This window comes from Nostocoides sp. F2B08, assembly GCF_009184895.1.
GTDB lineage: Bacteria > Actinomycetota > Actinomycetes > Actinomycetales > Dermatophilaceae > F2B08.
The window spans coordinates 57,672-115,342 of sequence record NZ_WESE01000001.1; the positions used below are offsets into that span (position 1 = coordinate 57,672).

Sequence of the window (57,671 nt, forward strand, 5' to 3'; positions counted from 1 at the left end):
TCGCCGTACTCCGTCCAGCGGCCGGAGGCCTCGAACGGCTCCTTCGGGAGCAGCGCGGGGAACAGCAGCTCCTGTGAGCCGATCGCGTCCATCTCCTCCCGGACGATGTCCTCGACACGGCGGAACACCTTCAGCCCGAGAGGGAGCCACGTGTAGATGCCGGGGCTGACCCTGCGGATGTACCCCGCGCGGACCAGTAGGCGGTGGCTGGGGACCTCTGCGTCGGCGGGATCCTCCCGGAGGGTACGGAGGAACAGCGTCGACATGCGCATGGCCACGAGGGGAGTCTCCTGGAAGTGGAGGGCGGGTGAACCCGGCAAGGATACCGACACCTCACCTGGAGGGCGTCCCCTGATCAGCTGGCCAGACCGGTCTGGGCGAGGACGAACACCGCCATACCCAACACGAAGACGCCGAAGCCGCGACGCAACCGGTCAGGGTCGATCGTGCCCGCGAGGCGTCCGCCGATGACACTGCCGAGCAGGGCGAGAGCCGTGACCGCCAGCGCGAGCCTCCAGTCGATCTGCACGGCGGAGAGGTACCCGGCCAGGGCGGCGAAGGACTTCATGGCGATGACGAGGAGACTGGTTCCGACGGCGACCGCCATGGGCAGCCCACCGAGAAGGACGAGGGCCGGGACGACGAGAAACCCTCCGCCCGCCCCGACGATGCCCGTCACGAGGCCGACGACGACACCCTCGAGCAGCACCAGGGCGACGTGATGCTCCCCCTCCTCACGAGCCGCCATGTCGCGGCGGCCACGGATCATGGCGATGGAGGTCGCCAGCATCATCAGCGCGAAGCCGACGAGCAGGACGGTATCGGGAACCAGGGGACCCAGGCGGCCCCCGATATAGGCGCCGACCATGGCCGTCGCACCGAAGACGAGTCCGGTTCGCCATCGGACACGGCCGGCTCGGGCGTGTGTCACGAGGGCACCGATCGAGGTGATACCGACCACGACGAGCGACGTCGCTATCGCTTCCTTCGTCTCCAGACCGGCGACGTAGATAAGCAGCGGCACGGTGAGGATCGACCCTCCCCCACCGAAGAGCCCGAGTGTGACGCCGACGAGGACCGCGAGAGCGAGGGTCAGCAGGAACACGCCCACAGCATACCCCATGGGGTATTTAGGCGTCCTCGGGGACCACGCCCGTCCGGTCCTCGTAGCGGGCCCTCGTGCCGTAGGCCTCGAACCCGAGCCGCTCGTACAGAGCGCGAGAGGGATTGTCCACGGCGACGTTGAGCCAGACCTTCTCGGTGCCGGAGGCCTTCAGGGCGGTGAGCGTCCGGACCACGAGGTGGGCACCGATCCGGTGGCCACGCCACGTGGGCACAACGCCCACCTGCTCGATCCAGTCCCCCGACACCGTGATGAAGCCGATCGGCGCTCCCCCGCGGCTGTAGGCCACCCGGGAGTCGTCGGGGCGGAACTCGGGATCGCTGGAGAGCCAGGCGAGCCAGTCCTCCTCGGTGGGGTCGGGAAAGCCCGGCCGGTCACCGAAGGACTCGCGGTAGGCGATGTAGAAGTCATGGGCGCGTTCGTCCGTGAACGGCTCGGTCGTCACCCCCTCGGGCAGGGGGATCCGCGAGATGTGCGAGAGGTCGTGGTGCATCACCGTCTCGGCGAAGGTGCGCGTCAGCCCGCTCGCCGCGAACAGTGTCTCGGCCTCCGGCGACATCGTCTCGGCGATCACCTTGATCGGGACGCCGAGGGCCTGCTCGCGCGCCCAGGCGACCAGTGCCTCGCCGTGACCCTGACGGCGGACCGACGGGTGCACCAGACCGCTGGCGATCCGATGACCGACCTCGTCGTAGCTCAAGGACGCGACGGCCACCAGCTCGCCGAGGTCGTCACGGCCGGCGATCGTGTCGTCGCCGTAGAAGTACCGGTCGATGAAGGCGTCGTCGACCAGATGCGGGAGTCCCCCGTCGTGGTCGAGGCACGCCTGGGCGAGGGCGCGCACAGCGGGACGGTCCTCGGGGGTGAGCGCGGACCACTGAAGCACCGACATGGCCCAAGCCTACGGTGGCGGGAAGGGCGTTTCGGACCTACAGGAGCACGGTCATGAACTCGCCGGCCTCGACGAATCCGACACGCCGGTATGCCGCGCGTGCGGCCGTGTTGAAGTCGTTGACGTAGAGGGTGACGAGTTGACCGACATCACACATGATCTGTTCCACAGCGGCCGCGATCAGCGGCACCGCGTAGCCGCGACCGCGGAGGTCGGGGGCGAGCCAGACTCCCTGAACCTGGACGCACCCGAGCGCCGCGCTGCCGATGTCGGTCTTGAAGATCACCCGCTCGGATCCGTCCGGGGCCGTGTCGGTCGCGATGTAGGTGTGGCCGCGACGGATCATCGCGGCGATCGAACCGAGGTAGGCCCGGGACGACCCGGTGTACGGCGGGTACCCGATCTCGTGCGTGAACATGTGCTCCGCCGCAGGCAGGACCAGGTCGGCCTCCTCGACCCGCGCCCGACGGACCCGGGGATCGAGCGGCACGCCGAGAGTGGACGGCGGTGTCGACGTGACGCACAACGGCTGGCTGCCCCGGATCTCGCGCGCATCGCCCCACAGGGGTTCGACGAGCGACCACATCGGCTCGACCTGGTCCCGCGGCCCGAGGATGCTCGCGCAACGGCGACGACCGCGCCGGAGCCGGTCGACGAACTCCCCGCGACTGAGGGACGTCGTCTCGACCGGCACCACGTTGGCGTTGGCCCACAGGAGGGAGTCGAGCTCGCGCCCCGATCGGTGGGCGAGGAGGGACTGCGGCTGGGTCTCGAGGACCCCCTCGAGGATGCGTGAGGCGACGAAGACGTTGCTGGCGATGTCGCGCGCGCACACCTCCAGCGCCGCCTCACGATCGGCGGGCTGGAGCGGTCTGATCGCTGACCGGGTGCGCAGCACGATGTCAGGCTAGCCCCATCCGCGCCCGCACGGAGGGTCAGCCGACGGTCACGCTCGGAGCCCCGGCGCTCTCCTCGTCGACCGGCTCGCCCATCTCCTCCGCGATCCGCATGGCCTCCTCGATCAGAGTCTCGACGATCCGGCTCTCCGGGACGGTCTTGATGACCTCGCCCTTGACGAAGATCTGACCCTTGCCGTTGCCCGACGCCACACCGAGGTCGGCCTCGCGCGCCTCGCCCGGCCCGTTGACGACGCAGCCCATCACGGCGACCCGCAGCGGCACCGTCATGCCCTCGAGCCCTGCGGTGACCTCGTCGGCGAGCTTGTAGACGTCGACCTGCGCCCGTCCACAGGAGGGGCACGAGACGATCTCGAGCTTGCGCGGCCGCAGGTTGAGGCTCTGGAGGATCTGCAGGCCGACCTTGACCTCCTCGACAGGTGGGGCCGAGAGAGACACGCGGATCGTGTCGCCGATCCCCTTGGACAGCAGAGCCCCGAAGGCGACCGCCGACTTGATGGTGCCCTGGAACGCCGGACCGGCCTCGGTGACGCCGAGGTGGAGGGGCCAGTCGCCCCGCTCGGCGAGCATCTCGTAGGCCTTGACCATGACGACCGGGTCGTTGTGCTTGACCGAGATCTTGAAGTCGTGGAAGTCGTGCTCCTCGAAGAGACTCGCCTCCCAGACGGCCGACTCGACGAGGGCCTCGGCCGTCGGCTTGCCGTACTTCTCGAGGAGACGCTTGTCGAGCGAGCCGGCGTTCACGCCGATCCGGATCGAGACTCCCGCCTCCTTGGCGCGGCGGGCGATCTCGCCGACCTGGTCGTCGAACTGGCGGATGTTGCCCGGGTTGACCCGCACGGCGGCGCAGCCGGCGTCGATCGCGGCGTAGACGTAGGCGGGCTGGAAGTGGATGTCGGCGATGACGGGGATCTGCGACTTACGCGCGATCGCCGGGAGGGCCTCGGCGTCGTCGCGGCTCGGGCAGGCCACCCGGACGATGTCGCACCCGGACGCGGTGAGCTCGGCGATCTGCTGCAGGGTCGCGTTGATGTCCGTCGTCGGGGTCGTCGTCATCGACTGGACCGAGACCGGCGCATCGCCTCCGACCTCGACCTTGCCGACCTTGATCTTGCGGGACGTGCGTCGTGGAGCCAGAGTGGGCGGCGGAAGTGCGGGCATACCGAGACCAACAGTCATGCGCACCAGTATCCCAGGCGTGACGCCCTGCTCCGACCTGAGCGAATCGGCGTCGTGGGTGGGGTCACCCCAGCTTGACCGGGTTGACCAGGTCCGCGTAGATGAGCAGCACCGCCATCCCGATGAGGACGACCGAGACGGCGTACGCGAGCGGGAGCGCCTTGGCCACATCGACCGGGCCGGGGTCCGGGAGGCCCCTGGCACGCGCATACCCCTTCTTGACGGCCTCCCACAGCGCGCCCGCGACGTGGCCACCGTCCAAGGGCAGGAGCGGGATGAGGTTGAACACGAACAGCGCGATGTTCAGCCCCGCGAGGAGCAGGATCAGAGTGGCGAACCGCTGCTGCGGAGTCTCGAAGAGCGTGATCTCGCCGGAGGCGACCTCACCCGCGATGCGACCGACACCCACGACCGACACCGGGCTCTCGAGATCACGCTCGGCGCCGCTGAAGGCGGCCTGGTAGACCCCGACCATCCGCTGCGGGAGCTGGGCGACGACCTCGGCGGTGCCGCTGACCATCTCCCAGGCGATGCCCGGGACGACCGTCGGGCTCTGCCGCTCGATCTCGGTCACGGGACCACTCGCGATGCCGAGGAAGCCGGTGTCGACGAGCACGGGTTCGCCCGAGGCGTCGAGCACGGGCTCACCTTGCTCGTCCAGCTCCGGCAGCTCGTTCGTGATCGGCGTGGCGGTCAGGGTGAGCGTCTCGCCGTCCCGCTCGACGACGATGTCCGTCGGCATCCCCGACCGGGGCCGGATGAGGGTGGAGACGTCCCGATTGGTCTCGACCGGCTCACCGGCGATGGACCGCACGATGTCGCCGGGTCGCAGACCGGCCTCCGCCGCAGGCGTCAGCGGGTCCCCGGGCTCGCACACCCGGTCGGCCGTGGCTTCGGCGGCGCTGACGACGCACTCGCTGACCGTCCCGACGAAGGCGCCGGGCTTGGAGACCGCCGTGCCGTACGTCATGACGAGGCCGGAGAGCAGGATGAGCGCAAGGATGAGGTTCATCACGGGTCCGCCGAGCATGACGACGACCTTCTGCCAGGTCTTCAGCGCGTAGAACACCCGCCGCTCGTCACCCGGACGCAGCTCCTCGAGGGAGGCGGCCCGAGCCTCGTCGACGAGCTGGGACATCCGCCCGGTGCTCGACACCCGCACCTTGGTGGGGTCCTCTCCGCGCCGCGGCGGGAACATGCCGATCATCCGGATGTAGCCGCCGAGGGGGACGGCCTTGACGCCGTACTCGGTCTCCCCGCGGGTCCGCGACCACAGGGTCGGTCCGAAGCCGACCATGTACTGGGTCACGCGCACGCCGAAACGCTTGGCCGGCACCAGGTGGCCGATCTCGTGCCAGGCGATCGAGAACCCCACACCGGCCCCGACGAAGAGGACGCCGAGGACGTACCACAGCACGGTCATCTCTGCTCCTCTCCGTGAACGGGCCGACCGACCGGTTCCGAGCCCGCGACCAGGGCGGCCGCGGCGGCGCGGGCCCAGCCGTCGGCCCGCAGCACCTCCTCAACGCTCGGCGATTCGGATGTGCTCCCGAGCTCGGACCGTCCCCGACCAGCGTACGCCTCGACCACCCGCGCCACCGTGTCCACGATCTCGAGGAAGCCGATCGAGCCGGCGTGGAACGCGTCGACGCAGACCTCGTTCGCGGCGTTGTAGACCGCCGGGAACGTCCCGCCCTCGGCACCGACCTCGCGCGCCAGTCGGACCGCGGGGAACGCCTCGTCGTCGAGAGGGAAGAAGTCCCACGACTGGGCGACACTCCAGTCGCACGGCTCGTCAACGTCCTCGAGACGCTCCGGCCACGACAGTCCCAGAGCGATGGGGACCAGCATCCGAGGCGGCCCCATCTGAGCGATCGTGGACCCGTCGTGGAACTCGACCATCGAGTGGATCCACTGCTGCGGGTGGACGACGACGTCGATCCGGTCGAAGGGGATGTCGAAGAGCAGGTGGGCCTCGATGACCTCGAGCCCCTTGTTCACGAGGGTCGCGGAGTTGGTCGTGACCAGCCGGCCCATTGCGTAGTTCGGGTGGGCGAGCGCTTGGGTCGGGGTCACGTCGAGCAGCTGGTCGCGCCTGCGTCCGCGGAAGGGACCGCCACTGGCCGTCACGACGAGCCGGCGCACCTCCCGCGCACGACCGCCCCGCAGCGACTGCGCGATGGCGGAGTGCTCGGAGTCGACCGGCACGATCTGGTCCGGACGTGCGGCCGCCTTGACCAACGGGCCCCCGACGATGAGCGACTCCTTGTTGGCGAGGGCCAGCACCGACCCGGCGGCAAGCGCAGCCAGGGTCGGCCGCAGGCCGATGGCCCCCGTGATGCCGTTGAGGACGACGTCGGCGCCCACCCCCGCGGCGATCGTGGCGGCCTCCTCCCCGACGACGATCTCCGGTCGGTATGCGGTGCTCCCGCGCTCGCTCTGCGCGGCTCGGGCGTCGATCGCCTCGAGCAGATCCTCGGCGCGCCCCGCGGCAAGCGCGACCAGGGTCGCCCGGGTCGCCAGTGCCTGTTCGGCAGCGAGCTCGACGTTGCGACCCGCTGCCAGGGCCACGACGTCGTAGCGACCCGGGTGCTCGGCGATGACCTGGAGAGCCTGGGTGCCGATCGAGCCCGTCGAGCCGAGGATCGAGACGGTGCGGGATGACTGGTCGCTCACGAAGGCTGCTCTCTCGGTCGGCTGCAGGCGGTGACTCCGCCCCCGGACATTGTCCACCGCTCGTCAGCTCGTGATGACCCGCTCCTCGATGAGGCGCTCCTCGACGAGCTTGCCGTACGGGATGTACCGACCGTTGGCGAAGTCCTTGGGGAACTCGAGATCGACGTGGTCGAGGCCGTGCCGGTTCTTCTCCAGGGAGAAGACGCTGAAGCCCCGGAAGTGCTGGAGCCGCGAGAGGTCGTAGACGAGGTGCTCGCGGGAGACGATGTCGTCCTTGCCGGAGAGGACGAGCACCACGTCGGCCTCGTAGGCGAGCGAGGACGCCCCGCGCAGATGGTGCGCCCGCATCCGGTGTCCGGCGCCGAGGCTCTCCTTCTCGGCGGCCGAGACTGCGAGGACGGGGCACCGTAGCTCGAGGGCGAGGTCCTTGAGCGCCTCGGCCACCACGGCGAGGCGCTCCTCCTCGCCACCCTGGTGACCCGGGACCGGAACCTTCTGCAGGTAGTCGATGGCCACGAACGGAGGCTCGCCGGCCGAGGTGACCAGCGCCTCGACGATCCCGGCGATCGCCTCCAGGTCGGTTCCGGGGTTCGACTCGTGGACGGAGAGCCGGTCCGCATACGTCTGCATGGCTTCGAGCGCCTCCAGGCCGTAGGGGACCCCCGCCAGCGCCTCGGTGAGGGTGGTCGCGCCCGCCTGGGCCTCCAGGGCACGCCGCACGCCGTGGACGCCCGGCGCGAGCGCGGGGTCGTCGGCCAGTTCTGCGGCCTCGAGCGCGATGAGCCGCTCGAGCAGCGTGTTCGACTCGTGCTCGTAGGAGAACAGCACCGCGTGCCGCCCCTCGCGTGCGACGGTGCGCAACGCCTGGATGGTGAAGGTCGTCTTGCCCTGTGCCTGCGCGCCCGCCACGAGGACGAGCTCGCCGGAGCGCACGCCGCCGGCCAGTGCCCGGTCCAGGGCGTCGAAGCCGGTCGCCCAGACCGCGGCCGACGGACCCTGGCCGCGTCGCAGCGACTCGTCGGCCGCGTCGAGGACCTCTGCCAGCGAGTGCCGACGCAGGCCCTGCTGGTGGACGTGGCGGTCGCTCATGCCGCGGCCCCACTCACAGGGCGATCCCCACGTACTTCACCTCGAGGTACTCGTCGATGCCTTCGAAGCCCCCCTCCCGGCCGAAGCCGGAGTGCTTGACGCCGCCGAAGGGGGCGGCCGGGTTGGAGACGATCCCGGTGTTGATACCGATCATCCCGAACTCCAGCGCCTCGGCGACCCGCAGGACCCGGGCGTTGTCGCGGGTGAAGACGTATCCGACGAGGCCGTACTCGGTCGCGTTCGCCCGCGAGATGGCGTCCGCCTCATCGGTGAACGTGCAGACCGGCGCCACCGGACCGAAGATCTCCTCGCTGAGGCAGCGCGCGCCCGGCGGCACGTCGGCGAGGACGGTGGGCTGGTAGAAGAAGCCCTCCCCGTCGACCGGTGCCCCGCCGACCAGAGCGGTAGCCCCACGCGAGACGGCGTCCTGGACCAGCTCGTGCACCCCGTCGCGGGCCTTGGCGGTGATGAGCGGTCCGACGTCGACGCCCTGCTCAGTGCCCTGCCCCACCGTGAGGTCGCCCATCCGCTCGGCCAGACCCCGGGTGAAGGCCTCGGCGACGGACTCGTGGACGAAGAACCGGTTCGCCGCCGTGCACGCCTCCCCGATGTTGCGCATCTTCGCGAGCATGGCCCCTTCGACAGCGGCTTCGACATCGGCGTCCTCGAAGACGATGAACGGCGCATTGCCGCCCAGCTCCATCGAGACCCGGAGCAGCTGCTCGGCGGACTGTTCGACGAGCACCCGGCCCACGGCGGTCGACCCCGTGAAGGTCAGCTTGCGCAGGCGGGGGTCCCGGACCAGCGGCTCGCACACGGCTCCCGAGTGGGTCGTCGTGATGACGTTGACCACGCCTGCTGGGACGCCCACCTCCTCGAGGATGCCGGCCAGGGCGAGCATGCTCAGGGGCGTCTCGTGGGCCGGCTTGACGACCATGGTGCACCCTGCCGCGATGGCCGGGCCGATCTTGCGGGTTCCCATGGCGAGCGGGAAGTTCCACGGGGTGATCATCAGGGTCGGGCCGACCGGCTGTTTCATGGTCACCAGGCGGGTCGCGCCGTTGGGGGCCAACGCATACCGCCCGTGGACCCGGACCGCCTCCTCGCTGAACCAGCGGAAGAACTCGGCCGCGTAGGTCACCTCGCCGCGCGCCTCGGCGACGGTCTTGCCCATCTCGAGAGTCATGAGCGTCGCCAGCTCCTCCGCCCGCTCGTGCATGAGCTCGTATGCGGCGCGCAGCATCTCGCCCCGGTCACGGGGAGCGGTGCGTGCCCAGTCCGCCTGCGCGGCGACCGCTGCGTCGAGCGCCGCCCGTCCGTCCTCGACGGTGCCGTCGGCGACGCTGACCAGGACGGACCCGGTGGCCGGGTCGTGGACATCGAAGCGAGCGCCCCCGGACGACGCGCGCCATTGACCGCCGATGTAGAGGTCGGTGGGGACGGACTCGAGAAGGGACGTCGGTGTCACGGCCATGGATGCCAGCCTAGTGCTCGGATCGGTTCGGTCAGCGGCCGTCGAGGAGTGGACGGGCGGGGTCCCACCGGGTGCCGTCGCGCTCGTCCAGGCGCCTTCGAGCGATGGCGGACAGGGCCTCGAGGACCACGCGGTTGGCCAGGGCGGCGGTGATGTCGGCGTGGTCGTAGGGCGGGCTGACCTCGACCACGTCGATGCCGACCACCGGCAGCTCGAGGCAGATGCGGCGCACGGAGTCGAGGAGCTGGCGCGCCGTGAGACCGCCCGGCTCCGGCGTGCCGGTCCCCGGGGCGTGGCCGGGGTCGCACACGTCGATGTCGACCGACAGGAAGACGCCCTCGCACTCGTCCGTGGCGATGTCGAACGCCTCGGTCAGGCAGTCCTCCAAGCCCCGGTGCACGATCTCGGTCATCTCGAACGACCGCATCCGCTGCTGCGCCATCCAGTCCAGCGTCTCGGGACCGGGCCAGTAGCCCCGCAGCCCGACCTGGAGGAAGCGGTCGCCGCGCAGGGCCCCGGACTCGATGAGGCGACGCATCGGCTGACCGTGGCCCCAGAGCGAGCCGAACTCGATGTCTCCGGTGTCGGCGTGGGCGTCGAAGTGAATCATGGACACCCGCCCGTGGCCGAGGACGTTGGCCACCCCTTTGGCATCGGGATAGGCGATCGAGTGGTCACCGCCGAGCACGAGGGGGATGGCTCCGCTGCGGGTGATCGTTTCCACGGCCTGCTCGATCCGGCCGAGCGTGGTCTCGATGTCACCGGGCGGCAGCTCGACGTCGCCGGCGTCGACGACGCGGAGGTCGCGCAGGCCGTCCGTGCGCAGTGCGAGTGATGGGCGCGACCCGTCGTGTCCGAGGTAGTCGGTCCCGCGGATGGCCATCGGGCCGAACCGCGTGCCCGGTCGGTGGGAGGTGCCGCCGTCGAACGGTGCGCCGAGGATGACCACATCGGCGCCGGCGAACGAGTCGGCGTCGGTGAGGTCGCAGGCCGGAACCCCGAGGAAGGTGAAGTCCGGGCCGAACTGTTGGCCGTACCGGCCGGAGGACGGCGACCCGGACCCGCTCACCGCTCCTCCATACCCCACGGCGACCCGTAGCCCTGCGGCTTGGGAGCCGCGAGGAGCTCGAGGAAGGGAACGGCGTCGAAGGCCTCGGGTCCGAGGATCCCCTTCCCGGCCCAGGTGCCGCTCGCGAGCAGCTCGAGCGCCACGACCGGATTGACGGCCGTCTGCCACACGACGCACTGCGCCCCGTAGTCCCGCATCGTGTCGGCGTTGTCGCTCACGTGGTAGAGGTACACGGACCGGGGCTGACCGTCCTTGTCGCCGCCCTTCCCGACGCCGGTGACGAACAGTCCGGCGCACGTCTTGCCCTCCATCCGAGGTCCGATGGTGGCGGGGTCGGGGAGCACCGCCGCGACGACGTCCCGCGGGCTGACCTCGACACCCTTGACGGAGACCTTCTCGGTGCTGTCGAGACCGAGGGTGTGCAGGGTCCGAAGGATGCCGATCATCTCCTCCCCAAGGCCGTACTTGAAGGTCACCTTGTCGGCGTCGAGCCACCGCGGCATGAGGAGGACCTCCTCGTGCTCGACGTGCACGCACTCGACGGGGCCGATGCCCTCGGGGAACTCGAACACCTCGGGCTCGCTGAACGGCGGCAGCGTGTACCAGCCCTGGTCCTCGTCGAACTCCCGCGCCCGCTCCCAGACGACGGGCGGGTTGAGGCACTCCTCGATGATGGTCCACATCGAGAAGCCGGGCGCGAACACCTCGCCGCCGTGCTCGTCCCGGATGACGAGGTTGGCGCCGTCCCGAGTGCCGAGCTCGTCGATGTGCGAGAACAGGTGGTCGGCGGCGTACCGCGCGAACACGTCCGAGAGGCCCGGCTCGACGCCGATGCCCAGCAAGGCGAGCCGCCCGGCCTCCTCCCAGCTGCGCTCCTGGGCGAACTGCTCGTCCCCGAGCTTGACCCCGACCCTGCTGTAGGGATCGGTGGGGTGCCTCCTCGACAGGCTCATCGCCATGTCGAGGTAGTCCGCACCGGCGGCGAGTGCGCCGTTGAAGATCGGCATGACGAAGCGTGGGTCGACGGCGTTGAGGACGTGTGTGGCCCGGTGCTCGCGAGCCAGCGCGGCGACGGCCGACTCGTCGCTCGCGTCGACCTGTGCGGCGCTGAGCCGACTCTCACCCGGGCGCCGCGCGACCGCGGCCGCGACGGTCGCCCTGGCGCGCGCGAGGTCGTAGTCCGCGACGACGAAGGCTTCGAAGAAGTCTCGCTCGACGGCGATCTTGGCGGCGGCGTCGCCGACGCCCCCTGCACCGATCATGAGAACACGCACTGGATCATGCCTTTCGGTCACGGCGGGAGCTGAGCATCTGACCGATGACCACCACGGTCAGCGCAATGAGGAACATGACGGTGCCCACGACGAAGATCTCGACCGGGGTGCCGCGCTGGGCCGCCCCCCAGACGTACATGGGGAACGTGATGGAGGACGGGCTCGCGTTGAAGTTGGTGATGATGTAGTCGTCGAAGCTGAGGGAGAACGCGAGCAACGCGCCTGCTGCGATCCCCGGGGCGGCGAGCGGCAGGGTCACCCGCAGGAAGGTCTGGAACGGGTTGGCTCCGAGGTCCGCAGCCGCCTCCTCCAGTCGCGGGTCGAGGGAGCTGACGCGCGCCTTGACGGCGACGACGACGAAGGAGAGGCAGAACATGATGTGTGCGATCGTGATGTTGACCGCTCCCGAGGGGATCCCGGCCATGACGAAGAGGGTGAGCAGGCTCGAGCCCATGACGACCTCGGGGGTCGCCATCGGCATGAAGATCAGGAGGTTGGTGCCGGATCGACCGCGGAAGCGGTGTCTGCCGAGCGCGAATGCGACGAGGGTGCCGAGGACCGTGGCCACGAACGCTGCGATGAACCCGATCCGCAGGCTGAGGCCGAGCGCCTCGCAGAGCCCGGGACTGCCGCACGGGTTGAGCCAGGCCGCGGCGGAGAACTCGTTCCACTCGTAGTTGTAGCGGCCACGCGGGTCGTTGAACGAGAAGATCGCGACGACGAGGTTGGGGATGAGCAGGTACGCGAGCACCGCGAGGGCCGCGAAGGCCAGCAGATGGCGCTTGATCCACGTCATCACACCAGCTCCTCTGTCCCGGCCCGGCGCACGTACAGGGCGACCAACGTCACGATCATGATCAGCAGGATGAACGACAGCGCCGCGGCCTGCGGGTAGTCGAGGACCCTGAGGAACAGACTGTCGATGACCTGGCCGATCATGACCGTCTGGGTGTTGCCGAGCAGCCGACTGTTGATGTAGTCACCGGTCGCCGGGATGAACGTCAAGAGGGTTCCGGCCACGACCCCCGGCAGCGAGAGCGGCCAGATGACGTGACGGAATGTCTGCCACCCTGACGCGTACAGGTCCCGAGCAGCCTCCATGTAGCGCGGGTCGAGGCGTTCCAGTGCCGCGTACAGGGGAAGGATCATGAAGGGGAGGAAGTTGTAGGTCAGACCGGCCATGACGGCGAACTTGCTGTTGAGGAGCGTCCCGCCCGTGGTGAGCGTGAGCCACTCCAGGAGGTTGATCAGACCGGTCCGTTCGAAGAAGTCACTGACCACTCCCCCGTCGCTGAGGATGATGCGCCACGCGAGCGTCCGGATGAGGAAGCTCGTGAAGAACGGCGCGATGACGAGGATGAGCATGATGTTCTTCCACCGCCCCGCCTTCTGAGCCATGAAATAGGCGAGAGGGTAGGCCAGGAGAAGACCGAAGAACGTCGCGGTGGCGGCGTAGCCGAGGGAGCGGAGCAGCTGCGGCCAGTACTCCGACAGTGCCTGCGGGTAGACGCTGAGGTTCCCCGTGAAGACAAAGCCGTCGTAGACGTTGCCCTCCTGCAGCGACTGAGAGCCGAGGGTGACCATCGGGGTGGCGTAGAAGAGAGCGAGCCACAGCAGGCCGGGCAGGAGAAGCGCGTACGGAACCCAGTTGCGACGAGGGCGCTGCGCCGGGGCGGCCGTCGCACCGCCCCCACCGAGCGCCGCGCCGACGCTAGGCATCCCGCAGCCCGGTGTCGAACATCCCGGCGTCCTGGTCCTGACTCGCGTCCAGGACGAACTCGCTGCCGGGCTCCCACGACACGTCGACGGACTCCCCGACTCGGGCCCGAGGGGACCCGTCGTTCGGCTGGACCACGGTCACCTCATGACCCCAGGGGAGGCGCACCAGGTACTGCGTCGCGACCCCGGCGAAGGAGGCGTCGGTGACAGTGCCGTCCAGGTGGTTGCGGCCGCTGCGGTCCAGGCGCAGCTTCTCCGGCCGGACGCCGACGAAGACATCCCGGACTCCGGTCGGGATGTGCTCCGCGGCGACCTGGATCTCATGCCCGTGGCAGTCTGCGGTAGCCAGCCCATCACCGCCCAGCCCCGTGACTCGGGAGGTGAGCAGGTTGGACTGGCCGAGGAAGTTCGCCACGAACGTGGAGGCGGGGTGGTCATAGAGGTCCGCCGGCGGCCCGACCTGCTCGAGGTTCCCCGCATTCATCACCGCCACCGTGTCGGCCATGGTCATGGCCTCCTCCTGGTCGTGGGTGACGTGCACGAAGGTGATCCCCACCTCGGACTGGATGCGCTTGAGCTCGATCTGCATCTGGCGGCGCAGCTTGAGGTCCAGAGCACCGAGCGGCTCGTCGAGCAGCAGGACGTTGGGTCGGTTGACGATCGCCCGAGCGAGCGCCACCCGTTGCTGCATCCCGCCGGAGAGCTGGTTGGGCTTCTTCTTGGCCGTGTGCCCCAGCTCGACCAGGTCGAGCGCCTCCTGGGCCTTGCGCATCGCGTCCTTGTCACCCCGGCGCTTGAGACCGAACGCCACGTTGTCGAGGATCTTCATGTGCGGGAAGAGCGCATAGCTCTGGAAGACCGTGTTGACGTTGCGGCGATGCGCCTTGACGTGCGTGATGTCCACGTCACCGATGCGGATGGTCCCCGAGGTGGGGTCCTCGAGCCCCGCGATCATGCGCAGAGTCGTCGTCTTCCCGCATCCGGAGGGGCCGAGGAGGGCGAAGAACGACCCCTCCGGGATGGTCAGATCCAGGCTGTTGACCGCCGTGAACGACTCGAACTTCTTGCTCAGCTGCTCCAGGCACAGGTCGCCCGACGGGTGCTCGGTCACGGTCGTATCGTCTCCCTCGGTGGTGCTCGGTGGGGCGTAGGCGGCGTCAGCCGACCACGATCGCCTGGTACTTGGCGTTGAAGTCGGTCTCTTCCTCGTTGCTCAGACCGCGGAAGACCTGAGCCCGCGAGAGGACCTCGTCCGTCGGCACGATCAGGGGATTCTCGGCGAGCTCGGGATCCAGCTCGACGAGCGCCTCGGTCGTGCCCTGCACCGGCGGGATGTAGTTGACCCAGGCGGCCACCTCGGCCATCACCTGCGGGTCGTAGTAGTGGTCGATGAGCAGCTCGGCGTTCTTCTTGTGCTTGGCCATCGCGGGGATGACGAAGTTGTCCGACCAGAGCGTGAAGCCCTTCTCGGGCAGGGCATAGCCCAGGTCCGGGTTGTCGAACTGGAGCTGGACCACGTCACCGGTCCACGCCACGCAGGCGGCGATGTCACCTGACGCCAGCGGTTGGGTGTACTCGTTGCCCGTGAAGCCCTGGAGCTGACCACGGTCCTTGGCGTCCTGGATGACGGCGATCGCCTCGTCGAAGTCCTCCGTCGTGAAGCTGTCGAGGCTCTTGCCGAGCTCCATGAGGACGAGACCCACGGTGTCCCGCATCTCGGTGAGCAGCGTGACCCGACCCTTGAGAGCAGGGTCGTTGAGGAGCTGGTCCATCGACTCGACCGCACGACCACCGGTCGCCGCGGGGTTGTAGCCGATGCCGGCGAAGCCCGATTGCCACGGCAGCGAGAACCGGCGGCCCTGGTCGAACTCGACCTCGGAGAGCGACTCGACGAGGTTGGCCTCGGCATTGGGCATGTTCGCGTAGTCGAGCTCCTGCACGTAGCCCTGGCGGATGAGCCGCGCCACCATCCAGTCCGTGCTGCACCAGACGTCACGACCCGTGTCCTGACCGGCCTCCAGGAGCGGACGGACCTTGGCGTAGAACTCGTCGTTGTCGTTGTAGTCCTCGGTGTAGTTCACGGCGATGCCGGTGGCTGCGGTGAAGGCCTCGAGTGAGGGACGGTTGCCGGCGTCGTCGACGTCGATGTACTCCGGCCAGTTGGACCAGTTGACGACCTTCTCGCTGTCGGACAGGTCCTCCTGGGTCGCCGCGGCGCCTCCCGTGGCGGTGCCGCCACCGGTGCCCTCGCTCCCGCACGCTGAGAGGGCTGCCACGCTCAGACCGGCGAAGCCGAGCAGAGCAGTGCGACGGCTGACGAGCCCACGTGCGAGTGCGGCGCGGGCAGCGGGTGAGGTGAGGTCGGGCGTGCGTGTCATCGGTCGAATCGTGCCTTTCGTGGGTCGGACCGTGTGGTCCTGGCAGGTGGGAGATGGGTGGCAGGGGCGAATGGTCGGGGTCCGCCCGGCGGCGAGCCGGGCAGGGGCTCAGCTCTCGATGTTGGCCATGACGTGCTTGATGCGGGTGTAGTCCTCGAGTCCGTACATCGACAGGTCCTTGCCGTAGCCGGAGTTCTTGAAACCGCCGTGCGGCATCTCGGCAACGAGCGGGATGTGCGTGTTGATCCACACGCAGCCGAAGTCGAGAGCCTTGCTCATCCGCATGGCCCGACCGAAGTCCTTGGTCCACACCGACGAGGCAAGACCGTACTGGACCCCGTTGGCGTTCCGCAGGGCCTCGGCCTCGTCCGAGAAGCGCTGGACGGTGATGACCGGGCCGAAGATCTCGTTCTGGATGACCTCGTCGTCCTGCTTCAGCCCGGACACCACCGTCGGCTGGAGGTAGAAGCCGTCGCCGAGCTCGCCGATGCGCGAGCCCCCGGCCTGGACGCTCGCGTGGGCGGGCAGGCGCTCGAGGAACCCGGTGACGCGCTCGAGCTGGCTTGCGTTGTTGACCGGGCCGAGGAGCGCGTCCTCGTCGTCCGGCAGCCCGACCTTGGCTTCGGACGAGGCGTATCGGGCGAGTGCCGCGACGAACTCGTCGTGGATGCTGTCGGCGACGAGCACACGTGTCGCGGCCGTGCAGTCCTGCCCGGCGTTGAAGTACCCGGCGACGGCGATGCCTTCCACCGCAGCGTCGAGGTCGGCGTCGTCGAACACGACCACCGGCGCCTTGCCGCCGAGCTCGAGGTGGACCCGCTTGAGCTGCCGGCTCGCACTCTCGGCGACCTGCATACCGGCCCGGACCGACCCGGTGATCGCGACGAGCGCGGGCGTCGGGTGCTCGACGAGTGCGCGACCGGTCTCCCGGTCACCGGTGATGACGTTGAGGGTGCCGGCGGGTAGGTGCTTGCCGGCGATCTCGGCGAGCAGCAACGTCGTCTCGGGTGTGGTGTCGCTCGGCTTGAGGACGACGGTGTTGCCGGCCGCCAGCGCGGGACCGATCTTCCAGACCGCCATCATCATCGGGTAGTTCCACGGGGTCACCTGGCCGACGACACCGATCGGCTCGCGGCGGATCCAGCTCGTGTGTCCCGCCATGTACTCACCCGCCGACTTGCCCTCGAGCACCCGCGCCGCACCGGCGAAGAAGCGGAGCTGGTCGAGCATCGGGGGGATCTCCTCCGAGGCGGTCAACGCGTGCGGCTTACCCGTGTTCTCTGCTTCGAGGGAGATGAACTCGGAAGCGCGGTCCTCGATCTCGTCCGCGATCCTCAGCAGCGCCTGCTGACGCTCGCTCGGCGTCGACTGGCCCCACTCCTCGAAGGCTGTGGCCGCTGCCGCGTAGGCCGCGTCGACGTCCTCCGCCGAGCTCACCGGAGCCTGGGCCACGACCGAGCCGGTCGAGGGGTTCACGAGGTCGGTGGTCGCGTCACTGCGGGCGTCGACGAACTCGCCGCCGACGTAGTTCTTCAGGGTGCGGGGACTGCTCATGAGGGCGGAGGTTGCCTTTCGGATCGGCCGGGGTGGTGACCACCGGCACCGGCGTGAGCGGGTCGCCGGACAGAAGTGACCGGCGTGCCAACGATAGACCGCACACAACTGTTTCGGGAGGTAATCGGCGATAACATTCACGAAACGACCGCTCGACAGACGCCCAGCGACGGATTCCTGTGCGTTATGTGTCGCTCGCGTCGGGTTGCTGTGTCACGATATCCAGCATGCGACGCGCGCAGAACGGGACTCGGTCGACGGCAGACCCGCGCCTGGACGACATCTCCAAGGCGATCATCGAGGTGCTCCAGGTGGACGGGCGCGCCTCCTACGCGGCGATCGCCAAGGAGGTCGGGCTCTCTGAGGCCGCGATCCGCCAGCGGGTTCAGCGACTCCTGGACGCGGGCATCATGCAGATCGTGGCGGTGACCGACCCGATCCAGGTCGGGTTCCGCCGGCAGGCGATGATCGGCATCCGCGTGAGCGGGGACCTCGGTCCGGTCGGGGACGCGCTCGCCGAGATGCCCGAGGTCGACTACGTCGTGACCACCGCCGGGAGCTTCGACATCCTCGCGGAGGTCGTCTGCGAGGACGACGAGCAGCTGCTCGACCTCCTCTCGAGCCGAATCCGACAGCTCGACGGCGTCGTCTCGACCGAGACCTTCGTCTATCTCAAGCTCAACAAACAGCACTACAACTGGGGCACCCGGTGACCACCGGCCCAAAGGAAGCGGACCGCATGACCGACCAGACGCATACCCCCCTCGGCACCTCCTACGCGGAGGCGGCGCGGGACCACCTGTGGATGCACTTCACCCGGCACTCGGTGTTCGAGCCGACGGAGCGAGGTGGACTGGGGCAGGACGTCCCCGTCATCGTCCGCGGCGAGGGCCACCGGGTGTGGGACAGCACCGGCAAGGAGTACATCGACGGCCTGGCCGGACTGTTCGTCAACCAGGTCGGGCACGGGCGCACGGAGATCGCCGAGGCGATGGCGCGACAGGCGAGCCAGCTCGCGTTCTTCCCGCTGTGGTCCTATGCGCACCCGCGGGCGATCGAGCTCGCCGAGCGTCTCGCTGCCGGCGCACCCGGCGACCTGAACCGCGTGTTCTTCACCACCGGCGGCGGGGAGGCCGTCGAGACCGCCTGGAAACTCGCCAAGCAGTACTTCAAGCTGATCGGCAAGCCGACCAAGCACAAGGTGATCTCGCGCTCGGTCGCCTACCACGGCACACCCCAGGGCGCGCTCTCGATCACCGGCATCCCCGCCGCCAAGGAGGTCTTCGAGCCGCTCGTCCCCGGCGCCTTCAAGGTGCCGAACACGAACATCTACCGAGCACCGCAGGGTCTTCGTGACGACGAGAAGGCTTTCGGGCTCTGGGCGGCGGACCGGATCGGTGAGGCCATCGAGTTCGAGGGTCCCGACACCGTGGCGGCCGTCTTCCTCGAGCCGGTGCAGAACTCGGGCGGCTGCTTCCCGCCGCCGCCGGGATACTTCGAACGGGTCCGCGAGATCTGTGACGAGTACGACGTCCTGCTCGTCTCGGACGAGACGATCTGCGCCTTCGGTCGCATCGGCTCGATGTTCGCCTGCGACGACTTCGGCTACCAGCCGGACATCATCACCACCGCCAAGGGCGTGACGTCGGGGTACGCCCCGCTGGGCCTCATGGTGGCCAGCGACCGGCTCTTCGAGCCGTTCCGGCACGGCACGACCAGCTTCCCGCACGGGTACACGTGGGGTGGGCACCCGGTGTCGTGCGCGGCCGCGATGGCCAACCTCGACGTCTTCGAGCGCGAAGGCCTCAACGACCACGTCAAGGAGAACGCCGGCCGGTTCCGGGCGGCGCTCGACACCCTCGCCGACCTGCCGATCGTCGGAGACGTCCGTGGAGCCGGGTTCTTCTACGGCATCGAGCTCGTCAAGGACAAGGAGACCCGCGAGACCTTCGACGACGACGAGTCCGAGCGGCTCCTGCGGGGCTACCTGTCCCGGGCGCTCTTCGACGCGGGCATCTACTGCCGCGCCGACGACCGGGGAGACCCGGTCATCCAGCTCGCTCCCCCGCTGACGATCGGGCCGACCGAGTTCGAGGACATCGCCTCCCGCCTGCGGTCGGTCCTCAAGGACGCCGAGCAGCACCTGTGAGCCGGCGCTCCCCGCTGTGGTGGGACACGGCGGGGCCGACCACCGCATACGACGGCGAACTCCCTCCCGCGGTCGACGTCGCCATCGTCGGCGGCGGGCTGACCGGTCTCTGGTCCGCCTACTACCTCCTCGAGCACCAGCCCGACCTGTCCGTGCTGGTCCTCGAGACCGAGCACGTGGGCTTCGGTGCGAGTGGTCGCAACGGTGGTTGGGTCTCGGCGCTCTGGCCGGTCTCGCCCGAGGTCGTCGCGCAGCGCCATGGGCGACCAGCTGCGCTCGACCTCATGGCCGCGCTGCGCGAGACGGTCGACGAGGTCGGCGCGCGTTGTGCCGCCGAGGGCATCGACGCCGGCTTCGTCAAGGGGGGCACCCTCGCGATGGTCCGGTCCGCGGCTCACGAGCGACGGGCGCGTGCCGAGGTCGCGCACTCGGCCACGTGGGGCCTCGGCACCGTCTGGCTCGACGCCGCGGAGGCCCGCCGGCGACTGGCCGCGGTCGACGTTCGCGGCGCGACGTTCAACCCCAACTGTGCTCGCGTCCATCCACGACGGCTCGTCGACGGCCTGGCCCGCGTCGTCGCCGACCGGGGGGCACTGATCCGTGAGGCCCGGCGGGTCTCGGGCATCGAGCGCGGCATCGTGACCCTTGACGACGGCCAGCGGATCGGCGCTCGGCACGTGCTCCGCGCAACCGAGGCCTGGACGTCGCAGGTGACCGGCCACGAGCGTGACATCGCCCCCGTCTACTCCCTCATGGTCGCCACCGAGCCGCTCGACGAGGAGCGATGGGCCTCCGTCGGCCTCGCCGCACGTGAGGTCTTCACCGACCACGGCCACGTCGTGATCTACGGACAGCGCACGGTCGACGACCGGATCGCCTTCGGCGGCAGGGGCGCTCCGTACCACTTCGCCTCCAGGATCCGCCCCGACTACGACCACGAGCGACGGGTCTTCCGCGACCTCACCCGGGTCCTGCACGCCATGCTCCCGCAGCTGTCCGACGTGGAGGTGACCCATACCTGGGGAGGCCCCCTCGGGATCGCGCGTGACTGGCATCCGTCGGTCGGCTACGAGGACGGTATGGGCTGGGCGGGAGGCTATGTGGGTGACGGCGTTGCGGCGACCAACCTCGCCGGTCGCACGCTCGCCGATCTCACGCTGGGACGACGCTCACCCCTGACCGGCCTGCCGTGGGTGGGCCACCGCTCCCCCGCGTGGGAGCCGGAGCCGTTGCGCTGGCTCGGCATCAACGCCGGCCTCCGGCTCGCGCACCTCGCGGACCGCGAGGAACGCCGCACCGGCTCACCCGCACGGCTCGGCCGGTTGCTCGGGCGGCTCACCGGAGGACACTGAGCGCCCGCCCACGTCGCTCCGGTCGGCGGTCATCCGGCCCGACGCCTCCTCCAGACGGGCCGGTGCAGCGCACTACGGTGGGTGCTCATGCACGAGATCCACTCCGGCACAGCGCTTCAGCAGGCCCTCGACGCGGGCACGCCGCTGACGCAGCTGCGACTCCAGGGTCTGGATCTCACGCCCTTCCAGGAGTCGCTGTTCGGCCGTAGCGACATCGAGGGGCTCGTCGTCCTCGGTGGGACGGTGCCGGCTGATCTCGAGACGCACCTGCGCCGCAACGGCGCGATCATCTTCCCGAAGGACCCGCACGCCCCGGTGTCGGTCTACCGGGCGAGGCTCTACCACCCGGTCGAGCTCTACACCGGCCTCGCCGGCCACGGATATGCCTCGACGCCAGACGCCCACGCCTACGCGTGGGCGACCGACACCTCCCTCGGCAGGGACACCTACGTCACGATGCTGCGTGCCATCCACGACGACGCGATGAGCGATGCTCTCAGCGAGATCCTCGACGACCGGCCGGTCGTCGGCGTCATGGGCGGGCACAGCCTGGCTCGTGGCAGCAGCGGGTTCAGAGCGGCCGCGATGCTCGGTCACGCTCTCGTCGCGGCCGGGCACCTCGTCATCACCGGTGGTGGCCCCGGGGCCATGGAGGCCGCGAACCTCGGCGCCTTCACCCGCTCCTCGGAGGCGCTCGAGGACGCCCTCGACCGGCTGGCGGCGGTCGCGGGGTTCCGGCCGAGCATCGACGACTGGGCGCGGCTCGCCTTCGAGGTGCGCCGCGACATCGCCGCGGGGCAACCCCGGGACGAGCGCCCGCACAGTATCGGGATCCCCACGTGGTTCTACGGTCATGAGCCGACCAACGTCTTCGCGCACGCGATCGCGAAGTACTTCTCGAACGCCCAGCGGGAGGACGGTCTGATCACCCGCTCCACGGCGGGTATCGTCGTGCTCCCGGGGGCCGCCGGGACCGTTCAGGAGATCTTCCAGGCCTGTACCCCGTTGTACTACCACGACGAGGACATGCCGGGTCACCAGCTCCCCAGACTCGTCCTCGTCGGTGTCGAGCACTGGACCGAGACGCTTCCGGCGTGGCCGCTGGTGAGGTCGCTCGCTGCGCATCGCCCGATGGCCGACCACGTCCACCTCGTCGATGACGTGACCGAGGCCATGGCGTACTTCGGCGGCTGACCCGCGAGTCCTCGCAGTGGTGTTGTGTCAGGCGAGGCACCGCAGCATCCTGGCCTCATGAACGCAGCTCGCACGATGCAGGCCTGGGTCGCGACGGGGCACGGCGGCGGAAGGGGACGCATCCGCGCCGTCGAGCGGCCGATACCTCGCACCCGGTCGGGGGAGGTTCTCGTCCGTGTCGAGGCCTGCGGCGTCTGCCGCACCGACCTGCACGTGACCGACGGCGACCTGCCCACCCACCGCAAGCAGGTCGTCCCCGGGCACGAGGTGGTCGGACGCGTCGTGGAGACGAACGGGCCCGGTCGCTTCGACGTGGGGGACAGGGTGGGAGTCGCGTGGCTGCGCGGTACGTGCGGGGAGTGCCGGTGGTGCCGCGAGGGGGCTGAGAACCTCTGCGACGGCGCCGTGTTCACCGGCTGGGACGAGGACGGCGGTTATGCCGAGCTCGTCACGGCCCCCGCCGCATTCGCCTACTCCGTCCCGGAGTCCCTCCCCGTCGAGCAGGCGGCACCTCTGCTCTGTGCGGGGATCATCGGATACCGCGCCCTGAGCCGGACCAGGCTACCGCCGGGGGGCCGGCTGGGGATCTACGGCTTCGGCGCCAGCGCACACCTCACCGCCCAGATCGCCCTCGCCAGGGGCGCCGAGGTGCACGTGCTCACCCGTGGTGAGCGTGCCCGCGACCTCGCCCGCGAGCTCGGTGCGGCATCCGCCGGGGAGGCGTATGCTGCCCCGCCCGTCGCTCTCGACGCCGCCATCGTCTTCGCCCCGGCCGGCGAGCTCGTGCCTGTGGCGCTCGAGGCGCTGGAACGGGGCGGGACCCTGGTGACGGCGGGCATTCACATGAGCGAGATCCCACCGCTCGACTACGGACGCCATCTCTTCCTGGAGAAGCACCTTACGTCGGTCACAGCCAACACCCGAGCCGACGGGGCCAGGCTCCTCACCCTCGCAGACCGGTTGGGGATCCGCGCTCACGTGACGTGCTACCCCTTCGCCGAGGCCGACCGCGCCCTGGACGACCTCTCCGACGGCCGGGTCACAGGGGTGGCGGTCCTCAAGGACTGAGTGCAGGCCAGGTCCGGCTCGCTCCGGACGACCGGCTGGGCCATCGGGCCGGACCCGACCGGTCAGGGACGGGTCAGCAGCACGATACCCAGACACATCTCGTCCGTCGTGCCCTCGCCCCAGACCACGTAGCGATCGGGCACGCCCTGGAGCGCGGGCAGGAGGTCCCGCAACCCCTGGTCATGGGTGCACGTGACCGTGATCGTGTCACCCGGCTCGACGAGCGCCGGCTCGTCGAGAGGAACGGCGCCCTGGTCGTCGAAGTCCCACACCGGGATGTCCAGCACGCGACGCTCGTCGGGGGTGCCGGCGTTGACGTCGATGGTGATGCTCTTGCCCAGCAGGTGCATGTGACCGGACACGGCGCGGATCGTGCCCGGCTCGTGGAACTCCCGGGTGCATGACTGGGTCGGACCCGGTTCGGCCTTGCCGCACAGGAAATGGAGCCGGTCGCCGGTGCGGCCGACGTCCCCGAAGCGGTCGACGACGTCGGCGACGGCGCGGTGTCGGACGCACAACCCACCCTGGTTGCGCTCGCGGCACGGCAGCTCGACGGGAGCAGGCAGGAGCATCGTCTCCAGCTCTGCCCGCGTGCCGTCGTCGTCCGCAACGCGCAGGCGCACCGTGCTGCGGTCCTCCCCGCCGCCGCCGAGCAGGCTGTAGTGCATCTGGACCACGAGTCGGCTGCCGTGTGCCAGCGGGATGCCGAGATCCTCGCCGAGAACACGTTCCCCGCCGCCCGGGGCCCAGGCCCCCACCCAGGTCGCCCGGTCCAGGCCCTCACCGGGGGCGCTCTCGAGTCCCGACCCGCCGAAGCAGGAGTAGCCCGGGTCCGGCTCCGCCGACTCGAGCGCGGTCGCCTCATCAACGCGGTCGGGATCGACCTTGTGCACGATGACGTGGTGGACGACGTTCGGGTTGCCCGGTTTGATGTCGACACCCGACACGAGCGAGTCGCGCGCTAGCCCTGGGTCGAGCACGAAGCAGCGGTAGTCGTCGGTCCCTGGCGGCTCCGCCACCGGGGTGTATGCGACGGGCAGGCTGACATCGACGAAGCGTTCCCCGTCGCGCAGCGGAGCGACGGCGGGTGCGACCTCGGCGGTCGGGCCCTCGCCGTCCGACGCCGCGGAGTCCGCTCCGTGATGCACCGGAGTAGACGACGCCGGTCGGGACGTCTCGAGCGCACCGGGGTCGGCGCAGGCGGTCAGGAGCAGACCCGCACCCAGCGCAAGGGCGACGAACCGCAGGCGACCGGCGGCCCTAGGCACCCGGCACCTGCCCGGCCGCCAGCTGCCCACAGGCCCCATCGATGTCGGAGCCCCGGGTGTCACGCACGGTCGTGGGGATTCCGTGGGCCCGGAGTCGCTCGACGAACTGCTGCTGGACCCCTGGGCGCGAGGCGGTCCACTTCGACCCGGGCGTCGGGTTGAGCGGAATGGGGTTCACGTGCACCCACCCCCGGCCGCGCGCGGTGAGCTTCTCGCCGAGCAGGTCGGCGCGCCACGTGTGATCGTTGATGTCGCGGATCAGGGCGTACTCGATGGAGACCCGTCGCCCCGTCGTGTCGAAGTACCTGCGCGCCGCGTCGAGGGCCTCGTCGACACTCCACCTCGTGTTGATGGGGACGAGCTCGTCGCGCAGCTCGTCGTCGGGAGCGTGCAGGGACAGCGCCAGGGTCACGGGCACGCCCTCTGCGGCCAACCGGTCGATGCCGGGCACGAGACCGACGGTCGACATCGTCACCCCACGGGCCGACATGCCGAGGCCGTCCGGTGCCGGGTCGGTCAGCCGGCGGATGGCCCCGATGGCCGCCTTGTAGTTGGCCAGCGCCTCTCCCATCCCCATGAACACGACGTTGGACACCCGCAGCGGAGCAGCACGGTCGGCCTCGGTGAGCCCCGGGATCTCACCACGGCGCAACAGTCGGGCCGCGTGGACGACCTGCTCGACGATCTCCGCGGCCGAGAGGTTGCGGGTCAGCCCCGCCTGGCCGGTCGCGCAGAACGGGCAGTTCATGCCACAGCCCGCCTGGCTCGATATGCACATGGTCACCCGGTCGGGATAGCGCATCAGGACCGACTCCACGAGCGCACCGTCGTGCAGGCGCAGCACCGACTTGACCGTCATTCCGTCGTCGGCGGTGATCGTGTGGACGGGCGTGAGCAGGGTCGGGAGTGCCGCCGCCACCAGCCCGGACCGCTCGCCCTTGGGCAGGTCGGTCATCTCGTCCGCGTCGACCACGAGCCGCTCGAAGTAGTGGGTGGACAACTGTCGAGCCCGAAATCCCCGGTGTCCGAGCGAGGTCACGAACTCCGTGCGTTCCTGCGGTGCGAGATCGGCGAGGTGCGTCGGCGGTTTCCCACGGCGTGGAGCCGCGAAGACCAGCTGCCCGGGCCGGGGGCGGGTGGTCTCCACGGAGTCGCTGCGGTCGGTCACTGGATCCTCGCTCACGCGATCGGGACGGCGAACGCGAGCGTGAGCCATAGCAGCGGGGCGGTCATGACGAGGCTGTCGATGCGGTCCATGACGCCGCCGTGGCCGGGCAGCAGCGAGCTCATGTCCTTGATGCCGAGATCGCGCTTGATCGAGCTCTCGATGAAGTCGCCGACGGTCGCCAGCGCGGCCGCTGCGGCCCCGATCAGGGTGCCGTGCCACCAGGTCGCCTCCGGCCAGAACTGCCACATGGCGACCGAGCCGATGAGGGCACAGGTCAGGACCGACCCCGCGAACCCCTCCCAGGACTTCTTCGGGCTGATCGAGGGAGCCATCGGATGCTTACCCACGAGGACGCCCACCGCATACCCGCCGATGTCGCTGAACACGGTGACGAGGATGAAGAAGATGACCCGCAGGTGCCCGTCTGGCGCCGCGAGAAGCAGTGCGACGAACGCGCCGAGGAAGCACGGGTAGAGCGCCGTGAAGGCCCCGGCGCTGACGTCGCGCAGCGCACCCGTCACACCATCGGCGACCCGCCACAGCAACACGCCGACCACCGTCAGGCCCAGGGCGATCAGCTGCGCCTCGGCACCCCGGTAGTAGGCCACGACGATCATGGCCGCCCCGCCGATGAGGACGGGGACGATCGGCACCCGCACCTGGACCGACTGCAGGGCCCGACTCAGCTCCCAGACTCCGACCGCCATGACGAGTAGGACCAGGACGAGGAAGAGCTCCTTGACGAAGAGCAGGGACCCCAGCGCGACGACCGCGAGCAGCACGCCGATGCCGATCGCGGCCTTGAGGTCGCGTCCGGCCTTCGAGGGAGCGGCCGGCGCCCCTCCGCCGCCGCTGCGGGAGCGCCGGGTCGGAGGCTGGGCCGCCTCGGGTGCGTCGTTCGTCATGGGTATGCGGTGCTCGCCTCTGCTGTGTCGCCGCGGGTCTCGCCGGCCCCGGTCCGGGTGCTGCGCCCCGTCGCCGGTCGCCTCAGACCTCGAGCAGCTCGGCCTCCTTGTGCTTGAGCGCCTCGTCGATGGCGTCGACGTGCTTCTTGGTCAGCGACTCCAGCTCCTTCTCGGCGCGGGTGCCCTCGTCCTCGCCGACCTCTCCGTCCTTGACGAGCTTCTCGATCGCGTCCTTGGCGTGGCGGCGGATGTTGCGGACCGCGACCCGGCCCTCCTCGCCCGTGTGCTTGGCCATCTTGATGTACTCCCGGCGGCGCTCCTCGGTCAGCTGCGGCAGGTTGAGCCGGATCACGTTGCCGTCGTTGCTCGGGTTGACCCCGAGGTCGGCGTCCCGCAGCGCCTTCTCGATCGCGGACATCGAGCCCTTGTCGTAGGGGCTGACCAGCACGGTGCGGGCCTCGGGCGTCTGGAAGGAGGCGAGTTGTTGGAGCGGGGTCGGAGCGCCGTAGTAGTCGACGACGACCTTGTTGAACATGCCCGGGTGGGCGCGGCCTGTGCGGATGCCGGCGAGGTCGTCCTTGGTGACCTCGACGGCTTTCTCCATCTTCTCCTCGGCCTCGAACAGGGTGTCGTCGATCATCTCGTCCTTCGTCTCTCTCGATGGTTCGCCCGCGGCGGGGTGTCAGCCGCAAGTCTCTCAGGTCGGCAGCGGCCGCGTCAGCCGGAGGTGACGAGGGTTCCGATCGGCTCGCCCCGCAGCGCCCGGGTGATGTTGCCGTCGCCCTCCATCCCGAACACGACCATGGGAAGCCGGTTCTCCATGCAGAGGCTGAAGGCCGCGGCGTCGACGACCTTGAGGTTGCCCCGAAGGGCCTCCGAGAACGTGACGCGGTCCAGCTTGCGGGCCTGTGGGTCGGTCCTGGGGTCGGCGTCGTAGACCCCGTCCACGCCGCTCTTGGACATGAGGACGGCGTCGCACTTGCACTCGAGGGCCCGCTGCGCACTCACGGTGTCCGTCGAGAAGTACGGCATCCCCGCGCCCGCGCCGAAGATCACGACCCGGCCCTTCTCGAGGTGCCGGATCGCCCGACGGGGGATGTAGGGCTCGGCCACCTGCCCCATCGTGATCGCGGTCTGGACGCGGGTGTCGATGCCCTCCTTCTCGAGGAAGTCCTGGAGGGCGAGACAGTTCATCACCGTGCCGAGCATGCCCATGTAGTCGGCGCGTGAGCGCTCCATACCCTTCTGCTGCAGTTCGGCACCGCGGAAGAAGTTGCCGCCGCCGACGACGACCGCGACCTGGATACCCTCGGTGACCGCGGCGGCGATCTGCTGGGCGATGTCCCGAACGACGTCGGGGTCGACGCCGATCCGGCCACCGCCGAAGACCTCACCGGAGAGCTTGAGCAGGACCCGTCGGGGCCGTCCAGCGCTCTCGCCGTCCCGAACGGCACGCGCGGACGGCTCGGCAGGTGGAGTGGGACGGCGGAGGGTCGCTTCGGCACTGGTCACGGGCGTCCTCCTGGAACGGCGCGGATGGGCGGTCGTTCGATCCTGCCACACGCCGTCGGCGGCTCGGGCATCCGAGTCCTCAGCGCCTCCGTCGAGCGGTGGGCCGACACGTCGCAGGGTGAACATGGTGACGCCCCGCGGCGCGAGGCGCAGCGGGGCGTCACGTGACGTTCGGCGCTTTCTCAGCCGCCGACGCGGAACCGGGCGAAGCCGGTCGCGGTGGCGCCGGCCTCCTCGAGAACCTTGGCGACGGTCTTCTTGGCGTCCTTGGCGAACGCCTGCTCGAGCAGGACGTTCTCCTTGAAGAACCCGTTGACCCGACCCTCGACGATCTTCGGCAGGGCCGCCTCGGGCTTGCCCTCCTCGCGAGCCGTCGCCTCGGCGACCCGACGCTCGTTCTCGACGGTCTCCTCGGCGATCTCGGAGCGGTCGAGCACGGAGGGGCTGAAGGCCGCGATGTGCATCGCGATGTCACGGGCGGTGCCCTCGTCGCCACCCTGGGTCGCGACGAGCACGCCGATCTGCGCGGGCAGGTCGGGGCTGGTCTTGTGCAGGTAGGAGACGACATTCTGGCCCTCGAGGCGAGCGACTCGCTTGACCTCGATCTTCTCGCCGATGGTGGCGTTGGCCTCGTCGAGCAGGTCCTTGACGGTCTTGCCGCCGTCGGTGTCGGCCGCGAGCAGCGACTCGGCATCGGTCGCGCGCGAGGCGACGGCCACGCCGAGCACCTCGTCGGCGAGGGCGCCGAAGCGCTCGCCCTTGGCGACGAAGTCGGTCTCGCAGAGGACCTCGACGAGGGTGCCGGCGCCGCCCTCGGCGCGGGCGGTGACGAGCCCGTTGGAGGCGGTGCGGCCCTCGCGCTTGGTGACGCCCTTGAGGCCCTTGACGCGAAGGATCTCCTCGGCCTTGGCCATGTCGCCGTCGGCCTCGTCGAGGGCCTTCTTGACGTCCATCATTCCGGCGGCGGTCTTCTCACGAAGCGCCTTGATGTCAGCGGCGGTGTAGTTCGCCATTACCTGTCTTTCCTGTCCGTGGTGACTGGAGTCGGGGGTTGGTGAAGTCGGGGGAAGTGAATCGGTATGCGGTGGGCGCATTCTCGTCGGGCGCCCGGGTGGCCCGGACGCCCGACGAGTGCGGCTCAGGCCTGCTGTGCCTCGGTCGCGGGCGTGTCGGCGGCAGGAGCCTCGACAGCCTCGGCGGCGGGAGCCTCAGGGGCCTCAGGGGCCTCGACAGCCTCAGCGGCCTCCGCGGCCGGTGCCTCAGCGGCCTCCGCGGCCGGTGCCTCAGCGGCCTCCGCGGCGGGTGCGGAGTCCTCGACGGCGAGGAGCTCGCGCTCCCACTCTGCGAGCGGCTCGTCGGCGGCGACGCCGGCGTCGGCCTCAGCGCCGGAGCGGCCGCTGCTGCGGGCCACGAGGCCCTCGGCGACGGCGTCGGCGACGACGCGGGTCAGCAGGGTGACGGAGCGGATGGCGTCGTCGTTGCCCGGGATCTTGTAGTCGACCTCGTCCGGGTCGCAGTTGGTGTCCAGGATCGCGATGACGGGCAGGTTGAGCTTGCGGGCCTCGTCGACGGCGAGGTGCTCCTTTTTGGTGTCGACGATCCACACGGCCGAGGGAACCTTGGCCATGTCGCGGATGCCGCCCAGGGTCTTCTCGAGCTTGTCCTTCTCCCGCTTGAGGATGAGGAGCTCCTTCTTCGTGTAGCCGGAGCCGGCCACGTCGTCGAAGTTGATCTCCTCGAGCTCCTTCAGACGCGAGAGACGTTTGGAGATCGTCTGGAAGTTCGTGAGCATGCCACCGAGCCAGCGGTGGTTGACGTAGGGCATCCCGACCCGGGTCGCCTGCTCGGCGATGGGCTCCTGGGCCTGCTTCTTCGTGCCGACGAAGAGGATCGTGCCCCCGTGGGCGACGGTCTCCTTGACGAACTCGTAGGCGTTGTTGATGTAGTCGACCGACTGCTGCAGGTCGATGATGTAGATGCCGTTGCGCTCGGTCATGATGAAGCGCTTCATCTTCGGGTTCCAGCGGCGGGTCTGGTGCCCGAAGTGGACGCCGCTCTCGAGGAGCTGGCGCATGGTGACGACGGCCATGCCGTGTCCTCCTTGTGCGATTGTGGTTGCGTCGGCGCGCCGCGGGGTGCGGGCACCTGCCTGGTGTCCGACGCACCCCGCCCGGATCACCCGGGACCAACGGTGGTGCGCCCGGCTTCATGGAGACCAGTCAGCCGAGACGGACACGCGAAGTCAGCCGATCGAGACCGGCTGCCTTCCCAGTGTATGCGATGGCCGCCCCGACTTCGAACCGCGCCTGCTCGCCCGCGACGGACGGCCTGGCGGTGGTCATTCAGTCGGATAGCCACCGCTGCACCGTCCCTCGCGGCCAGGGCGGGTCAGTCGGCTCTCGCCATCGGGCTGAGCGGCCAGGCCGCCAGGCGCTCCAGCTGCGCCGCGACGGACAGCAGGAGGTCCTCCCGGCCCCGGCGGGCGATGAGCTGGACCCCGATGGGACACCGCGCGAGTCCAGGCCGGCCGGTACCGAGATGGCGGGGTGGCCCGTGACGTTGGCGAGGGTCGCGTTCGTCACCAGGGGCAGGGAGGTGAGCATCGTCCGGACTCCTCCCCTGCGACCCAGGGCATCGGCGTCCGGGACGAGCCCAGGCACGGTCGGGACCATGACGACGTCGGCCGAGGCCAGCACCCGCTCGTCGACGACCGACGCGAGCTCCTCACCGCGTCGGAGTGCCCGCTCGACGAGCGCGGGGGTGACCCATCCGCCGAGGCGAACGGTCTCGCGAGTGCGGCGCTCGAGCCGTTCGGGGTGGTCGACCTGACCGGCCTCCTCGCGCATCCCGGCGAAGAACTGAGGGATGAAGGCGTCCTGGACGAGCGGCCACCTCGGAGCCCCCTCGCGGACGTCGTGCCCGAGGGCGTCGAGACGGTCGGCGACCGCGGCCGTCGCCCGCGCGACCTCGGGGTGTGTCCGCACGCCCGGCTGGACCGGACGTGTGCTCCAGCCGATGCGTAACCGACCGGGTTCGCGGTCCACCGCGGCCTCGAACGGCTGCTCCGGGGGCGGAAGCCTCCACCGATCGCCGGCCATCGAACCGGCGACGACGTCGAGGAGCAGGGCCGAGTCCCGCACCGTGCGGGTCAGACCGCCGAGGGTGACCAGCGCATACCAGTGCTGGGCGAGCGGAGCGAGACTGATCCGGCCGCGGGTCGGCTTGAGGCCCACCAGTCCGCAGGCCGCCGCGGGGAGCCGAATCGACCCACCGCCGTCCGCGCCCAGTGCCAGGGGCACGATGCCGGCGGCGACGGCTGCGGCACTCCCCCCGGACGACCCGCCCGGGCCGTGGGCGAGGCTCCACGGATTGCGTGTCACGCCGGTCGCCTCGCTCTCCGTGATCGGCACCTGCCCGAACTCGGGCATCGTCGTCTTCCCGACGATCACGGCCCCCGCGGTGCGCAGCCGCCGCACCACCTCGCTGTCCGACGTGGCGAGCGTCGAGTTCCCGCGGCCACCCAGGGTCGTCACCGTGCCGACGACGTCGTACTCCTCCTTGACGGCGACGGGCACCCCCGCGAGCGGGCCACCACGGCCCGCGCCACCGGCGTCGACCGCCCGGGCCTCGGCGAGCGCCTCGTCGCCCCGCACCACGGTGAAGGCGTTGAGCGCGGGGTCGTGCCGCTCCAGCCGTTCGAACGCGGCGGCGACCGCCTCCCGTGCGGTCAGCCGGCCGGCGCGGACGGCGGCGGCGGTCTCGACGGCGGTGAGCGGAGGCATACCCGGACTGTACGTGGACACCCCCCATCGCCACGGACGGGTGAGCGGTGGCTATCGAGACGGATAGCCACCGCTCACCCGTCCGTGGCGGAGAGCGAACGGGTCTACGACGTCCAGGCCCTCCAGAGTGCGGCGTACTCGCCGTTCGCGGCCATGAGCTCGTCGTGACTGCCGAGCTCGACGATGCGGCCATCGCTGACGACGGCGATGCGGTCGGCGTCGTGAGCGGTGTGCAGCCGGTGCGCGATGGCGACCACGGTGCGGCCGGTGAGCAGAGCAGACATCGACCCCTCGAGGTGCCGCGCCGTGCGCGGGTCGATGAGCGAGGTCGCCTCGTCGAGGACGAGGGTGTGCGGGTCGGCGAGGATGAGCCGCGCGAGGGCGATCTGCTGAGCCTGCGCCGGCGTGAGCACGTAGTTGCCGGCGCCGAGTAGGGTGTCCAGCCCCTCAGGCAGCGTCTCGACCCAGGCCAGGGCGTCGACGGTGCGCAGCGCCGTGCGCACCGCCTCGTCGTCCGAGCCCTCACGAGCGAGGATGACGTTGTCGCGCACCGACCCGCGGAACACGTGGTGCTCCTGCGTGACGAGCGCGACCTCGCGGCGCAGCGTCGACAGCGGCAGGTCGAGCAGCTCCACGCCGCCGACCGTCACCGACCCGGTGCGTGGGCCGTTGATGCCGGCGAGGAGCCGGCCGAGTGTCGACTTGCCGGAGCCGGACGGACCGACGATGGCGAGCCGCTCGCCGGTCCGCAGCGCGAGGTCGACGCCGTGCAGGACGTCGTGGCCCGGGCGGTAGGCGAACCGCAGGTCCGTCCCGACCAGCTCCGAGCCGTGCGGACGGTCCGTGCCGGCGGTTCGGTCCGGAGGGACCGCGGCGATGCCGAGCAGCCGCGTGGTCGAGGCGATTCCGACCTGGAGCCGGTCGACCGTCATGACCAGCCGGTCGAACGGCTCGTAGAACATCTCCATGTAGAGCATCGCCGCGGTGACCTGCCCGAGCGATACCGCGCCGCGGGAGTACGCCCACGCGCCGAGGGCGAGGACGATGACCCGCGGCAGGGAGAACGCCATGTCCATGACGCCGAACAGCAGGTTGCGCAGGGTCATGCCGTAGCGCTCCGCCTGCGCCGACACGGCGATGTCGTCGGCCGCGCGTCGGCGCCTGACGTCCTGGAGGTCGAGGGCCTCGACCGTGCGGGCGCCCTCGACCGTCTCGGACAGAGTTGTGTTGATGCGGCTGTAGGTGGCGCCCTCGGTGACGTATGCGGCGGGCGCCCGCCGCAGGTAGCGCGCCACGTGCGGCAGCGCGACGAGCATGAGGACGAGCGCGGGCAGCGCCAGGAGCCAGCTGTTGACGGCCATCGCGACGAAGGAGAGCGCGACGGTGACGACGGCGAGGATGAACTCGGGGATGGCGAAGCGGACGCTGTCGCTCATCGCGCCGACGTCCCGGGTGACTCGCGTCACGAGGTCTCCGGTGCTGGCGCTCTCAACCCGGCCGAGGGGCAGCCTGAGGACGGTGCGGATGACGTGCTCCCGGGCGGCCGCGAGCGCACCATGACCGAGGACGGCGGCGAGCCACTTGGCCGCGAAGGTGAACAGCGTCTGCGCGAGCACGATGCCCACGACGACCAGCGTCAGGGTGCGGATCGTGTCTCCGGCGACGTCGCCGTCCGCGGCCACCGCGGCATCGACCAGCCGTCCGAGGATGAGCGGAACGGCGAGGGCGGCCGCGGCGGCCAGCGCGTTGGCGAGGACCACCGCGGTCACGAGCCACGCGCGTTCACGCAGGAGTCCGCCGAGGAAGCCGGCGACGTCGCGCGGCCGGGCCACCGGCAAGCCGCGGACCGGCTCGAGTGCCGAGGCCAGGGTCTGCTCGGCACGGTCGCGACGGATGGCGTGACGTCGCCAGAGCGCCCGCCACCGCACGCGCGCCGGGGCGTCGCGGTCGACCTGGGCGAGCTCGCGCGGGAGGACCTCGGGCGGCGTCCGGTCGCCACGCCATGTCTGGGCCGAGTCGGCGAGCGGGTCCTGCGGGCTCATGGTCGCCAGATCGAGGGTGGGTCCGGTGGTCATGCCGGCACCTCCTCGGATGCCGCTCGCAGGACGACACGGCGGTAGTCGGGTCGTCGGGCGACGAGATCGTCGTGCGTGCCGCGGTCGGCCACGGCTCCGTCGCTGAGGAACACGACCCGGTCGGCGTGGTGGAGCAGGAGCGGGGACGCCGACATGACGACCGTGGTCCGGCCCAGTCGGTGCCGGCCGAGCCGCTCGGCGATCGCCGCCTCGGTGTGGGCGTCGACGGCGGAGGTGGGCTCGACGAGCACGAGGACCTCGGGATCGTGGGCCAGGGCCCGGGCGAGCACCAGCCGCTGGCGCTGACCGCCGCTCAGACCACGGCCCCGCTCGTCGAGCAGTCCCTGCCAGCCACCGGGGGTGATGTCGTAGACGTCCTCGGCGCAGGCGGCCCGCAGGGCGGCCTCCGCCTGCTCACGAGTGCACCGGCCGTGGGGGTCGACCGCGTCCTGCAGCGTGCCGGCGAACACGGCCGCTGCCGTGTCGCTCACGAGGATGGTGCGTCGGACCTCCTCGAGCGGCACGTCGGCGAGGTCGACCCCGCCGAGGGTCACCCCCCAGGCCCGGTCGGCCTGCTCGCGGTCGCGTTCCTGGATGGTGCGTCGCTGCTCCTCGGCGCGGCGCCGCGCGGCGGTGGCCGCCCGGCCGCGCGCGTCCTCGTCGGAGTCCATCGAGAGCGGGTCGACGTCCCGGGGCAGGTAACGGCCGAGCCGATCGGCCAAAGCCGCCGAGGCGTCGGGATCGGCGGACACGACGACCGTCAGCTCGCCTGGCTCGACCCACAGCCCCGAGGCCTGGTCGACGAGCGGTCCGCTCGGGTCGAGTCGACCCTCGCGATCCTGCGGCCACGGGTCCGGCTGACCGAGAACGCTGGCCGACTTGCGGGCCGAGACGAAGGCTCGGGTCGCCTTCTGCGTGAGGAAGAAGAAGGTGCGGATCGGCTGCAGCAGGAACAGCGCGTAGCCGAGGAAGGTGATGAGCTCGCCGATCTGGAGCTGTCCGTCGCGCACCCGAGCGACGCCGAGCCACATGAGCGCGACGACGAAGAGTCCGGAGAGCAGGACCCCGATCGACTCGACGAGCGCCTGCCACCCTCCGGCGCGCACGCCCGCGTGCCGGACCCGTTGCGACTGGACCGCGTAGTTGCTGCCGAAGGTCCGCTCCCCACCGATGCCCCGCAGGATCCGAAGGCCGGCGACGATGTCGGTCGCACGACCGGTCAGCTCGGAGTCTCGGGTCCTCTCGCGCGTCTGGGCGTTGCCCATCGGCCGCAGCAGCGGCGCGGAGGTGAGGACGAGCAGGGGCGCCACGAGGAGGATGACGGCGCCGAGCTCGGGGTCGATCCGGAGCACGATGACGGCCACCACGACCAGTGCGATGAACTCCCCGATGGCGCGGGTGACGATCTCGAGGAAGGCGCCGAACTGGTCGCTGTCGCTGCCCGAGACCGACAGCACCTCGCCGGTGGGTACCCTGCGGGGCAGGACATGCCCGAGCTGGACGCTCTTGTGCGTGACCAGCGAGACCGTGCCGTAGAGAGCGACGAGCCAGGAGCGCACGACCATGGTGTGGTAGAGCACACCACTTCCGGCGCCGACGACCGTCACGGCGAGCAGGGCAAGCACCCAGACACCGAGGCGGGCCGTGTCCCCCGGCACGATGCCCTCGTCGACGGCACGACCGAGGATCCAGGGCGCCGTAGCCCCCGGGAGAACCCAGGTGAGGCTGAGCAGGGCACATACGACGAAGAGCAGGCCCTGGTTGCGGATGAACCACCACAGCAGCCTGCCCGGCGACCGGGTGTCCGGCACCGTGGGGTCGCTCGCGACCGCGGACCGGTCGGTCCACGCGGTGACGAGGGGTGGGTAGTCGCGCATAGCCGAAACAGACTACGTCCGGGCCCCGACAGCGGACGAACGGTTTTCCGCTGGTCGGGGGCCCCTACCCCCGTCGGAGCGGCGCCCGGCCAGGCTGCACCGACCGGCGCCCCACCGCTCGGGGCGACCGCCGCATACCGTGGACGCGTGAGCCGATCACCAGGACACCCAGCGCTGGCCCCCTTCGGAACGACGATCTTCGCCGAGATGACCGCTCTCGCGCTCGAGCACGATGCGATCAACCTCGGGCAGGGCTTCCCGGACACCGACGGTCCGGCGCCCATTCTCGAGGCGGCCCGGCAGGCGATCGCCGACGGGCGCAACCAGTACCCGCCGGGTCCGGGGGTGCCCGAGCTCCTCGACGCCATCGCGGCCCACCAGCGACGCTTCTACGGCATCGATCTCGACCCACGCGCCGAGGTGCTCGTCACCGTCGGCGCGACCGAGGCGATCGCCGCCGCGGTGCTCGCGCTCGTGCAGCCGGGCGACGAGGTCGTCACCTTCGAGCCGTACTACGACTCCTATGCCGCCACCATCGCGTTGGCGGGAGGGGTGCGGCGCACCTCCGTGCTCCGCTTCCCGGACTTCGGCGTCGACGAGGCGTCGCTGCGCGCGGCGTTCTCGCCCCGGACCCGGCTCGTTCTCCTCAACACGCCGCACAACCCGACCGGCCGGGTCTTCACGCGCGCCGAGATGGAGCTCATCGCCGGGCTGGCCCGCGAGCACGACGCATGGGTGCTCACCGACGAGGTCTACGAGCACCTCGTGTTCGACGACGCCGAGCACATTCCCATGGCCACCCTGCCGGGCATGTGGGAACGCACGTTGACCATCTCCTCGGCGGGCAAGACGTTCAGCACGACGGGGTGGAAGGTCGGCTGGATCAGCGGCCCGGCCGAGGCCGTGACGGCCGTGCGGGCGGTCAAGCAGTTCCTCACGTACGTCGGGTCGGGTCCGTTCCAGCCGGCGGTCGCGCTCGGGCTGGGCCTCGGTGACGAGGTGTATGCGGCGCTCACCTCCTCGATGGCCGCCAAGCGGGACCTGCTCGTGGGCGGGCTCCGCGACGCCGGGTTGCAGGTTGCGGTGCCGGAGGGGACGTACTTCGTCGTCGCCGATGCGAGCCCGCTCGGTGGGGCGGACGGGCTGGAGTTCGCGCGTACCATTCCGGAGCGGGCCGGAGTGGCATGTGTGCCCGTGTCGGCGTTCCACGACGACAAGGCTGCGGGGCGACCGCTTGTACGGTTCGCGTTCTGCAAGGACGACGCCATCCTGGTCGAGGCCGTAGAGAGGCTGCGACGACTCTGAGCCGCGCGACATACCGCGCCCCTGACATACCACCGACCCACCACCGCACCCCCGGCATGCCCACCGCGCGACATACCGCGCCCCTGACATACCACCGACCCACCACCGCACCCCCGGCATGCCCACCGCGCGACATACCGCGCCCCTGACATACCACCGACCCACCACCGCACCCCCGGGATGCCCACCGCGCCAGCTGCCCGTCCTCCACATGCGACGCGGGTCCGGGCGAGTCCTCCACACCCGAGCCCATGGGCGTGGCGAGTCCGGGACGTGTCGGCGCACAGTCGGATCGTGCGTTCGTCTCCCTCGTCGGTCCCCCGCTCGTCCACGCTTCTGCGCGTACTGTCCGGGTCGGTTCTGTGGTTGGTGGTGACCACAGGAGTGCTGCTGTCGGGGCCGGGCTCCCACGCCCTGGTCCAGGCACTGGCGGGCCCGGTCACGGGCGGACCCGTTCGGACGGATCACGACGTCGACGCCCTCTGGTCGTGGCCGATGGAGCCACGACCTGCCGTCCAGCGGGCGTTCGACCCGCCGGAGTCTCGGTACGGCCGGGGCCATCGAGGTCTGGACCTGAAGGCGACGGACGGACAGTCCGTCCACGCGGTCGACGCCGGCACGGTGACGCACAGCGGGATGGTGGCTGGGCGCGGGACGGTTACCGTGCGGCACGCCGGTGGGCTCGAGAGCACCTACGAGCCGCTCGAGGACCGGGTGGCGACGGGCTCCGTGGTGTCGTCAGGAGCCGTCATCGGTGTCGTCGGCGAGGGCGGACACTGCGCCGAGGGCCCGTGTCTGCACCTCGGCGCTCGCGTCGGCGAGGACTACCTCGATCCGAGGCTCCTCCTGGGCCACGTCAGGATCGTCCTGCTGCCGCTCCTGGACTGAGGGGGTTCAGGCGCGCGGGTGCGCCTGGCGGTACGAGTCGCGCAGTCGATCGATCGAGACGTGGGTGTAGATCTGCGTCGTCGCGAGAGATGCGTGTCCGAGGAGCTCCTGGACAACGCGCAGGTCGGCCCCTCCCTCGAGCAGGTGTGTGGCCGCGCTGTGCCGAAGGCCGTGTGGACCCAGGTCCGGCGCATCGGCCACGTGTCGCAGGAGCTCGTGGACGGCGGTGCGGACCTGGCGCTGGTCGATGCGTCGTCCGCGGCGCCCCAGGAAGAGCGCGGGCCCGCTGTGCTCCGTCGCCAGGGCGGGACGCCCGAGCCGGCGCCACTGGTCGAGGGCCTGCTGTGCCGGCACCCCGAACGGGACGGTGCGCTCCTTGTCGCCCTTGCCGACGACCCGCACGACGCGACGATCGTCGTCGACGTCGTCGAGATCGAGGCCCGTGAGCTCGCCGACCCGGATGCCGGTCGCATAGAGCAGCTCGAGCGCCGCGCGGTCGCGGATGTGGACCGGGTCCTCGTCGTCGCTCGCCACCGCCGCGACGTCGAGGAGGCGCTCGGCGTCCCCGGACGTGAGAACGTCCGGGAGGACAGAGTGCCGCTTCGGTGCGACGAGCCGCAGGCTCGGATCCGCCGGCATCCTCCCGGTGCGAGCGGCCCATCGGCAGAAGGAGCGCACCGAGGCGGCCCGGCGGGCCAACGTGCTGCGGGCGACACCGGCGGAAGACTGGGCCCCGAGCCATCCACGTAGGTCGGACAACGAGAGGTCGAGCAGTTCGGTGTCCTGCTCGGCCAGGTGGGCCGAGAGGTGGTCGAGGTCGGCGAGGTAGGCGCGCACGGTGTGCGGTGAGCGTCCTCTCTCCTCTCGCAGATGTGCCACGAAGTCGTGACGGAGCCGCTCGACCGACGACGTACCAGCGCTCACCAGCCCACGGTCGCAAATGCGTGGGCGCCGATCAACGACCCCGTCGCGTGTCGGCCGGGGCCTTCCGCCAGCCGTCCAGTCCATCACTGACCGCGTCACCGCGCGCAGAAAGGATCCCCAGGGCGGCGCGCACCGTCATCGGGTCCAGACCGGATGCGGCCGCGAGGGCGGCCACGTCGGCATACTTCCGCAGCGGCAGCAGCTCGAAGATGACACGCTCGTCAGGCTCCAAGTCGTCCAGCGCGCGACGCTCGCCTCGTTTGACCGGGGCGAGGTCGAACCCCATCCGGCCGACGAGCTCGGCGACCTCGGCTGCATCCGTGACCAGCTCGGCGCCTCGTTCCCGCACGAAGAAGTGGCACCCGGCGCTCTGCATCGAGGTGACCGGCCCCGGAACCACCGCGACGGGACGGTTGATCGTCTGCGCGTGTCCGGCCGTGTTGAGCGACCCGGAGCGTAAGGATGCCTCAACGACCACGGTCCCGCAGCCGAGCGCCGCGATCAGACGGTTGCGGCCGAGGAACCGGCTGCCGATCGGGGCGGTGCCCGGCGGTTGCTCGGTGACGATCGCTCCGGTCCTGGTGATCTCACCGAGGAGGGTGCTGTGACTGGCCGGGTAGAGCCGGTCGATTCCTCCCGCCATCACGGCCACCGTGGCGCCGTCGACGGCGAGCGCTCCACGGTGCGCCGCTGCGTCGATGCCGAAGGCGCCACCGGAGATGATGGCGAAGCCGCGCTCGCACAGTCCCGCCGCCAGGTCGGCCGCCACCTGGCTGCCGTACGAGGTCGCGCTCCGCGCTCCGACGAGCGCGATGCTCCGCTCGGTGGCCTCGCCGACGTCGATGGGCCCGCGAACCCAGAGACACAGCGGCGGCACCGGGAGGTCCGAGAGCTGACGTGGCCACTCGGCGTCGGCGGGGATGACGACCCTGGCGCCGAGCCGCTCCGCCTTTCGAACGTCCTCCTCGACGGTGCGGGCATCGAACCGCGAGGGCGTCACGCCGGTGAGGGTCAGGGTGCCGCCCCGGAGCCGCTCCAGCGTCTCGGCCGCTCCGAACCGCGCAACCGCGTCGCGCAGAGACTCCAGTCCGGGCTCGCCCAGCCGACTGAGAGCGACGCGGGCGGTGCGCTCGTCGAGGGCGCCGATCCGGATCATGCCGCCACCGGTCCGCGGCCACGCAAGCCCAACGCCACGCCGATGTCCTCCCGCCGGGGCGAGCTCTCGCCACGGAGATCCGCCAAGGTCCAGGCCAGTCGCAGGCATCGGTCGAAACCGCGCAGGGTGAGCCAGCCACGGTCGATCGCCCGATGCAGGTCGGTCAGGCGTTCGGCTGGAAGGGCGAGCGGCCCACGCCGCAACAACCGACCGGGGACCCACGCGTTGAGGGTGTAGCCGTGCGCGGACCATCTCGCCCGCTGTAGCTCGCGCGCGTGGGCGACGCGCTCCTTGACCACAGCCGAGCTCTCCCCGACGGTGCCGGTCAGCGTTGCGAGACTGACGGGGGCCACCTGGATCTGCAGGTCGATGCGATCCGCCAGTGGGCCCCCGATGCGGCCCAGGTAGGTCCGGACCTCGCGCGGCTGGCACCGGCACTGCAGTCCCTTGCCGAACGCCATTCCGCACGGGCACGGGTTGGCCGCGAGGACGAGCTGGAAGCGGGCGGGGAAGGTCACGCTCTCCCGGGCCCGCGCGACCACGACCCGTCCGGACTCGAGCGGCTGCCGGAGCGACTGGAGGACGTCCTTGCGGAACTCGGGGGCCTCGTCCAAGAACAGGACCCCCCGATCGGCCCGCGACACCGCGCCCGGGCGCAGGTTCGCCCCACCGCCTCCACCGACGATCGCGGCCATCGAGGCGCTGTGGTGAGGAGCCACGAAGGGCGGCGTGATGTCGAGAGCGGTCTCCGGCCCGATCTCGCCGAGCACGGAACGCACCGACATGACACCGAGCGCCTCGTCCCGACCGAGCGTCGGCAGGATCGTGACCAGACGCTCGGCGAGCATCGTCTTGCCCGCGCCGGGCGGCCCGCTCAACATCAGATGGTGCCCGCCGGCCGCGGCGATCTCCAGGGCTAGTCTCGCCATGTCCTGTCCGACGACATCGGCGAGGTCGCCGTGGCCGCGACTGCACACGCTCGCCTCCCCTCCGGAGCCGTCGAGCGGGAGCCGATCGACCGGAGTGCAGCGGTAGGTCTCGACGAGGTCGGCGAGCGTCGCGAACGAATGGACGGCGATGTTCTGGACGAGCCCGGCCTCCGCGGCGTTGCCGGGTGGAACCACGACGCGCTCCGCTCCGGCTGCGGCCGCCGCCGCCACAGCCGGGAGAACGCCGGGCACGGGGCGGATGGTGCCGTCCAGACCGAGCTCACCGAGGTGCACCGTCGCCGCGGTGGTCGCGGCAGGGATGACGTTCTGCGCCGCCAGCACGGCGCAGGCGATCGGCAGGTCGAAGCCGCTGCCCCGCTTAGGAAGTGCGGACGGTGAGAGGTTGACGGTGATTCGGTCGCTCGGCAGGGGGTGTCCGGCCACGATGGCGGCCGCTCGGACCCGGCTCGGCGACTGCGCGCACGCCGCGTCGGGCAGGCCACTGATCGTGAACGCCGGCAGGCCTGGGGCTACGTGTGCCTCGACGTTGACGACCGTCCCGACCAGACCGGTGATGCCGACGGACAGGGTCGACCCGAGCTTCATGCCCCCACCCCCGTGATGTGCCGCACCTGGATCGGCTGTCCGCGGCGGATGAGCACACCGACGACGTCGATGCGTAGGCCGGACGCGGCCACCGCGGGGTTCTGCCGGAGCCACTGAGCCAGGAGCCTGCGCAGTCGCTGCTGCTTCACGGACGTCACCGCCTCGACCGGGTCCCCGAACCCGACGCCGCGGCGCGTCTTGACCTCGACCGCGACGACGACACCGTCCGGCTCGACGACGACGAGGTCGAGCTCGCCCTCGAGGCATCTCCAGTTGCGCGCGAGGACCCGCGCGCCCCGCTCGGTGAGGTAGCGAGCCGCCAGTGCCTCACCCACATCTCCCAACGACCTGCGGTCGTCCACGAGACCTGTGCCGTGCCCTGACGAGTCCTGCCCCGACGACTTCATGGCTCAAGCCTCGGTCGCCCACCCGGACCGCACCAGGCCGCTCGAACCCGTTGTGGACGACGCGCCCGAGTCCAAGGCGCGATGGGGAGATCAGAAGCCCGGCTTGGGCACCTCGAGGTCGGGCTGGGCGAGCTCCTCGACATTGACGTCCTTGAACGTCACCACTCTGACCTGCTTCGCGAAACGGGCCGGACGGTAGATGTCCCACACCCACGCGTCGTGCATCGTCACGTCGAAGTAGACCTCGGACCCCTCACCGCAGACCTTCACGTCCACCGAGTTGCACAGATAGAACCGCCGCTCCGTCTCCACGACATGGCTGAACAGGCCGACGACATCGCGGTACTCGCGATAGAGCGCGAGCTCCATCTCGGTCTCGTACTTCTCGAGGTCCTCCGAGCTCATGGCACTGTCCTATCACGCACCCTGGCCGATTCCGTCCTCGACGACGTCCGCAGACCCGTCGCCGAGCTCATCCCGACATCCGGGGATGTTCCACGACCGGCGGTGGTACTCCGTGGGTCCGAGTCGCCGCAGCGCCTCGAGGTGCTCAGGCGCCGCATACCCCTTGTTGTCCAGCCAGCCGTAGTCGGGGTGGTCCGCCGCCCGGTCGACGACCAAGCGGTCCCTGGCGACCTTGGCGAGCACCGAGGCCGCAGCGACCGAGGAGCAGCGCATGTCCGCCTTGATCATCGTGCGCACCGGCGGGGTGGACGCGCCCTCGTTGCCCTCGGCGAAGGCGAGCAGGCCGACCTCATCGGGGGAGGTCAGCCAGTCGTGGTTGCCGTCGAGGATCACGAGGTCGGGGACCGTTCCGAGCTGGGCGAGGGCGCGTCGGCCGGCCAGGCGCAGGCCGCCCATGATCCCGACGCTGTCGATCTCGTGGGGACTCGCGTGCCCGACGCCCCACGCAATGCACCACCGCTCGATCCGAGGCACCATCCGCTCCCGGGCCGACGGGGTGAGCAGTTTGCTGTCCTTGACCCCGGTGGGCGCGCTCCGGCAGCCCTCGTCGATGACGACGACTCCCACCGTCACCGGTCCGGCAAGGGCGCCGCGGCCGACCTCGTCCATACCTGCCAGCACCGGATACCCCTCACGCTGGAGCAGCCGCTCCGTGCGCAGGGACGGCTTGCGAGAGGTGACGACGGCACGGCGGCGAGGTGGCATGGAAGGGCGGCTCACGGTGCGGGGACGGCGGCGAAGACCTCAGGGTATGCCGGCAGCGTGCCGATCCGGCCGATCGGCCAGACCGTGACGATGCCGCGTCCGACGACGTTGTCCAGGGGCACCGAGCCCTCGCTCCCGTCACCGTCGAGAGGGTGGTAGCGCGAGTCCTGGGAGTCGGAGCGGTGGTCGCCCATGACCCACACCGAGTCCGGCGGCACGGTGATGTCGAAGCTGAGGCTCGATGGGTCGTCCCCCGGATAGACATACGGCTCCTCGATCGGAGAGCCGTTGACGGTGAGGCGCTGCTCGGCGTCGCAGCACACGACGCGGTCGCCGCCCACGCCGATGACCCGCTTGATGAGGTGCTCGTCGGCCGGGTCAGGAAGGAGGCCGACGAAGGTCAGGGCCTGCTCGACGACACCGACCGGGTCGGTGCCCTCGGGTCGGCTGATCTTGGGAAGCCAGCCCCCAGGGTCGCGGAAGACGACGACATCGCCGCGGTGGATACCGTCGAGCTGCTTGTGGAGCTTGCTGACGATGACCCGGTCTCCCACCTGCAGCGTGTCCTCCATAGATCCCGACGGGATGAAGAACGCCTGGGCCACCCAGGTCTTGACGACGAGGGAGAGGACCATCGCCATCACGACGATGATCACGGTCTCGCGCACCGCGCCGAGCACCGAGCGCAGGAACCCGCGGGGCCGGGGTGGCGCCGGGCGCTGAGCCACGTGCCCGCCTCCGGTGCCCGAGTCCCTCGGGAGCGCCCTCGGCGGGGTGTCCGTCACGGCGGGGGCTCCTTCGGTCCGGTGTGCAGGGTAGGTCCGGTGTGGGGGGTAGGTTCGGTGTGGGGGGTAGGTTCGGTGGAGACTGCGATCGTGCTCACGGTCCGTGGATCGGTCGCGGGAGAACGTACGGCAGTATCCCCCATCCGGCTGACAACCCGCGCACCTGACCGGCCGGACGCGTGCAGTGGCGGCGACGTCACGGTCACAGCGGTCGGGTCGCCCCACCTCTGCCTCGGCCAGTACCGCCAGACGACCTCCCCCACCGCCTCGTCGGCCCGCAGCATCCCCCCACCGGGACGGCCGAGCGCCGAGCGAGAGTCGGCACTGTCGCCCCGGTTGTCACCGAGCACCCAGTAACGGTCCTCCGGCACCGTGACGTCGAAAGTCACCTGGTCCGTCGGCCCGGTCACGTACGGCTCGTCGAGCGGCCTGCCGTCGACGGTGATCCTGCCCTCTCCGTCGCAGCAGGCCACCCGGTCCCCGGGGACACCGACGACCCGCTTGACGTATGCGCTGCTCCCGTCGGTTCCGAAGAGTCGCGACAGTGCACCACCGGTTTCGCCGGCTGAGTCACCGCCGGGAGCGAGCAACCGAGACCCGTCGAGGACGACGACGTCGCCACGCTCGATGGCCGCCGTCCTCAGGACGAGCAGGCGGTCGCCGGGCTCGAGTCCGGGACGCATCGAGTCCGACGTGACGACGACCGTGTCGAGGACGAACAGCCGCGCGAGCAGGAGGGCGACGACGGCGACCCCCACCGCCAGCAGGATCGTCCTGCGTGACGAGTGGGGGTCGTCGTGTCGTGACTGGCTTCTCGCCGGCACGTCGTCGGCCGGGACGTGGTCGATCGTCGGGGGCGCGACCGGGAAGGCGTCAGTTCGCGGGGGTCTCGCGCTTCTCCTTGATCTTCGCCTTCTTCCCGCGCAGGCCGCGCAGGTAGTACAGCTTGGCGCGACGGACGTCACCGCGGGTGACGACCTCGATCTTCTCGACGATCGGGGTGTGGAGTGGGAAGGTCCGCTCGACGCCGACCCCGAAGGAGATCTTGCGGACGGTGAAGGTCTCGCCGACCCCCCCGCCGTGGCGACGGATGACGACGCCCTGGAACACCTGGACGCGGGAGCGGTTGCCCTCGACGACCTTCACGTGCACCTTGACGGTGTCACCGGCGCGGAAGTCGGGGATGTCGTCTCGCATCGACGCCTTGTCGAGCTCGTCGAAACGCTGCATGGCTGCTTCGCATTCTGCACATGCCACAGGTCAGGTGCGGGTCGTTCGTGATGATTGGAGTCGTTCTCGAGCCGGCCGCGCTCTCGTCACGCTCACGGCGTGACCCATGAGCTCCCCCTGTGGCAGGGGCCAGGTCATCTCGAGTCCAAAGGTCCATGGTGCCAGAACCACCGCATACCGCGAAATCACGGGCGCGGTCCCGTCCCGTCAGCGCCTGACCGGCTTGCGCAGATCGACGGTGGTCGGGTGCACCTCGCTCTCGCCGGGGATCACGCGGTATCCGGCCCTCCGGTACATCCGCAGGTTGCGGTCGCGGGAGCGGCCGGTGTTGAGCCAGAACTCGGTGACGTCCTCGGGCGCCTGCGCCTCGGCCCACGCGAGCAGCTCCCGGCCCAGCCCACGACCCTGCAGGTCGGGAGCGACCATGAGGCGCCCGATCCACCAGCGGTGCGGCTCGTCGGGCTTGCGCCGGGCGCGGACCGAGCCGACCAGTCGGCCCCCGGACCGGACCACCCACGTCGACCAGTCCCGCAGCGCGGCGACGTGCTGGTCGAGTGACTCGACCGGACCCTCCCACTCTCCCGCCGAGGCGGCGACCTCCTCCACCCAGCAGGCCCGCGTGAGCACCATGAGCTCGGGCGCGTCGGCGGGTGTGGCCGCGCGGATCCCGAGCTCGCCGAACCCGCGCATCTCGGCCGACCCATGCACGAGGTCGGGCCGACGTCGCGCGGTCCTCGAGACGCGCTGCTCGTGACGCCAGCGCGCGATCGCGGCATGGTCACCGGAGAGCAGGACGGGCGGCACGTCGCGCACGACCGAACCGTCGTGCCACGAGGAGGGCTTGGTGTACACGGGATACTCGAGCAGGCCGTCCTCGTGCGACTCCTCGACGAGGCTCTCGGGGTTGCCGACGACGCCGGGCACGAGCCGGCCGACGGCCTCGACCATCGCGAGGACGGCCACCTCTCCACCGTTGAGCACGTAGTCGCCGAGCGAGACGACGTCGACCTGCCAGCCGAGCGTGTCGGCCGCGTAGGCGTAGACCCGTTCGTCGATCCCCTCATAGCGCCCGCATGCGAAAGCGAGCCATTCCTCCTGCGCCAGCTCACGCGCCAGCGCCTGGTCCAGTCGCCGACCGGAGGGGCCGGGCACGATGAGTCTCGGCCGCATACCGCCCGGCCCGGAGCCGGCGAGTGAGTCCAGCGCCTCCTTCCACGGCTGCGGCTTCATGACCATCCCGGCACCGCCCCCGAACGGGGTGTCGTCGACGGTGCGGTGCCGGTCGTGGGTGAAGTCGCGCAGGTCGTGCACGCGCACGTCGAGCAGCGCGTCGCGCCGTGCCTTCCCGATGAGCGAGAGGTCGAGCGGCGCGAGGTAGTCGGGGAAGATCGTGACGACGTCGATGCGCACGCGTCACTCCCGAGCGAGGTCGAGCAGCCCGGGCGGCGCGTCGATGACGAGACGACCCCCCTCGATGTCCACCTCGGTCACGATCGCTGAGACGAACGGCACCATGGCCTCGAGGCCGTCCTCGAGGCGGACGACGAGCAGGTCCTGCGCCGTGCCGGTCAGCAGCCCGCTCACCTCGCCCAGTCGGTCCCCCTCTGGGTCGACCGCGGCCAGCCCGACGAGCTCGTCCTCGTACCAGGCCTCTTCGTCGCCGTCGTCGCTGTCGCCCTCGGGGGCCGGGTCGGCGAGGAGCAGGCGGGTCCCCCGAAGTCCCTCGGCGCCGGTGCGGTCCGGGATCTCCTCGAACCCGAGCAGCCAGGTGTCGCGGTGCAGACGCGCCGAGGCCAGCGTCAGACGGCCCGGCACACCGGACCCCGTCGCAGCCTCGGTGGCGAACACCGTCGCGGGGGTGAAACGAGCCTCCGGGTCGTCGGTGTGCACCTGCACGGTCACCTCGCCGCGCAGTCCGTGCGGCTTGCCGATGCGGGCCACGAGTCGGTCAGTGCTCACGTCGTCCATCCTTGCGTATGCGGTGGTCGGGTCACTCCTTTCTCTCCCCCGGAGAGAAGGGCGGCTTACGGAGACAACCCTTCTTGCCCCAACCGCGAGTTTCCCGGGTGAAGCCGCTCGACGTCAGGACACCGAGGCTTCCGGTGACGACGACGGCGGGCATGCGTGTCGCATACCCGCCGTCGTGTGAATCGGAGCCGAACAAGCCGGTCAACGGACCCGGTCGTGCTGGTTACCGGCTCCGGGTCGCCGCCAACCGCAGGTGCGGTCGGTCAGCGGACCCGGTCGGTGTCGACGATGTCGATCCGGACGTTCTTGCCGCCCGCGAGGGCACCCATGACGGTGCGCAGGGCGCTGGCCGTCCGGCCTGAGCGGCCGATGACGCGACCGAGGTCGTCGGGGTGCACCCGGACCTCGAGCAGCTCACCGCCTCGGCGCAGCTCCTTGTGTCGTACGACGACGTCGTCCTTGTGGTCGACGATGCCGGTCACGAGGTGCTCGAGTGCCTCTTCGAGCATGCGGATCAGGCCTTGTCCTCGGCGCCGGAGTCAGCGTCGGTGTTCGTGCCGTCAGCGGACGCGGCACCGGACTCGGTGTCAGCCGGCGTCGGCTCGGTGGCCGGCTCGTCGGCGACGGCGGCGACCTCGTCGGTTGCGGGGGTCTCCTCGGCCGGAGCCTCGACCTTCTCCTCCGCCTTCTTCTCGGTCTTCTTGGGAGCGGACTTCCTGCGGGCGGTGGTCGCGCCGCTGGAGTCCTCGGCGTCGGCCTTCGCGCCGGCGGCGGCAAGGGCTGCCTCGTAGAGCTCCTTCTTGCTCTTCTTCGGCTCCTTGACCTTGAGGGTGCCCTCGGCACCCGGCTCGCCCTTGAACTTCTGCCAGTCACCGGTGATCTTCAGCAGCGCGAGGACCGGCTCGGTCGGCTGCGCGCCGTTGCTCAGCCAGTACTGCGCCCGGTCGCTGTCGATGTCGATGAGCGACGGCTCCTCGGTCGGGTGGTACTTGCCGATCTCCTCGATGGCCCGGCCGTCACGCTTGGTGCGGCTGTCCATGACGACGACGCGGTAGAACGGGGTGCGGATCTTGCCCATCCGCTTGAGGCGAATCTTGACGGCCACGAGTGTGGTGTCTCCTTGTCATAGATACGAGGCACGGCGAGACCGGGTGGGGAACACGCGGGGAGCCGAGCCTCTGGGGTAGGCGCGCGCGACGACGACGAGAGGGGCCGTGCCGCACGGGTACGAGCGACCATTCTGCCAGAGTCGCTCCGATGCTCCGAACCGGCGCGGCGAGCCGTGGCAGGCCACCGACCTCAGGCACCGCCTCAGTCGACCATCCGCCCCCGCAGCACGATGGCGACCGGGTCGACGAGCACGCCGAGGTCCTCTCGGGGGTCGTCGCGTAGCACGACGACGTCGGCGGGGTCGCCCTCATCGAGACCAGGGCGACCCAGCCACTCCCGTGCCGCCCACGTGGCAGCACCGAGCGCCTCGACCCGCGACAGCCCGGCGGTCTCGAGCTCGCGCACCTCCTCGGCCACGAGGCCGTGGCGCAGCGAGCCACCCGCGTCGGTGCCCACATAGATCCGTATCCCCGCCTCGTGGGCGAGCCCGATCGTCTCGTGGCGCCGGGCATGCAGGTCCATCATTCGGCGGTGGTATGCGGGGTACCTCTCCTCTGCCGGCGCGGCGATCTGCGGGAAGGTCGCGATGTTGACCAACGTGGGCACGATCGTGATCCCGCGCCGGGCGAAGCTCTCGATCGTCTCGGGTTCGAGTCCCGTGGCGTGCTCGATGCAGTCGGTGCCGGCGGCGGCGAAGTCGTACAGCGACTCCTGCCCGAAGCAGTGCGCGGTCACCCGCGCCCCCTCCTCGTGCGCGGCCTGGATCGCCTCGCGCAGCACGTCGACGGGCCAGCACGGCATGAGATCACCGGCGTCGCGGTCGATCCAGTCGCCGACGAGCTTGACCCAGCCGTCACCCACGCGCGCCTCGGCGCGCACCCGCGAGACGAGCTGCTCGGGCTCGACCTCATGGGCGTAGTTGCGGATGTAGCGGCGGGTCCGGGCGATGTGTCGCCCTGCCCTGATGATCTTCGGGAGATCGTCGCGCTCGTCGATCCAGCGCGTGTCCGCCGGCGATCCGGCGTCGCGGATGAGGAGGGTCCCGTGGTCGCGGTCCTGCCGTGCCTGCGCCTCGGCCGTCTCCCGGTCCACCGCCCCGTGGGCGTCCAGTCCGACGTGGCAGTGCGCGTCGACGAGTCCCGGCACGACCCAACCCTCGAGGGACCGGACGTCATGTCGGCCCGGGGGCGGCGCATACGTGATCCGACCGTCGGCGACCCAGGCCTGGGCGCGCACGTCGTCTGGTCCGGCCAGGATCGGTCCGCGGAGATGGAGGACGTCGGGCATACCCCGAACCTAGAGGATGAACCTCCGCAGGGCGCCGATGACGATGTCGGGAGCCTCGGTGTGCACCCAGTGCCCGGCCCCCTTGACCGTGACCTGCCGCACGAGGGGGAACAGCGCCCGCATCGGCTCGACGTCCACCTCGGTCACGTAGTCGGAGTCCGCACCGACGAGCCAGAGCACCGGGTGTGGGAACGGGTCGGCGCGCTCGACCGACCACCCGCCCATCAGACCTGCTACGCCAGCTTCGATGTCGCGCGCGACGAGGTCGAGGTTGGTCTGCCAGCGCCAGGTGTCGCCGTCGCGGCGGAGGTTCTGCAGCAGGAAGGCCTTGACCCCGGGGTTGGACTCCTGGAACAGCTCCTCTGCGTCGGAGCGCGAGCCGATCTCGGCGAGTGGCAGGCGCTGCATCTCCTCGACGTACTTCGAGAACCGCCCCATCCCGCCGTAGTCCCGCGGCGCCACATCGACGACGCACAGCCGCTCGATGAGGTCCGGGCGATCGAGCGCCGCGACCATCGCCGTCTTGCCGCCGAGCGAGTGCCCGACGACCGTCCACCGCTCCCCCGGCGCCTCCGCCTCCAGCGTCTCGACGACGGCGTCCGCATAGTCGTGGAAGGAGAACTCCTCCGTCCACGGCGAGCGCCCGTGGTTGGGGAGGTCGACGAGGAGGGCCCGCGTCTCCTCGCCGTCGGTGCCGCTGACCGCCTTGGCGATCTGCATCCAGTTGCGGCCCTGGCCGAACAGCCCGTGGAGGTATGCGACGCGCGGCCCCGCGGACCCGGTCGCCAGGGTGAACAGGGACATCGGCGCCGGACCCGTCAGCCCTTGCCGCCGCCGAGGAACTTCTCGAACCCGGCGGGCAGCTGACCCGGGTCGAGCGAGGAGAGGTCGGGCGCGTCCTGGCCGCCGAACGCGGCCCCGGATCCGAACGCACCGGCTCCGGCTCCCGCGCTGCGCTCGCGCGCCGCGCGCTCCTCGGCTGCGCGCTTCGCCGGGTTGCCCGACTTGCCCTTCTTGCGCGGCTGCTGCTGACGGCCCTTGCCGCGCTTCCCGCCGCCACCGCCCATGCCCGCCATCCCCGGCATGCCCGGGATGCTCCCGCCACGGGCGAGCGACTTCATCATCTTCTGGGCCTCGCCGAACCGCTCGAGGAGCTGGTTGACCTCCGAGACGGTGACTCCGGAGCCCTTCGCGATCCGCGCCCGCCGGGAACCGTTGATCTGCTTGGGATGGTTGCGCTCGAACGGTGTCATCGAGCGGACCATGGCCTCGACCCGGTCGAACTCGCGCTCGTCGAAGGCGTCGATCTGGGCGGCCATCTGCCCCATGCCGGGCATCATCTTGAGCATCGACTTCAGCGAGCCCATCTTCTTGACCGCGGCCATCTGCTGGAGGAAGTCGTCGAAGGTGAAGTCCTCGGCCGCGAGGAACTTGCGCGACATCTCGTCGGCCTGAGCCTTGTCGAACGCGCGCTCGGCCTGTTCGATGAGGGTGAGGATGTCGCCCATGTCGAGGATCCGCGACGCCATCCGGTCGGGGTGGAAGACCTCGAAGTCCTTGACGTTCTCGCCGGTGCTGGCGAACATGATCGGCCGCCCGGTGACTCCGGCGACCGAGAGGGCCGCACCACCGCGGGCGTCGCCGTCGAGCTTGGAGAGGACGACTCCGGTGAAGTCGACGCCCTCGAGGAATGCCTCGGCCGTCTCGACGGCGGCCTGGCCGATCATCGCGTCGATGACGAAGAGGACCTCGTGGGGATCGATCGCGGTCCGGATGTCCGCGGCCTGCTGCATGAGGTCGGCGTCGACGGCGAGGCGACCGGCCGTGTCGACGATGACGACGTCGTGCTGGCGGTGCTCGGCCTCGCGCACGCCCGCGCGGGACACGGCGACGGGGTCGCCGAAGGAGCGTGTGCCCTCGCCGGTGGCACCGACGGCGTCGTGACCACCGATGTTGCCGCGCTCCGGGGCGAACACCGGGACACCGGCTCGCTCGCCGACGACCTCGAGCTGGGTGACCGCGTTCGGGCGCTGAAGGTCCGCGGCGACGAGGATCGGGGTGTGGCCCTGACCCTTGAGCCAGTACGCGAGCTTGCCGGCGAGGGTGGTCTTCCCTGAGCCCTGGAGGCCCGCCAGCATGATGACCGTCGGCCCCGCCTTGGCGAAGCGGATCGTGCGGGTCGACCCCCCGAGGATGCCGATGAGCTCCTCGTTGACGATCTTGATGACCTGCTGGGCCGGGTTGAGCGCGGCGGACACCTCCTCGCCCAGGGCGCGCTCGCGCACCTTGCCGGTGAACTCCTTGACGACGGGCAGCGCGACATCCGCATCGAGCAGGGCCATCCGGATGTCGCGGATCGTCTTGTTGACGTCGGACTCGGAGAGTCGGCCCTTGCCCCGCAGGTTCTTGAAGGTCGCGGTCAGGCGGTCGGAGAGGCTGGTGAACACCCCCATAGGCTAACCGCTGGCCCGGCGGGCCCCCGACTCGTCGGTCCCGGCCGGCACCGGCCTCCGGTCGGCACCCACGCCGTCAACGGCACGCTGCGGTGACGGCGTCGAGGAGGGCTTCGATCCCCGCCGATGACGTCGCCGCCGAACCGGCGGGGCGGACGAGCAGCAGGTCACGGGCCTGTCCCGCATAGGTGCGGACATCCGCGCTGCGGATCTCGAAACCGACCCGCGCGATCGCGTATCCGAGGTCCGCGAGCAGGCCCCGCCGGTCGGCGCACCGCACGTCGAGGACCACGCCGCCACGGCCGGGGTCGGGATGCGTCAGCACGACCGGGGCCGGTCGCTCCACGGCACGCGCGCGGCGGGGCGCGGGCCGCACCGGTGGTGAGCCGGCCGCGAGCCGCTGCAGGGCCCGCCGGACCCGGTCCAGGTCGGGTGGACCGCTCGGTGAGTCCACGTTCCACGTGTTGACGGCGACGTCGTCCACGGTCCGGATCACGGCCCCCCGCACGGTCAGCCCGCTCGACGCCAACGCGCTCGCGGTGTCCGCGAAGAGTCGGGCCCGGTCGGGTTCGACCACATCGATCCGGTACCCGCTGCCGTCGGGCTCGACGACGATCACGGGCTCCCCCGCCCGCACCTTGTCCGGGTCCGGCCCAGGGGCGGGGTATGCTGTGCTCGCCTCCGGCACGTCCCGCACCTGGGCGGGCACGGCCCGACCGAGCCGGGCGCGCAGGCCCGAGACGAGCGCCCGGAACAGCGCCTCGCGCTGGCTGGTCCACGACGTCGCCCCGGCGGCTCGCGCGTCGGCCTCGGAGAGCGCGACGAGGATCTCGGCGAGCTCGTGGTCTCCGGCGACCGCCGCATACGCCGCCTCGATCGTGTCCGGGTCGGTGGGGTCGCGGCGGGTCGCGAGGTCCATGAGGGTGAGGTGCTCGGCGACGGCCGCGGTCACGAGCCGGCGGTCCCCCTCCGGGTACCCCATCCTGCGCAGTACGGTCTCGGCGATGGGCACGCCCGCTGCCGAGTGGTCCTCGGCACCGGGGACCTTGCCGATGTCGTGCAGCAGGGCGGCCAGGAGGAGGAGATCGGGTCGGGCGACGGCGCGCATGAGCCGGCCGGCCTCGACGACGGTCTCGAGCAGATGCCGGTCCACGGTGTGCCGGTGGATCGGGCTGCGCTGCGGACGGCTGCGGACGGCCACCCACTCGGGCACCCACGAGGCGACGAGCCCGACCTGGTCCAGGCCCTCCCATACGGTGAGCAGGCCCTCGCCGGTCGCGAGCAGGTCGGCCCACAGCTCTCGCGCCTCGCGCGGCCACGGGTCGCCGAGGTCGTGGGGCATCCGCGACAGCGAACCCAGGGTCGCCGGCGAGATGGGCAGACCCGCCCGGGCCGCCGTGACGGCGCACCGGAGGGGGGTCGTGGGGTGCTGGACCAGACCCCGGGGTCCGGCGACCAGCTCGCCGTCGTTCTCGTAGGTGCCGTAGCCGAGGGGCGCCAGCTGGGGCCGGCGTGGCCCCACGCGAAGGGTGCGCGCCCGCTGGGCCTGGCCGGCCCGTCGGATGGTCGCGTCAAGGCCGTATGCGATGGTCCGGCCCGCAGCGGAGATCTCGGTGAGGAGCTGGTCCCGGTCGCTCATGCCGAGAAGCGCGGCGATGTCGTCGTGGACGTCGCGAGTCAGTCGGGAACGTCCGCGGCCGGTGGTCACGTGGACCGCGTCCCGGACGTCGAGGAGCAGGTCGGTCGCGTCGTCGAGGCGGCCGTGAGGCTGGTCGGCGAGCCAGGCGGTGACGAGCGCATGCACGACGTTGACGTCCCGCAGGCCACCACGGGACTCCTTCAGATCGGGCTCGAGGCTCTGCGCGAGGTCGTCGAAACGGGCGTGCCGGACCTGGAGCGCCTCGACGAGTGCGGGAAGCCGGGTCCTGGCGGCCTTGCGCCAGTCGTGGTGCAGCGACGCCCGCACGGACGCACTGATCTCGGGGTCCCCGGCGACGTGCGCGAGGTCGAGGAGGGCGATGGCCGCGGAGAGGTCCCCGCCGGCGACCTCGCGGCACTGGGCGAGCGTTCGGACACTGTGGTCCACCCGGATCCCGCTGTCCCAGAGCGGGTAGAGGATCCGCTCGGCGAGGGACTCGATGTCGCGGCTGGCCCGAGACCGGCCGTCGTGCAGGATGACGACGTCGACGTCGGAGCGGGGCCCGGCGTCGCCGCGGCCGATGCTGCCGAGGACGACGAGCGCCGCCCCGCTCGGCTCCGCCCCGTCAGTGGCCTCCGACCAGTGGCCTGCGAGCCAGCCGGTGAGGTACGAGCTGATCGCGACCCTGCGTCGAGCGCCTGCTCCGGGAGCGGCGAAGCCCTCGGCGAAACCCTCGGCACCGACGATCGCCTCGAGACCGGCAGGGCCCTCCCGGCCGGGGAGATCCCGGCCGGGAGGGTCCGTGCGGGTCACGTCAGATGGCAGCGACACCGCGCTCCCCGGTGCGGACCCGGGCGACCTCCTCGACGGGGACGACCCAGACCTTCCCGTCACCGATCCGGCCGGTGGAGGCGGCCTTGACGATGACGTCGACCACGGAGGTGGAGTCCATGTCCTCGACGAGCACCTCGACCCGCAGCTTCGGCACGAAGTCCACGGTGTACTCGGCACCTCGGTAGATCTCGCTGTGACCGCGCTGGCGGCCGTAGCCGGAGGCCTCGCTGACGGTCATCCCGGAGATTCCGTAGGCCTCCAGGGCCTCCTTGACCTCTTCGAGCTGGTGCGGCTTGATGACAGCGGTGACGAGCTTCATGCCCGAGCCTCCTCGCTGGTGGTGGTGGACGGGGCCGGGACCGACTCCCGCGTGGTGCCTGAGGCGGCCAGTCGCCCGCCGCCGGTGAAGTCGTAGGCCGACTCGGCGTGGACGCCCTGGTCGATACCGGCGACCTCGACGTCCTCGTCGACGCGCCAGCCCATGGTCACCTTGAGCAGGAGGGCGATGACCAGGGTCACGACACCGGAGAAGACGAGTGCGACGAGCGCGATGAGGATCTGGACGGCGAGCTGGGAGAAGTCGCCGCCGTAGAACAGACCGGTCTCGGTGGCGAGGAAGCCCAGGGCCACGGTGCCCCAGAGTCCCGAGACCAGGTGGACGCCGACGACGTCGAGCGAGTCGTCGTAGCCGAAGCGGTACTTCAGGCCCACGGCGAGGGCGGAGAGCGCACCGGCGATCAGGCCCAGCGGGATCGCACCGACCGGCGAGACTCCACCGGCGGCGGGCGTGATGGCGACCAGCCCGGCAACGATGCCGGAGGCGGCGCCGAGCGAGGTGGCGTGTCCGTCACGGAACCGCTCGACGAGGAGCCAGCCAAGCATGGCGGCCGCGGTGGCGGTCGTCGTGTTGACCCAGGCAAGACCGGCGACACCGTCGGCGGCGTAAGCCGAGCCGGCGTTGAAGCCGAACCAACCGAACCACAGCAGACCGGCTCCGGTCATGACCAGGGGCAGGTTGTGCGGCTTCATCCCGATCTTGCCGAAGCCCTTGCGAGCCCCGATGACGAGCGCCAGGACAAGGGCCGCCACACCGGCATTGATGTGCACGACCGTGCCGCCGGCGAAGTCGATCGGCGCGGCGATCGAGCCGAACGGACCCTCGTCGCTGAGGAGGCCCCCGCCCCAGACCATGTGCGCCATGGGGAAGTACGCGAAGGTGGCCCAGAGGCCGGCGAAGACCAGCCAGGTGCCGAACCGCGCCCGGTCGGCGATGGCGCCGCTGATGAGCGCGACGGTGATCATCGCGAAGGTGACCTGGAAGCCGACGTCGACGATCGTGGGCAGGCCGTCGGAGACGATGTAGTTCCCCGCGGAGTCGGTGATGGTGTCCGCGAGGCCGAAGTAGGTGAGGGGGTTGCCGACGATGCCGAGGATGCTCTCGCTGCTGTACGACATCGACCAGCCCCACAGGACGTAGATGACGCCGACGACGCCGAGGGCGCCGTAGGACATCATCATCATGTTGAGGACGGACTTGGAGCGGGCCATGCCGCCGTAGAAGAGGGCGAGACCGGGGGTCATCAGGAGCACCAGGGAGGCGCTCATGAGGATCCAGGCGGTCGTCCCCGTGTCAATTGCGTTTTCCATGGGTAGGACTCTGCGCCGGTCATGTTGCCGGGCGCTGCCCGCTGTGTGTCCGTCGTGTTACGCGTTCCCCGTCGATGTGACGGGTTCGTTGCATCCAGGGGCTGGTCCCACATCGTGGAAGCCTTCGGACCACGCGGCCGTCCGCAGCAGACGAGGGGGTCGTCGAACGCCGGGCGACAATGGGGTATGCGGTCCGCACCCACCCCCGACCCTCTCCTCGGCGCGGCGAACGGCCTCGCACCGCGCCCGGTTCTCGTCTACGACGGCGACTGCGGCATCTGCACGCGCTTCGCGCGGCTGAGCACGCGCCTGCGGCGCCACAGCGGCGACTACGCGGTCGCGCCGTGGCAGACCCTCGACCTCGCGGCACTGAGTCTGACCGAACAGCAGTGCGACGCGGCCGTGCAGTGGGTCGCCGCAGACGGGTCGGTGTTCTCGAGCCAGGACGCCATCGCCCGGTCCCTGCAGGCGGCACGCGCACCGGTACGGCCGATCGGCGCACTCATCCTGGCCCCCGGGGTCAACGCGCTCGCCGGACTGGTCTACCGCTGGGTCGCGGCCAACCGCAGCCGGCTCCCGGGTGGGACACCGGCCTGTTCGCTGCCGCCTGCGCAGCGGCCCGGCTAGAGCCGCCACAGCGAGGCAGAGCAGAGGCAAGTCCCTTACGCGAGGATCGCGTCGACGAAGGCCTCGGGGTCGAAGGGGGCGAGGTCGTCCGGGCCTTCACCCAGACCTACCAGCTTGACGGGCACGCCGAGCTTGCGCTGCACCGCCACGACGATGCCGCCCTTGGCGGTGCCGTCGAGCTTGGTGAGGACGATGCCGGTGATCCCCGCCACCTCCGCGAACACCTCGGCCTGGCGCATGCCGTTCTGGCCTGTCGTCGCGTCGAGGACGAGGAGGACCTCATCGATCGGGGACTGCTTCTCGATGACCCGCTTGACCTTGCCGAGCTCGTCCATGAGGCCGACCTTGTTGTGCAGGCGGCCTGCGGTGTCGATGATGACGGAGTCGGCCTCGAGCTCGCGGGCGGCCCGCACCGCGTCGAAGGCGACCGACGCCGGGTCGGCCCCGTCCTTGTCGGAACGGATCGTGGGGACCCCGACCCGGGCACCCCACGTCTCGAGCTGGTCCGCGGCTGCGGCCCGGAACGTGTCGGCGGCTCCGAGGACGACGTCCTTGTCCTCGGCGACGAGCACGCGCGCGAGCTTGCCGACGGTCGTCGTCTTGCCGGTGCCGTTGACGCCGACGACCATGATGACCGCCGGGCGCAGGTCCACCCGGCCGCTCGCCAGGCGACGGTCCATGGTCGGGTCGACGAGGGTCAACAGCTCCGAGCGCAGGATGGCCCGGGCCTCGTCCTCGGACCCGACGCCCTCGACCTTGACCCGCGTGCGGAGCCGGTCCACGAGCTCGGTGGTGGCCTCGACTCCGAGGTCGGCCTGCAGCAGGGTGTCCTCGACGTCCTCCCAGGCCTCCTCGTCGAGGCCGCCCCGCGAGAGCAGGGCCAGCAGGCCCCGGCCGAGGGCGGTGTTGGAACGGGCCAGCCTGGCGCGCAGGCGCTGCAACCGGCCGGCGGGAGCCTCGGGACGCTCCAGTGTGGGCGTCGGCTCGAGGTCCGGTGCGAGGACGTCCTCGG

The 57,671-nt window shown here is 70.7% G+C and carries 54 protein-coding genes (2 of these 54 cut by a window edge); 8 read left to right on the forward strand and 46 right to left on the reverse strand.

Features of this window, described 5'->3' with window-relative positions; translation table 11 throughout:
- The 16 genes from GA707_RS00240 to GA707_RS00315 all read right to left on the reverse strand — a co-directional run.
- Window positions 1-272 carry the start of a proline--tRNA ligase gene (locus GA707_RS00240; protein ID WP_370459983.1) on the reverse strand. It extends 1,492 nt beyond the left edge of the window, so 272 of the gene's 1,764 nt are visible here — the first part of the coding sequence; it begins with the start codon at window positions 270-272; its stop codon lies off the left edge, out of view.
- A gap of 83 nt (window positions 273-355) precedes the next feature.
- Window positions 356-1,105 carry a sulfite exporter TauE/SafE family protein gene (locus tag GA707_RS00245; RefSeq protein WP_193315100.1) on the reverse strand — a complete coding sequence of 250 codons (750 nt, stop codon included), beginning with the start codon at window positions 1,103-1,105 and terminating at the stop codon, window positions 356-358.
- 25 nt (window positions 1,106-1,130) lie between these two features.
- Window positions 1,131-2,015 (reverse strand): GNAT family N-acetyltransferase, encoded by an 885-nt coding sequence (locus GA707_RS00250; RefSeq protein WP_152176431.1) that lies wholly within the window; start codon window positions 2,013-2,015, stop codon window positions 1,131-1,133.
- Between the two features lie 37 nt (window positions 2,016-2,052).
- The gene (locus GA707_RS00255; RefSeq protein WP_152176432.1) at window positions 2,053-2,913 is read right to left on the reverse strand and encodes a GNAT family N-acetyltransferase; all 861 of its coding nucleotides are present in this window, start codon (window positions 2,911-2,913) and stop codon (window positions 2,053-2,055) included.
- Window positions 2,914-2,950: 37 nt separating this feature from the next.
- Window positions 2,951-4,111 (reverse strand): flavodoxin-dependent (E)-4-hydroxy-3-methylbut-2-enyl-diphosphate synthase, encoded by a 1,161-nt coding sequence (gene ispG, locus GA707_RS00260; RefSeq protein WP_152176433.1) that lies wholly within the window; start codon window positions 4,109-4,111, stop codon window positions 2,951-2,953.
- A gap of 64 nt (window positions 4,112-4,175) precedes the next feature.
- Window positions 4,176-5,534 (reverse strand): RIP metalloprotease, encoded by a 1,359-nt coding sequence (locus tag GA707_RS00265; RefSeq protein WP_152176434.1) that lies wholly within the window; start codon window positions 5,532-5,534, stop codon window positions 4,176-4,178.
- Complete coding sequence (gene dxr / locus GA707_RS00270; RefSeq protein ID WP_152176435.1) at window positions 5,531-6,787, reverse strand: 1-deoxy-D-xylulose-5-phosphate reductoisomerase; 1,257 nt, start codon at window positions 6,785-6,787, stop codon at window positions 5,531-5,533. The genes GA707_RS00265 and dxr overlap by 4 nt, the downstream gene beginning before the upstream one ends.
- A gap of 63 nt (window positions 6,788-6,850) precedes the next feature.
- Window positions 6,851-7,876 carry a DnaB-like helicase C-terminal domain-containing protein gene (locus GA707_RS00275; RefSeq protein ID WP_152176436.1) on the reverse strand — a complete coding sequence of 342 codons (1,026 nt, stop codon included), beginning with the start codon at window positions 7,874-7,876 and terminating at the stop codon, window positions 6,851-6,853.
- Window positions 7,877-7,889: 13 nt separating this feature from the next.
- On the reverse strand, window positions 7,890-9,350 hold the full coding sequence (locus GA707_RS00280; RefSeq protein WP_152176437.1) for an NAD-dependent succinate-semialdehyde dehydrogenase: 1,461 nt from the start codon (window positions 9,348-9,350) through the stop codon (window positions 7,890-7,892).
- A 31-nt stretch (window positions 9,351-9,381) separates the two neighbouring features.
- Window positions 9,382-10,419: an agmatinase gene (gene speB, locus GA707_RS00285; RefSeq protein ID WP_152176438.1), complete on the reverse strand. Its 1,038-nt coding sequence runs from the start codon at window positions 10,417-10,419 to the stop codon at window positions 9,382-9,384.
- Window positions 10,416-11,693, reverse strand: a complete 1,278-nt coding sequence (locus GA707_RS00290) for a saccharopine dehydrogenase family protein (protein ID WP_152176439.1) — start codon at window positions 11,691-11,693, stop codon at window positions 10,416-10,418. Before GA707_RS00290 ends, speB begins: the two co-directional genes overlap by 4 nt.
- 4 nt (window positions 11,694-11,697) lie before the next feature.
- Window positions 11,698-12,489: an ABC transporter permease gene (locus GA707_RS00295; protein ID WP_152176440.1), complete on the reverse strand. Its 792-nt coding sequence runs from the start codon at window positions 12,487-12,489 to the stop codon at window positions 11,698-11,700.
- Window positions 12,489-13,412: an ABC transporter permease gene (locus GA707_RS00300; protein ID WP_152176441.1), complete on the reverse strand. Its 924-nt coding sequence runs from the start codon at window positions 13,410-13,412 to the stop codon at window positions 12,489-12,491. Before GA707_RS00300 ends, GA707_RS00295 begins: the two co-directional genes overlap by 1 nt.
- Complete coding sequence (locus GA707_RS00305; RefSeq protein WP_152176442.1) at window positions 13,405-14,523, reverse strand: ABC transporter ATP-binding protein; 1,119 nt, start codon at window positions 14,521-14,523, stop codon at window positions 13,405-13,407. The genes GA707_RS00300 and GA707_RS00305 overlap by 8 nt, the downstream gene beginning before the upstream one ends.
- A gap of 46 nt (window positions 14,524-14,569) precedes the next feature.
- The gene (locus GA707_RS00310; protein ID WP_152176443.1) at window positions 14,570-15,790 is read right to left on the reverse strand and encodes a PotD/PotF family extracellular solute-binding protein; all 1,221 of its coding nucleotides are present in this window, start codon (window positions 15,788-15,790) and stop codon (window positions 14,570-14,572) included.
- 108 nt (window positions 15,791-15,898) lie between these two features.
- A complete protein-coding gene (locus GA707_RS00315; protein WP_152176444.1) occupies window positions 15,899-17,344 on the reverse strand; it encodes a gamma-aminobutyraldehyde dehydrogenase in 1,446 nt (481 codons plus the stop codon).
- 227 nt (window positions 17,345-17,571) lie between these two features.
- Between GA707_RS00315 and GA707_RS00320 the strand changes: the two genes are divergently transcribed.
- From GA707_RS00320 to GA707_RS00340, 5 genes are all read left to right on the forward strand, one after another.
- Complete coding sequence (locus tag GA707_RS00320) at window positions 17,572-18,057, forward strand: Lrp/AsnC family transcriptional regulator (protein ID WP_152176445.1); 486 nt, start codon at window positions 17,572-17,574, stop codon at window positions 18,055-18,057.
- Window positions 18,058-18,083: 26 nt separating this feature from the next.
- Window positions 18,084-19,493, forward strand: a complete 1,410-nt coding sequence (locus GA707_RS00325) for an aspartate aminotransferase family protein (RefSeq protein WP_152176446.1) — start codon at window positions 18,084-18,086, stop codon at window positions 19,491-19,493.
- Complete coding sequence (locus GA707_RS00330; RefSeq protein ID WP_152176447.1) at window positions 19,490-20,845, forward strand: FAD-binding oxidoreductase; 1,356 nt, start codon at window positions 19,490-19,492, stop codon at window positions 20,843-20,845. Before GA707_RS00325 ends, GA707_RS00330 begins: the two co-directional genes overlap by 4 nt.
- An 87-nt stretch (window positions 20,846-20,932) precedes the next feature.
- Window positions 20,933-22,039 carry an LOG family protein gene (locus GA707_RS00335; protein WP_152176448.1) on the forward strand — a complete coding sequence of 369 codons (1,107 nt, stop codon included), beginning with the start codon at window positions 20,933-20,935 and terminating at the stop codon, window positions 22,037-22,039.
- 57 nt (window positions 22,040-22,096) lie between these two features.
- Window positions 22,097-23,107, forward strand: coding sequence for a zinc-dependent alcohol dehydrogenase family protein (locus tag GA707_RS00340; protein WP_152176449.1), 1,011 nt, complete (start codon window positions 22,097-22,099; stop codon window positions 23,105-23,107).
- Between the two features lie 62 nt (window positions 23,108-23,169).
- Here GA707_RS00340 and GA707_RS00345 read toward each other — a convergent pair whose 3' ends face one another.
- From GA707_RS00345 to GA707_RS00390, 10 genes are all read right to left on the reverse strand, one after another.
- On the reverse strand, window positions 23,170-24,375 hold the full coding sequence (locus GA707_RS00345) for a hypothetical protein (RefSeq protein ID WP_226963421.1): 1,206 nt from the start codon (window positions 24,373-24,375) through the stop codon (window positions 23,170-23,172).
- Window positions 24,368-25,591 (reverse strand): 23S rRNA (adenine(2503)-C(2))-methyltransferase RlmN, encoded by a 1,224-nt coding sequence (gene rlmN, locus GA707_RS00350; RefSeq protein ID WP_152176451.1) that lies wholly within the window; start codon window positions 25,589-25,591, stop codon window positions 24,368-24,370. The genes GA707_RS00345 and rlmN overlap by 8 nt, the downstream gene beginning before the upstream one ends.
- Entirely contained in the window at window positions 25,555-26,448 is an 894-nt protein-coding gene (locus tag GA707_RS00355; RefSeq protein ID WP_152176452.1) for a phosphatidate cytidylyltransferase, read from the reverse strand. Before GA707_RS00355 ends, rlmN begins: the two co-directional genes overlap by 37 nt.
- An 82-nt stretch (window positions 26,449-26,530) precedes the next feature.
- The gene (gene frr, locus GA707_RS00360) at window positions 26,531-27,088 is read right to left on the reverse strand and encodes a ribosome recycling factor (RefSeq protein ID WP_152176453.1); all 558 of its coding nucleotides are present in this window, start codon (window positions 27,086-27,088) and stop codon (window positions 26,531-26,533) included.
- A gap of 77 nt (window positions 27,089-27,165) precedes the next feature.
- On the reverse strand, window positions 27,166-27,858 hold the full coding sequence (pyrH, locus tag GA707_RS00365) for a UMP kinase (RefSeq protein WP_226963494.1): 693 nt from the start codon (window positions 27,856-27,858) through the stop codon (window positions 27,166-27,168).
- Window positions 27,859-28,142: 284 nt separating this feature from the next.
- On the reverse strand, window positions 28,143-28,973 hold the full coding sequence (tsf, locus tag GA707_RS00370) for a translation elongation factor Ts (RefSeq protein WP_152176455.1): 831 nt from the start codon (window positions 28,971-28,973) through the stop codon (window positions 28,143-28,145).
- A gap of 125 nt (window positions 28,974-29,098) precedes the next feature.
- On the reverse strand, window positions 29,099-30,049 hold the full coding sequence (rpsB, locus tag GA707_RS00375; protein WP_152176456.1) for a 30S ribosomal protein S2: 951 nt from the start codon (window positions 30,047-30,049) through the stop codon (window positions 29,099-29,101).
- Between the two features lie 253 nt (window positions 30,050-30,302).
- Entirely contained in the window at window positions 30,303-31,742 is a 1,440-nt protein-coding gene (locus GA707_RS00380) for an amidase family protein (protein ID WP_226963423.1), read from the reverse strand.
- A 104-nt stretch (window positions 31,743-31,846) separates the two neighbouring features.
- The gene (locus GA707_RS00385; protein WP_152176457.1) at window positions 31,847-33,817 is read right to left on the reverse strand and encodes an ABC transporter ATP-binding protein; all 1,971 of its coding nucleotides are present in this window, start codon (window positions 33,815-33,817) and stop codon (window positions 31,847-31,849) included.
- Complete coding sequence (locus tag GA707_RS00390; RefSeq protein WP_152176458.1) at window positions 33,814-35,694, reverse strand: ABC transporter ATP-binding protein; 1,881 nt, start codon at window positions 35,692-35,694, stop codon at window positions 33,814-33,816. The genes GA707_RS00385 and GA707_RS00390 overlap by 4 nt, the downstream gene beginning before the upstream one ends.
- A gap of 147 nt (window positions 35,695-35,841) precedes the next feature.
- Here GA707_RS00390 and GA707_RS00395 point away from each other — a divergent pair, with 147 nt between their 5' ends.
- Entirely contained in the window at window positions 35,842-36,999 is a 1,158-nt protein-coding gene (locus GA707_RS00395) for a pyridoxal phosphate-dependent aminotransferase (RefSeq protein WP_226963424.1), read from the forward strand.
- 294 nt (window positions 37,000-37,293) lie between these two features.
- Window positions 37,294-37,887 carry a M23 family metallopeptidase gene (locus tag GA707_RS00400; RefSeq protein WP_226963425.1) on the forward strand — a complete coding sequence of 198 codons (594 nt, stop codon included), beginning with the start codon at window positions 37,294-37,296 and terminating at the stop codon, window positions 37,885-37,887.
- Window positions 37,888-37,893: 6 nt separating this feature from the next.
- On the opposite strand, the gene GA707_RS00405 is transcribed toward GA707_RS00400, so the two are convergent.
- The 19 genes from GA707_RS00405 to GA707_RS00495 all read right to left on the reverse strand — a co-directional run bounded on the left by GA707_RS00405 (window position 37,894) and on the right by GA707_RS00495 (window position 56,032).
- Entirely contained in the window at window positions 37,894-38,814 is a 921-nt protein-coding gene (locus GA707_RS00405) for a tyrosine recombinase XerC (RefSeq protein WP_370459984.1), read from the reverse strand.
- Window positions 38,815-38,842: 28 nt separating this feature from the next.
- Window positions 38,843-39,967, reverse strand: a complete 1,125-nt coding sequence (gene dprA / locus GA707_RS00410) for a DNA-processing protein DprA (protein WP_152176460.1) — start codon at window positions 39,965-39,967, stop codon at window positions 38,843-38,845.
- Complete coding sequence (locus GA707_RS00415) at window positions 39,964-41,502, reverse strand: YifB family Mg chelatase-like AAA ATPase (RefSeq protein ID WP_152176461.1); 1,539 nt, start codon at window positions 41,500-41,502, stop codon at window positions 39,964-39,966. Before GA707_RS00415 ends, dprA begins: the two co-directional genes overlap by 4 nt.
- Window positions 41,499-41,909, reverse strand: coding sequence for a YraN family protein (locus GA707_RS00420; protein WP_152176462.1), 411 nt, complete (start codon window positions 41,907-41,909; stop codon window positions 41,499-41,501). Before GA707_RS00420 ends, GA707_RS00415 begins: the two co-directional genes overlap by 4 nt.
- Before the next feature lie 90 nt (window positions 41,910-41,999).
- A complete protein-coding gene (locus tag GA707_RS00425; RefSeq protein ID WP_152176463.1) occupies window positions 42,000-42,314 on the reverse strand; it encodes a DUF2469 domain-containing protein in 315 nt (104 codons plus the stop codon).
- Window positions 42,315-42,326: 12 nt separating this feature from the next.
- Window positions 42,327-43,079, reverse strand: coding sequence for a ribonuclease HII (locus tag GA707_RS00430; protein WP_152176464.1), 753 nt, complete (start codon window positions 43,077-43,079; stop codon window positions 42,327-42,329).
- Window positions 43,080-43,090: 11 nt separating this feature from the next.
- The gene (gene lepB / locus GA707_RS00435; RefSeq protein ID WP_226963427.1) at window positions 43,091-43,864 is read right to left on the reverse strand and encodes a signal peptidase I; all 774 of its coding nucleotides are present in this window, start codon (window positions 43,862-43,864) and stop codon (window positions 43,091-43,093) included.
- Window positions 43,861-44,829 carry a signal peptidase I gene (gene lepB, locus GA707_RS00440; RefSeq protein ID WP_152176465.1) on the reverse strand — a complete coding sequence of 323 codons (969 nt, stop codon included), beginning with the start codon at window positions 44,827-44,829 and terminating at the stop codon, window positions 43,861-43,863. Before lepB (GA707_RS00440) ends, lepB (GA707_RS00435) begins: the two co-directional genes overlap by 4 nt.
- The gene (rplS, locus tag GA707_RS00445) at window positions 44,738-45,094 is read right to left on the reverse strand and encodes a 50S ribosomal protein L19 (RefSeq protein ID WP_152176466.1); all 357 of its coding nucleotides are present in this window, start codon (window positions 45,092-45,094) and stop codon (window positions 44,738-44,740) included. Before rplS ends, lepB (GA707_RS00440) begins: the two co-directional genes overlap by 92 nt.
- A gap of 207 nt (window positions 45,095-45,301) precedes the next feature.
- A complete protein-coding gene (gene trmD / locus GA707_RS00450) occupies window positions 45,302-46,504 on the reverse strand; it encodes a tRNA (guanosine(37)-N1)-methyltransferase TrmD (protein ID WP_152176467.1) in 1,203 nt (400 codons plus the stop codon).
- A gap of 3 nt (window positions 46,505-46,507) precedes the next feature.
- The gene (gene rimM / locus GA707_RS00455; protein ID WP_152176468.1) at window positions 46,508-47,062 is read right to left on the reverse strand and encodes a ribosome maturation factor RimM; all 555 of its coding nucleotides are present in this window, start codon (window positions 47,060-47,062) and stop codon (window positions 46,508-46,510) included.
- A 263-nt stretch (window positions 47,063-47,325) separates the two neighbouring features.
- Complete coding sequence (locus tag GA707_RS00460) at window positions 47,326-47,571, reverse strand: RNA-binding protein (protein ID WP_152176469.1); 246 nt, start codon at window positions 47,569-47,571, stop codon at window positions 47,326-47,328.
- A 5-nt stretch (window positions 47,572-47,576) separates the two neighbouring features.
- On the reverse strand, window positions 47,577-48,167 hold the full coding sequence (gene rpsP, locus GA707_RS00465) for a 30S ribosomal protein S16 (protein WP_152176470.1): 591 nt from the start codon (window positions 48,165-48,167) through the stop codon (window positions 47,577-47,579).
- 206 nt (window positions 48,168-48,373) lie between these two features.
- Window positions 48,374-49,459 (reverse strand): amidohydrolase family protein, encoded by a 1,086-nt coding sequence (locus tag GA707_RS00470; protein WP_152176471.1) that lies wholly within the window; start codon window positions 49,457-49,459, stop codon window positions 48,374-48,376.
- Between the two features lie 9 nt (window positions 49,460-49,468).
- Window positions 49,469-50,263, reverse strand: coding sequence for an alpha/beta fold hydrolase (locus GA707_RS00475; protein WP_152176472.1), 795 nt, complete (start codon window positions 50,261-50,263; stop codon window positions 49,469-49,471).
- 14 nt (window positions 50,264-50,277) lie between these two features.
- Entirely contained in the window at window positions 50,278-51,906 is a 1,629-nt protein-coding gene (gene ffh / locus GA707_RS00480) for a signal recognition particle protein (protein ID WP_152176473.1), read from the reverse strand.
- A gap of 82 nt (window positions 51,907-51,988) precedes the next feature.
- The gene (locus GA707_RS00485) at window positions 51,989-54,364 is read right to left on the reverse strand and encodes a [protein-PII] uridylyltransferase (RefSeq protein WP_152176474.1); all 2,376 of its coding nucleotides are present in this window, start codon (window positions 54,362-54,364) and stop codon (window positions 51,989-51,991) included.
- 1 nt (window position 54,365) lies between these two features.
- Entirely contained in the window at window positions 54,366-54,704 is a 339-nt protein-coding gene (locus GA707_RS00490) for a P-II family nitrogen regulator (protein WP_152176475.1), read from the reverse strand.
- Window positions 54,701-56,032, reverse strand: a complete 1,332-nt coding sequence (locus GA707_RS00495) for an ammonium transporter (protein WP_152176476.1) — start codon at window positions 56,030-56,032, stop codon at window positions 54,701-54,703. Before GA707_RS00495 ends, GA707_RS00490 begins: the two co-directional genes overlap by 4 nt.
- Window positions 56,033-56,218: 186 nt before the next feature.
- Here GA707_RS00495 and GA707_RS00500 point away from each other — a divergent pair, with 186 nt between their 5' ends.
- Window positions 56,219-56,659 carry a thiol-disulfide oxidoreductase DCC family protein gene (locus GA707_RS00500; RefSeq protein ID WP_152176477.1) on the forward strand — a complete coding sequence of 147 codons (441 nt, stop codon included), beginning with the start codon at window positions 56,219-56,221 and terminating at the stop codon, window positions 56,657-56,659.
- 35 nt (window positions 56,660-56,694) lie between these two features.
- Here the strand turns inward: GA707_RS00500 and ftsY are convergent, their stop codons facing one another.
- On the reverse strand, window positions 56,695-57,671 hold the 3' portion of the coding sequence (ftsY, locus tag GA707_RS00505; RefSeq protein WP_152177000.1) for a signal recognition particle-docking protein FtsY. The gene runs 202 nt beyond the window's last position; 977 of the gene's 1,179 nt are visible here — the last part of the coding sequence; the start codon falls outside the window, past its right edge; its stop codon occupies window positions 56,695-56,697.

Bases quoted from the DNA above. Each gene is read 5' to 3' on its own strand.
- GA707_RS00495 (WP_152176476.1), bottom strand. From the start codon at position 56,032: ATGGAAAACGCAATTGACACGGGGACGACCGCCTGGATCCTCATGAGC.
- GA707_RS00295 (WP_152176440.1), bottom strand. From the start codon at position 12,489: ATGACGTGGATCAAGCGCCATCTGCTGGCCTTCGCGGCCCTCGCGGTG.
- GA707_RS00340 (WP_152176449.1), top strand. From the start codon at position 22,097: ATGAACGCAGCTCGCACGATGCAGGCCTGGGTCGCGACGGGGCACGGC.
- GA707_RS00310 (WP_152176443.1), bottom strand. From the start codon at position 15,790: ATGACACGCACGCCCGACCTCACCTCACCCGCTGCCCGCGCCGCACTC.
- GA707_RS00280 (WP_152176437.1), bottom strand. From the start codon at position 9,350: ATGGCCGTGACACCGACGTCCCTTCTCGAGTCCGTCCCCACCGACCTC.
- rplS (WP_152176466.1), bottom strand. From the start codon at position 45,094: ATGCAGCGTTTCGACGAGCTCGACAAGGCGTCGATGCGAGACGACATC.
- GA707_RS00380 (WP_226963423.1), bottom strand. From the start codon at position 31,742: ATGCCTCCGCTCACCGCCGTCGAGACCGCCGCCGCCGTCCGCGCCGGC.
- GA707_RS00490 (WP_152176475.1), bottom strand. From the start codon at position 54,704: ATGAAGCTCGTCACCGCTGTCATCAAGCCGCACCAGCTCGAAGAGGTC.
- tsf (WP_152176455.1), bottom strand. From the start codon at position 28,973: ATGGCGAACTACACCGCCGCTGACATCAAGGCGCTTCGTGAGAAGACC.
- GA707_RS00385 (WP_152176457.1), bottom strand. From the start codon at position 33,817: ATGACCACCGGACCCACCCTCGATCTGGCGACCATGAGCCCGCAGGAC.
- GA707_RS00355 (WP_152176452.1), bottom strand. From the start codon at position 26,448: ATGACGAACGACGCACCCGAGGCGGCCCAGCCTCCGACCCGGCGCTCC.
- ispG (WP_152176433.1), bottom strand. From the start codon at position 4,111: ATGACTGTTGGTCTCGGTATGCCCGCACTTCCGCCGCCCACTCTGGCT.
- rimM (WP_152176468.1), bottom strand. From the start codon at position 47,062: ATGGACGACGTGAGCACTGACCGACTCGTGGCCCGCATCGGCAAGCCG.
- GA707_RS00425 (WP_152176463.1), bottom strand. From the start codon at position 42,314: ATGAGCTCGGAGGACCTCGAGAAGTACGAGACCGAGATGGAGCTCGCG.
- frr (WP_152176453.1), bottom strand. From the start codon at position 27,088: ATGATCGACGACACCCTGTTCGAGGCCGAGGAGAAGATGGAGAAAGCC.
- GA707_RS00250 (WP_152176431.1), bottom strand. From the start codon at position 2,015: ATGTCGGTGCTTCAGTGGTCCGCGCTCACCCCCGAGGACCGTCCCGCT.
- GA707_RS00390 (WP_152176458.1), bottom strand. From the start codon at position 35,694: ATGCGCGACTACCCACCCCTCGTCACCGCGTGGACCGACCGGTCCGCG.
- GA707_RS00415 (WP_152176461.1), bottom strand. From the start codon at position 41,502: ATGAAGCTCGGGTCGACCCTGTCCGTCGGCATCACCGGTCTGGTCGGG.
- GA707_RS00320 (WP_152176445.1), top strand. From the start codon at position 17,572: ATGCGACGCGCGCAGAACGGGACTCGGTCGACGGCAGACCCGCGCCTG.
- rpsB (WP_152176456.1), bottom strand. From the start codon at position 30,049: ATGGCCGTCGTCACCATGCGCCAGCTCCTCGAGAGCGGCGTCCACTTC.
- GA707_RS00335 (WP_152176448.1), top strand. From the start codon at position 20,933: ATGCACGAGATCCACTCCGGCACAGCGCTTCAGCAGGCCCTCGACGCG.
- GA707_RS00325 (WP_152176446.1), top strand. From the start codon at position 18,084: ATGACCGACCAGACGCATACCCCCCTCGGCACCTCCTACGCGGAGGCG.
- dprA (WP_152176460.1), bottom strand. From the start codon at position 39,967: ATGATCCGGATCGGCGCCCTCGACGAGCGCACCGCCCGCGTCGCTCTC.
- GA707_RS00460 (WP_152176469.1), bottom strand. From the start codon at position 47,571: ATGCTCGAAGAGGCACTCGAGCACCTCGTGACCGGCATCGTCGACCAC.
- GA707_RS00300 (WP_152176441.1), bottom strand. From the start codon at position 13,412: ATGCCTAGCGTCGGCGCGGCGCTCGGTGGGGGCGGTGCGACGGCCGCC.
- rlmN (WP_152176451.1), bottom strand. From the start codon at position 25,591: ATGGCTCACGCTCGCGTTCGCCGTCCCGATCGCGTGAGCGAGGATCCA.
- GA707_RS00475 (WP_152176472.1), bottom strand. From the start codon at position 50,263: ATGTCCCTGTTCACCCTGGCGACCGGGTCCGCGGGGCCGCGCGTCGCA.
- GA707_RS00420 (WP_152176462.1), bottom strand. From the start codon at position 41,909: ATGAAGTCGTCGGGGCAGGACTCGTCAGGGCACGGCACAGGTCTCGTG.
- GA707_RS00265 (WP_152176434.1), bottom strand. From the start codon at position 5,534: ATGACCGTGCTGTGGTACGTCCTCGGCGTCCTCTTCGTCGGGGCCGGT.
- GA707_RS00315 (WP_152176444.1), bottom strand. From the start codon at position 17,344: ATGAGCAGTCCCCGCACCCTGAAGAACTACGTCGGCGGCGAGTTCGTC.
- GA707_RS00470 (WP_152176471.1), bottom strand. From the start codon at position 49,459: ATGCCCGACGTCCTCCATCTCCGCGGACCGATCCTGGCCGGACCAGAC.
- GA707_RS00430 (WP_152176464.1), bottom strand. From the start codon at position 43,079: ATGCCACCTCGCCGCCGTGCCGTCGTCACCTCTCGCAAGCCGTCCCTG.
- GA707_RS00500 (WP_152176477.1), top strand. From the start codon at position 56,219: ATGCGGTCCGCACCCACCCCCGACCCTCTCCTCGGCGCGGCGAACGGC.
- GA707_RS00275 (WP_152176436.1), bottom strand. From the start codon at position 7,876: ATGAGCGACCGCCACGTCCACCAGCAGGGCCTGCGTCGGCACTCGCTG.